The sequence below is a fragment of the Lactobacillus sp. ESL0791 genome (assembly GCF_029433255.1).
Classification (GTDB): Bacteria; Bacillota; Bacilli; order Lactobacillales; family Lactobacillaceae; genus Lactobacillus.
This window is the reverse complement of the sequence record NZ_JAQTHU010000001.1, coordinates 1,268,167-1,325,837: the sequence shown is the minus strand read 5'-3', so window position 1 is coordinate 1,325,837 and position 57,671 is coordinate 1,268,167. Positions and strand designations below refer to the sequence as shown.

Below are 57,671 nucleotides of genomic sequence, written 5' to 3'. Positions count from 1 at the left end.
ACAGGCCGAAACCGACGGCGTTGATATTCGCCTTTACAGTATTATTTACAAGGCAATTGATGATGTAAAGGCCGCAATGCAGGGAATGCTTGAACCAACTTATGAAGATACGGTAACGGGAACGTTGACCGTTCGGGAATTGTGGAAGGTATCCAAAGTCGGAACAATTGCCGGATCATTTGTTGATTCTGGGTACATCACTCGTGATTCTAGCGTGCACCTGATTCGTGATGGTGTTGTCATTTACACGGGTAAAATTGCTTCGCTTAAACGCTTCAAGGATGATGCTAAGAAGGTTAAACAGGGTTACGATTGTGGGTTAACCATTGAAGGCTATAATGATATTAAGGTTGATGATCAGCTTGAAGCCTTTGAAAAACAAGAGGTAAAACCTAAGTAACTTTTATTAGGAGGAAACATGAAACATAGAATTGGTCGTGTTGAAGGCGAAATTCTTCGTGAATTAACTAAAATACTCCGTAAGAATATTCGGGATCCTAGGGTAAAAGATGTCACGCTTACTGCTGTTGAATGCACTAATGACCTGTCTTATGCAACAATTTATTATAGTTTGCTGACAGAAGATGCAGAAAAAGAACAAGAAGCAGCGATAGGGTTGGAAAAAGCCAAAGGAATGATGCGGCACCTGCTGGGACAGGTTTTGACCGTTTATAAAGTTCCTGAGCTTATTTTTAAGCGCGATACTTCTGTTAAATATGGTAGTAAGATTGACCGCTTGATTGCTGAAGTAAAAAAGCAGGATGCAGAGCGGAATAATTAATTAGAAAGCGTCATTTGGCGCTTTTTTGTTGTGAACGGGTAGGAAAAGGGAAACATGTTAAATGGAATCTTAGTAATTGACAAGGATGAGGGCATGACCAGTGCCGATGTGGTTTACCATCTGCGCAAAGCCCTGCATATCAAAAAAATCGGGCATGCAGGAACGCTTGATCCAGATGTAACAGGAGTTTTGCCGATTGCGATTGGTCAGGCAACCAAATTAATTGAACTGATGCATACGAAAAACAAACAGTACCAGGGTGAAGGATTATTTGGTTATTCAACGGACAGTTATGATATTTCAGGTCAGGTCCTGGAGCAAAAAAGCCTGACTAGTCCCTTATTGGCTGAACAAATTCAGGAGCAAATGACCACCTTTACGGGAGAAATTACCCAAGTTCCGCCCATTTATTCTGCTGTTAGGGTTAACGGCAAGCATTTATACGAATACGCACGTGCAGGAATTGAGGTGGAACGGCCCAAGAGGCAGGTAACGGTTCAATCTTACCGGCTTCTTGGTGAACCAAAATTTGATGGTGAGAAAGGCCAGGAAGCTTTTGGTTTTGTAATTGAATGCAGCAAAGGGACCTATGTTCGTTCTCTCGTCAATGACTTAGGCGCAAAGCTTGGTGTTCCCGCCGTGATGACTAAGTTACGCAGAACTGCGAGTTCGGGTTTTACACTTGCTCAGGCTGTTAAATTAGACCAGGTTATTGCCCAACCTGAAAGAATCACTGACTGGCTGCAGCCACTTGATAATTTTTTTCGGGAATACGAGCAAGTAGATTTAAGGCCGGAGTTGTGGTTAAAAGTTAAAAATGGTGCAGCAATTTCGCTCACAAACGGTGCAGAAAAATTGGCATTAAGATACAATAATAAGGTTAAGGCAATTTATCAAAAAAAGGGTACGCTTTATGTACCCGCATTAATGCTCTTGCAAAATGAATAATCGAAATGAGGGTTTCTGAAGTGGAAATTATTGATTTAACGTATCCATTTAAAGAAAAAATACTACCAAAGAAATTGATACTTGCTTTGGGATTTTTTGATGGGGTCCATTTAGGGCACCAACATTTAATTGCCCTTGCAAAGCAAGAGGCCAAAAAGAAGAACTTGCCGGTGGCTGTGATGACGTTTGACCGGCACCCAAAAGAAGTCTATCAAGGAAAAAACGTTCTTTACATTGATAATCTAAACGAAAAAGCCTATAAGATGAAGAAGTTAGGCGTTGATTACCTGCTCGTTATGCATTTCAATGATGCTTTTAGCAAGTTGACAGCCCAAGAATTTGTTGATAATGTGCTTGTCAAGCTGCAGGCGGATACGGTAATTGCCGGCTTTGATTATACTTATGGGCCGAAAAATGTTGCCAATATGAAGAATTTCCCTAAGTTTGCCAAGGGTCGCTTCAAGATTATTGAAGTGCCCGAACAAACTTATGATGATAAAAAAATTGGCTCAACCGAAATTAAAACGGCAATCCAAAACGGACAAATGGAACTGGCATGCGAACTGTTAGGTGGACCCTATGTGATGAGCGGCATAGTTGGTCATGGGCTAAGAAATGGCCATAAGTTAGGATTTCCCACGGTTAACCTAGTTTGGCAGGGGAAAAAAGTTCTTCCTAAAATTGGCGTTTATGCAACTAAAACCAAAATCCTAGGTAAGTGGTATGATTCGATGACAAGTGTGGGTTATAACGTGACAATTCATCAGGGCCGAAAAATTTTTATCGAATCAAACTTATTTGGGTTTAATCAGGAAGCCTATGATCAACCTGTGGTCATTAAGTGGTATAAATATACCCGAGGTGAAATAAAGTTTACTAACCTAGCTGATTTGCATGAACAAATGATGAAAGATAAGCAAGAAATTGAAACCTACTTTGCACAACAAAAATAAGACAGAGAATCTATCTACAGGCTGCAGATAGATTTTTTTATGAAAAAGTACAATAATTTTAGCACTCGGCTTGACATTCTGCTAAATACTAGTATCATATAATTGTTAGCACCTGATAGGTAAGAGTGCTAAAAGTGAGGGCGATTTTTATGTTGACCGAGCGTCAAGAACTTATTTTAAAAACAATTATTAATGATTTTACCCAGACACATGATCCGGTGGGATCGAAAACCGTGATGAAGCAGTTGCCGATTAAGGTATCAAGTGCGACAATCCGCAATGAGATGGCTGTGCTTGAGGAACAGGGCTTAATTGAAAAAACACACTCATCCAGCGGTCGCATCCCGTCAACTAGTGGTTATCGCTATTATCTTGATAATTTAGTTGAGCCGCTGCGTTTACCCGAATCGGTTTACGAGCAGATTGTTAATCAGCTTGACCGGCCGTTTCATCAAGTTAACGAGATTGTGCAGGAAGCAGCTAAGATTCTGTCGGATTTAACCAATTACACGGCGTTTGCAGAGGGACCGGAGAGTAATGACTTAAAGGTTACTGGCTTTAGGATTGTTCCCTTGTCCAACCGGCAGGTGATGGCAATTCTGGTAACAAGTGATGGTAACGTGCAGAATCAGGTTTATCCGCTTCCATACCGGGTTAATGGCGATGAAATTGAACGAGCAGTTCGCATGATTAATGATGAACTGGTCGGTAAAAGTTTGAAAGAAATTACGCCGACATTGCTGAAAGAAAAATTGGGCGGCAATATTCGTGGTGAACATGTGAGTGAATTAATCAACTTGATTGAGGACGTCTTGAAAGATGCGGCAAGCGATCAGATGTATGTCGATGGTCGGATCAACCTACTCAATAACACCGCTGAAAGCAATGTGCAGCAGTTACGTTCATTATATGAATTGGTTGATCGCGATGATGTGATTGCGGATTTGATGGACATGGGCATTAGTTCCAACGGACGTTATCCGATACGGGTCAGCCTCGGATCAGAATTGCCGAATGACCTGTTGAAAGATTACAGCCTGTTAACCGCTGAATACAGCGTTGGCTCACATGGTAAAGGCGTAATTGCCTTGCTGGGTCCGACAAGCATGCCGTATTCGCAGGTAATTGCATTGCTTGAGTATTTTAGAAATGAATTAGCTAAAAAGTTGCTTGATTATTACGGTAGATTTCAATAGGGAGGTTAGAAATGAGTAAAGAGGAATTTCCTAGTGAAAAAGATTTAGATAAGAAAAAATCTTCTTCTAAAAAGAAGAAACCTGAAACGCAGACCAAAGAAAAGGCTAAGCCTGAAAAACCTACTGCTGAGCAAAAGTTAGCTAAGGACTTGGCAGTTGCCAAGAAAAAGAGCGATGAATTCGAGGACAAGTACCTGCGCAGTGAAGCAGAAATGCAAAATATGCAGAACCGCTACAACAAAGAACGGGCGCAGCTGCTTAAATATGAGGCGCAAGGCCTAGCTAAAGACATTTTGCCAGCAATGGATAATTTGGAACGGGCCTTAGCCGTCAAGGCTGACGATGACGCTTCAAAGCAGCTGCAAAAGGGTGTGCAGATGACACTTGATTCACTTGTTAAAGCGATGAAAGATCATGGCATTGTTGAGATTGCCGCTAAAGGCAGCAAATTTGATCCGACATTACACCAGGCAGTGCAAACGGTTGCCGCGGAAAATGATGATCAAAAGGACCAAGTAGTCCAAGTTTTACAAAAAGGATATCAATATAAAGACAGAACATTAAGACCAGCAATGGTTGTTGTTGCTCAATAATTGAAAGGAAGATTATAAATGGCAAAAGTTATCGGAATCGATTTAGGAACTACCAATTCAGCAGTTGCTGTTCTTGAAGGTAAAGAACCTAAAATTATTACTAACCCAGAAGGCAATAGGACAACTCCGTCAGTTGTTGCCTTTAAAGATGGTGAAATTCAGGTGGGTGAAGTTGCTAAAAGACAGGCGATTACCAATCCAAACACTGTTTCTTCAATCAAGCGGCACATGGGTGAAGCTGGTTACAAGGTTAAAATTGGTGATAAGGAATACACTCCGCAGGAAATTTCTGCAATGATTTTACAGTACATTAAGAAGTTCTCCGAAGATTATCTCGGTGAAAAGGTCACAGAAGCTGTTGTTACGGTTCCTGCATACTTTAACGATGCTCAGCGTCAGGCAACTAAGGATGCCGGTAAGATTGCTGGGTTAGACGTTAAGCGAATTATCAACGAGCCAACCGCTTCTTCATTAGCTTATGGACTTGATAAAGGAAACCCAGATGAAAAAGTTTTGGTTTATGACCTCGGCGGTGGTACCTTCGATGTTTCGGTTTTACAGTTAGGTGACGGCGTTTTCCAAGTATTGTCAACTAATGGTGATACCCATTTGGGTGGTGATGATTTTGACAACAAGATCATTGACTGGCTGATTAAGAACTTCAAAGATGAAAATGGTGTTGACCTGACCAAAGATAAGATGGCAATGCAGCGGCTAAAGGATGCTGCGGAAAAGGCTAAGAAGGATTTATCCGGTGTATCTTCAACTCATATCTCCCTTCCATTTATTTCTGCTGGTGAATCCGGTCCGTTACACCTGGAAGCTGATTTAACTCGTGCAAAATTTGATGAATTAACTGCTGATTTGGTTGAAAAGACCAAGGTTCCATTTGACAATGCCTTAAGGGATGCCGAGTTAACTGTTAATGACATTGACAAGGTTATTTTGAATGGTGGTTCAACAAGAATTCCGGCCGTTCAGGATGCAGTTAAGAAGTGGTCAGGCAAGGAACCAGACCATTCGATCAACCCTGATGAAGCTGTCGCCTTAGGTGCTGCAATTCAAGGCGGGGTTATCTCTGGTGATGTTAAGGACGTTGTTTTACTTGATGTTACACCGCTGTCTCTTGGAATTGAAACCATGGGTGGTGTTTTCACCAAGTTGATTGATAAAAACACAACAATACCTACTTCGAAGAGTCAAATCTTTTCAACGGCTGCGGATAATCAACCTGCCGTAGATGTTCACGTCTTACAAGGTGAACGGCCAATGGCAGCTGATGACAAGACTTTAGGCAGATTTGAACTGACAGACATTCCTGCTGCTCCGCGTGGTGTTCCGCAAATTCAAGTTACCTTCGATATTGACAAGAACGGGATTGTAAATGTTTCCGCTAAGGATATGGGCACTGGTAAAGAACAAAAGATTACGATCAAGAGTTCATCCGGTTTATCTGACGAAGAAATTAAGAAGATGCAGAAGGAAGCCGAAGAGCACGCTGAGGAAGATAAGAAGAAGAAAGAGGAAGTTGATTTACGTAACGAAGTTGACCAATTGATCTTCTCAACCGAAAAGACGCTTAAGGATGTTAAGGGCAACGACAAGATTTCTGAAGACGACACAAAGAAGGTTCAAGATGCCTTAGATGCTTTGAAGAAAGCACAAAAGGATAATAACCTTGATGAAATGAAGTCGAAGAAAGATGATTTAACCAAGGTTGCCCAAGACTTAGCCGTTAAGTTATATCAGGCTAATGGTGGTCCGCAAGGCGCAGCCGGACAAGCAGGTCCGCAGGCTGGTCCTCAAGGCCCACAACCAGGAAACGACAATCCAAATAACGGTTCGGCTAATGATGGTGAATTTCATAAAGTAGACCCGGACAAGTAAAGGGTTTATAATTAAACAAGTTAGAAAGAACTGCCCAAAGAGTAGTTCTTTTATTTTGGAAAGTAGGGAGCTTGTTAAATGGCACAAGAAGATTATTATAGCGTTCTCGGTGTTGACCGGAATGCCAGTGATCAAGAAATTAATTCTGCTTACCGTAAATTAGCTAAAAAATATCATCCCGATTTGAACCATGAGCCAGGGGCTGAAGAAAAATATAAAAAGGTAAATGAAGCCTACGAAGTTTTGCATGATAAGCAAAAAAAGGCCCAGTATGACCAATTCGGCTCTGCTGGTGTCAACGGTCAAGGCGGCTTCGGCGGTGGTTCTGGCCAAGGTGGTTTTGGCGGCTTTGATGGTGACTTTGGCGGTTTTGGCGATATCTTTAACGACTTCTTTGGCGGCGGTCAGGCACGGCAAACAAACCCGACGGCGCCAACACGTGGCCAGGACCTAGATTACACCTTGTCAATTAATTTTATGGATGCAATTAAAGGTAAAAAGACACAGGTCAGCTATACACGCAGTGAAACGTGTTCAACCTGTTCCGGAACCGGTGCGGAAAAAGGTACGCATCCGGTTACCTGTGATAAGTGTCATGGCAGCGGCTATATGACAGTTACGCAGCAATCAATGCTTGGTGTTGTGCGCCGGCAGACCGTTTGTGATAAGTGTCATGGCCGCGGCGTGATTATTCAGCATCCATGTCAAACCTGTCACGGCAAGGGAACGGTTGACCGCAAAAATACAATCGAGGTTGATATTCCGGCCGGGATTGATAATGGCCAGCAGCTGCGTTATGAAGGACAAGGTGAAGCCGGAAAAAATGGCGGCCCTTACGGGGACCTGTATATTAGTTACCGGGTCAAGCCATCTAAGGACTTTGAGCGGCGTGGTACAACCATTTATACGACCGTACCGATTTCCTTTGCGCAAGCAACTTTGGGTGATGAAATCAATGTCAAAACGGTTCACGGCGAAAGCAAGCTGAAGATTCCGGCAGGTACCCAGCCGAATAAGAAGTTTACGATTAGGGGCCAAGGGGTTCCTTATCTTCGCGGCAATGGTAATGGTGATCAAGTCACAACGGTTCAAGTGCAGATACCAGAATCAATTAACGAAAAGCAAAAAGAAGCCTTAGTTGAATTTGTTAAGGCCGGTGGCGGTTCGATCACACCACAGGAAAAAGGGTTCTTTGAGCGTTTAAAAGATAAATTAAAATAGGAAAAATCCTGATACTGAATAAAAGGTATCAGGATTTTTCATACAATCATTTTATATTATTTGATGAATTTTTTTAAATTTGACCATAAATAGTGAAGACCAAATGCTGATGCGAAAGCTAAAATCCAGGTTAAAACATAAGTAATAATTATTCCGATCCATGGCATATTCATTGTGATTTTTTTGGTAAAAGTCATCCATAAAAGCTGAGACCAGAGCACGTTTGACAGGTAGGCTTTGTAAGCAAAGCCAGCGAATTTGTGAACAAAGTTTGTAAATTTTGAACCGTGACGAACTTGATACAGGCATAAAGCCGAAAATAAACCAATTACTGCTAGATCATAGATTACCATTGACGGCTTGTAATACGGTGCATTTCCTAAGTTTACCGGTAAACCAAAGGAGAATAATTCTTGATTAGTCCAGTAGAAAGTGCCCAAGAAAATTAACACTAATATTAACCAGCCTTTTTGAATTAAAGCATTGTATTCTTTTCGATACTGCCATGCTAGTACCCCAAAAACGCCATAAATTAGGAAACTAATGAATAGCCGATCACACAAGTATAATTTTTGTGCATCAGGGCCGTTAAAAATTCGTGTATCGTAAAACCATAGCCACAAAGCTGTAATTATAAGGGTTACAGCAATTATCACAAGACCCGCTTTTTTACTTTTTTCGCAAAGATGGCCAATGAACCAAAATAGTGGCATTAAAATAATAAATTGCAACATCATGGTGTTGTACCATAGATGAGGGGCGGCATTGCCGTTAACAAAATACCAGAGAAAAGACAGTAAGTCGTGGTATTTATTGACTTGCTGAACTTGCGGCATAATGAGCAAATAAAATAAAGTCCACCATATAGTGGGGATAAATAAATCATGCCAACGCATTTTCATGTACTTGCCATATGTAAGTTTTCGCTGATTAATGGTGGTACGCGTCGTGGTATATAAAATACCAAAAATAAAAGCTGGTGCCGTATATTTCACCAAATTATACAGCACACCAATTAAGATCTGGGTTTGATCGCTTAATCCTAATTTCAAGGCATAGGATAAGATTGGCTGCAGCATTACAGCAGTACAGGCACCCAGCTTTAGATAATCACCTATGTCTGGTATTGATGGTGATGCTTCGTTATTATTCATAAATAAACCTACTTTCTTGAAAGTTTGAGATTGATTCAAGAAAGGTGATCACCATCAGTATAATTGCTTGTAACTTGAGAAGCAAGTTAAATTTTAAGTCCGTATTTCTTTTCATTAACGAAAAGTTCAACTAATACATTGGCTAATTTACGGGTACGGATGTCTTCGTGTTCGGCACCCTCAGACAAATAAATCGTTCTAAATGGTGGATTAGGAGCAATGCGAGCTAGATGTAGATAGCTTCCAACTTGATGCCAAGTAACCGCAGGAATAAAACCAATGCCGATGCCACTTTTAAGCATATCCCGGATGCTTGCCGGATCATCAGATTGATACTGGTAATTAAGATCAATATTTTTCTTCACGAAATAATTATCTAAAGTGTCCCTCAGGGGTGTATTTTTAGCTAAAGTAACAATTGGCTGATTAATCAGTTCTGAAGCGGTTATGGTTTTGGCAGAAGCTGAGAACGCTTTTGCTGAGCCCACGTATATTTCTTCTGTTAAAAGTGGAATTGATAATTGGTTAAGATTACTTTTACGAGTTGAAATAATAAAGTCAAAGTTGCGAAAACTATTACCAGCAGTTATCCGCTGCGTAAAACGAACCGGCGTTTCTTTATAAATTTTTTTGATAGTATTAATTATTTCAGGAATAAATGCTGAAGCCACTTCAATTAAGAAACGAACGGGTTTTTCATTTCTTTGTACTTTAGTTACTGCTTCAACACCTGTTTGAATTTGTTCTAATCCCAGTTCAACGTAGGATAGAAAGAGCCGGCCAGAGTCTGTAAGTGAAATACCCCGGCCCTCACGTGTAAATAAAGTAACATTAAGCTCTTTTTCCAAGCCTTTAATAAGTTTACTCATAGCGGGTTCACTTATAAAGGCTTTTTTAGCGCCCTGAGTAATACTACCGCTTTGTGCAGCATAGACGAAACTTTGTAATTGTGCTAAGTTCATGATTCATGCTCTTCCATAACTTATAGTTATCATTATAAACATAAGTCATTATACAACGAGTTCTTTTCCAGATAAAATTAAAATTGAGATTGATTCAGATAATTTTGTAAGGGAAAGAAGCGAATGAGTTGAAAGCTTTATGGGTATTTCCAGGACAAGGTGGTCAATACGCTGGAATGTTAAAAGATGTTGAACCAGAATTAAAAAAGCATGTTGAAAGCCTATTGGGCTTCAACTTAACAGATTCCAATGAGAGTTATCGCGATTCTGTTCAACTACAAGTCGGTATTGAATTATTGCAGGTAGATCAGATTAATAAAATGTTTGCTGCAGGATTACAACCTGATTTGGTAGCTGGGCATAGTTTGGGGGTTTTTGCTGCCGCATACGCCGTAAAAAGTGTTAGCCAGGACGACCTTTTTCGGATAGTGGCTGATCGGGCACACTTAATGCAAACAGCTTATCCTCAGGACTATGGAATGGGTGTGGTTGTCGGTTTGACGAAGAAACAGTTAACCGAGGTTGTAAGTAAAGTTTATACAGATGAAAATCCGGTTTATGTATCAAACCAAAATTCTGCTGACCAAATTTGTTTATCTGGAAAATTGTCAGCAATTGATAAGGCAAATGAAATTGCTAAGAGCAGGGGTGCAATTATTGCTAAACGATTGCAGGTTCCAGTACCTTCGCATTCACCGTTAATGAATAAGGTGGCAAAGCAGTTAAAAAAAGAACTTCAAAATGTAAATATAGCCCGGCCACAAGGTATTTATTTAACAAACTACTCTGGAAGAGCAGTACGTACTGCGGAGCCAATACGTAATGACCTGACTAATAATTTAATTTATCCCGTTTATTTTGAGGAGATGATGAATGTAGCGCATGACTATCAACCTAATGTTATTGTTAATTTTTCACCGGGAGAACCCTTTAGAAAAATTTTAAAACAGAAATTTGGTGATTTGCGTCAAGCTAATCTTAACCAAATGAATGTTTCAGATGTTGTTTATTTATTGCATAAATGGGAGAGAGGTAATTAATATGAGTGAAGTACGTAACTGGGCCACACATCGTGAAGCAAAATCACGAAAACTGGCTCAAGCAAGTTATTTATTAAATGGTAAGTTTGCTCAGACAAAGGATGCAAAAGCCGTTTTGGAAAGTTTAATTAGTCCGGGTGACAAAGTAGTATTAGAAGGCGATAATCAAAAACAGGCAAGTTTTTTGTCTAAGACATTAGCTTCTGTGAATCCGGAAAAAGTAAATAATCTGCACATGATAATGAGCAGTATCTCAAGGCCAGAGCACCTCGATATTTTTGAAGATGGGATAGCCAGTAAAATTGATTTTTCGTACGCCGGCCCACAAAGTACAAGAGTATCACAAATGATTGCTGATGGAACATTAACAGTTGGCGATATTCATACTTATCTTGAGTTATATGCACGTTTATATATTGATTTGATTCCGAATGTTGTTTTGGTAGCTGCTGATAAAGTAGATCAAGCGGGAAATTTATATACCGGTTATAACACCGAAGAAACTCCTGTAATTGTTGAAGCAGCGGCTTTTCATGATGGGATCGTAATTGTTCAAGCGAATGAAGTTGTTGACAAAGTGCCAAGAGTAGACATTCCTGGAGACTGGGTTGACGTCATTATCCCAGCAGATGAACCGTACCAGCTTGAACCGTTGTTTACACGTGATCCACAGAATATCACAGAATTACAAATTTTGATGGCAATGATGGCAATTCGCGGAATATACGAAAAACATAGTGTGCAATCCGTTAATCATGGTGTTGGGTTTAATACTGCAGCGATTGAATTACTACTGCCGACTTACGGTGAGCAACTTGGATTAAAAGGTAAAATTGTTCCCAACTGGGAGGTTAATCCCACACCCACGCTAATTCCAGCGATTGAATCCGGCTGGATCGAGTCAATTCACTCCTTTGGCGGTGAAGTTGGGATGGAAAAATATATTGCCGCGCGTCCTGATGTTTTCTTTGTCGGCCAAGACGGAACCATGCGTTCAAACCGTGCTTATGGCCAAATGGCTGGTCAATATGCACTTGATATGTTTGTTGGTTCAACTTTGCAAATTGATCAGTATGGCAACTCCTCAACCGTTACTCATGGGCGTTTGTCAGGTTTTGGTGGGGCACCTAATATGGGTTCTAATCCAACAGGAAGAAGACATTCAACGCCAGCCTGGCAAAGTTTAAGACCAGATAATGATCCGTTAGGCAAGGGGCAAAAGTTAGTTGTTCAAATGGTTGAAACTTTTGGTGCAAATAAGAAACCAGTTTTTGTTGACGAGCTTGATGCTGTTGAGGTGCAAAAAGAGGCTAAGCTGCAAAACGCGCCAATCATGATTTATTCAGAAGATACGACACATATTGTTACAGAAGAGGGGATTGCGTATTTGTACAAGACAGATAGTATGGCAGAACGTCAGGCCGCAATTGAGGCAATCGCGGGCGTTACGCCAGTAGGATTACGTTCCGAACCGGAAACAGTTCAAGATTTGCGTAACCGCGGCATTGTTGCCTTTCCTGAAGATATTGGCGTAAACCGTAATGAAGCGACGCGTTCATTGCTGGCAGCCAAGAATATGGAAGACCTGGTAAAGTGGTCAAAGGGTCTATATACTCCACCGGCCAAGTTTCGTAGCTGGAGTTAGGTTGAAAAGTGAAAGGAGTAAAAGTTTATGGAAAAATTACACTTTAAATTTACTGCAAGCAAGCCAATTGCACACCCAGTCCATATTGGTGTAGTAGCATCTGGAGATTTAGAAATTATTATGCGGCCTACCAAACAAAAGGAATCAGAATTAAATATTGTTACTGGTAGTGATGGGTTTAAGCAGGTTTGGCAAAATGTTCTCAAACGCTTTTTTGACCGTTATCCAGTATTGGCAAACTTTGAAATTAATGATTTTGGTGCAACGCCAGGAGTTGTTAACTTGCGTCTTACTCAGGCATTGGAGGCGTTGAAAAATGAAAAATAGTTTTGTTGAATTGCACGCGCGTCAAAGGGCGATCGCTTTACTTGATAAAAATACTGGTCGTGAGTTGATAGGACCGTTTGATAACATGATTTCACCACATTTGGAACCACAAAATATCGTTCCGGAATCCGACGATGGCATCGTTATCATGAAGGGACAAATAAACAGTAAGAATGTTGTTGTTATTGCGATTGAAGGTTCCTTTCAAGGCGGTGGTATCGGCGAGGTTTCTGGTGCCAAAATTGTTGCTGCCCTTGAACATGCTTTAAAGGATAATCAGCAAGGACGTCGAATTTATCCAATTATTATTCTAGATACCGGTGGCGTTAGGTTGCAGGAAGCTAATTACGGTTTGCTGTCAATATCAGAAATACATAATATGGTTATTGCTCTTAAAAAATATGTACCAGTGATTGGCTTAGTACCAGGCCGCGTTGGTTCATTTGGTGGTATGTCGATTACTAATGCTCTGCTATCTTATGTAATTGGGACTGATAAAGCGCGTATCGGTTTAAATGGTCCAGAAGTAATTGAGCAGGAAGCTGGAGTTAAAGAGTGGGATTCGTCGGATAAGAATTTAATTTGGGATACTTTGGGAACCAAGCAACGACAAGCTACAGGAATTATTGATCAGGTAGTCGAAGATGATGTGGATGAATTTCGTCAAGCAATTACTGCTGTAATTGACGAAAAAAAGGACACTCATCGTGACATGCAAGGCGATTTTTATCTTTCGCTTTTGGATAAGCTTGATCCAAAGGAAACGTTGGATATTGCAAAATATGATCAACTGTATAAAGAGGTTAGAGTTACTCCGCACCATTTAGCTCCGGCAGTTAAAGGAACGCAAGCCGGTACTAAGTCTCGAGGCCGAAATTGGTTTGAATTGCTGACAGGAATTGAAAATGCGGTTAGCGATGTGCCAACAGTTTTACATGCTAATAAAGATGGACGTGAATATATTGCAATCGTTCCTGATGAGCATAACCTTTTCCCACGTGTGCGCCACGGCGAAGTTGGCCTTCAAGAAGGCTATACTGTGGCGAGTGTAGTTAATGATTTAATTGAACAAGATAAGGGTAAAAAAGACAAGACGCCAATCGTGATGGTTGTCGACGTCCCGAGTCAAGCATACGGTTATAAAGAGGAATTAATTGGCATCCACATGTCTTTAGCAGCTAGTGTTAGTGCCTATGCGCGCGCAAGACAATTAGGACATAAGGTAGTTGCCTTTATTCCAGGGGATGCAGTTTCTGGCGGCTTTTTGGCTCACGGTTTGCAGTCTAACAGATTGGTTGCACTTGATGATCTTGATATTACTGTTCAAGCAATGAGCAAGGCTTCAAGTGCAAGGATTACGCAAAGAACGATTGAGGAAGTTGAAGAGGCAACCAAGCATGTACCGGCAATGGCCTATGATATTGAAAATTATCAAAAACTTGGTGCATTATATAATTTGATTAAGGGTGTAAAGGGCTATGATCATGATGAAAAATCTGTTGCAATCGTAAACCAAGCAATCGATGATGCCCTAGCTAGTTTGGATAATGCTCCTGCTGACCTATCGTTCCGGTACACAAATGAAATTGCAGTTAATGGTGCCGCAGGTGGACGCAAAGCAACTAATCAGGTACGTTCATTAATGGATGAGCAATGGAACAATTAGCTCCTCATACATTACTAAAATTAAAGAGCAAAACTAGTTTGGTTGATTCTGCTGCTTTGTCAATATGGGCGAGTGCAATGTTGGCTAAAGCCCCATACGTGATTGTTAGAAGGGGCAAGCAGGATAAGCAAGTTCCTGTCGGAATTAGAGGTTTTTTGAAAAATCAGCGCTTTGCTTCGTTCATCAAGTTTAATGAGTGGTCTGAAACAATAACACCTGCTCAGGCACTGACTTTTTTACCAAATGTTAGTCCTGCGCGGATGCAATTAGCGGCATTTAAAAAATTAAAAGAAATTTTTCCTTTACTTCAGAAGTATGAATGGGGTGTAAGCGGAAGTCTACAATTTGAAATGGTTACGGGACTGCAAGTTGTAACTTCTCAGTCAGACATTGATATTATTATGTCTTGCACGAAGAATATTACAAAAGATAACGCAAACAAATTATTGAAACGCTTAGCGGAAATTAGGCCAGGCACTCATGTAGATGTTCAGGTAGTTCATGGTCAAAACGGATTTTCACTAGAGGAATTCGTGCAACATCGTTCTGATAAAATTTTGGTAAAAACACAGAATGGACCGGTCTTGGCTGAGGACCCTTGGAATTTTTTAAAATAGATAAAACCATCTTTTTACAAATGTACAAAAAGGTGGTTTTTGTCTTGAATAAACGTTCAGAAAAACCGAAGTTCGTGGCTTAATTAGTCTGTTAAAATGGCTGCTTCTATTTCTTAGGTTATATTTTATCTCCTCAGTTACCTTTGTTATAATAAACTAGATAGAATAAAGGGTGCAAATGACTTATGGACATAAAAAAATTACAAGATTATCAAAAACATATTCGTAACTTTTCAATAGTTGCACATATTGATCATGGCAAATCGACGATTGCTGACCGAATTTTGGAACTGACTGATACCGTTTCACAGCGGCAATTAAAAAATCAAATGCTTGATGATATGCCGCTTGAACGCCAGCGGGGAATTACGATCAAGATGAACTCGGTGGAAGTAAAATACCATGCTAAAAATGGGGAAGATTATATTTTTCACTTGATTGATACTCCCGGGCATGTCGACTTTTCTTACGAGGTTTCCCGCTCGCTTGCGGCATGTGAGGGAGCTTTGCTGGTCGTTGATGCTTCTCAAGGCGTGCAAGCTCAGACGCTCGCAAATACCTATTTAGCAATTGACGATGACTTGGAAATCTTACCGGTAATTAACAAAATCGACTTGCCGTCGGCTGATCCGGACAGGGCAAAGGAAGAAATAGAAGAAATGCTTGGTTTAGATGCATCGGAGGCGGCAGAAGTTTCCGGTAAAACCGGACAGGGAATTGCGGAAATGCTGGAAAAAATCGTCACCGATGTTCCGGCGCCGACTGGTGATATTCAAGCTCCCTTGAAAGCCCTGATTTTTGATTCTAAGTACGATGATTACCGCGGGGTCGTTTTATCTGTCAGGGTGGAAGACGGAACGGTTAAACCGGGTGACCAAATTCAGATTATGAACACCGGTAAAAAGTATGAGGTAACCGAGGTTGGGGTTACGAGTCCGCAGCCGGTTAAGAAGGATATTTTAATTGCTGGTGATGTTGGGTATGTTACTGCCAATATTAAGTCTGTGCGTGAAACGCGTGTTGGTGACACGATCACCGATGCTGATAATCCGACTGCAGAACCGCTGCCAGGTTACCGGCAAATCCCGCCGATGGTTTACTCGGGGATGTATCCTGTTGATAATGCTAAATATGACGATTTAAAAGAGGCACTGCAAAAACTGCAACTAAATGATGCAGCTTTAGAATTTGAGCCAGAAACCTCAACGGCTCTAGGATTTGGGTTTCGCTGCGGGTTCCTAGGTCTTCTGCATATGGACGTCGTGCAGGAACGACTTGAGCAAGAATTTGACCTTGACTTAATTATGACGGCGCCTTCGGTTGATTATCACGCAATCATGAATGATGGTTCAACCAAGGTAATTGATAATCCGTCGGATTTGCCTACTGCCGGTGAATATAAGGAAGTTCAGGAGCCTTATGTTAAAGCTGAGGTAATGGTGCCGAATGATTATGTAGGGCCGGTAATGGAGCTGTGTCAATCTAAGCGCGGTGAATTTGTCACGATGGATTACCTGGATAAATACCGGGTAAATGTTATTTACAATATGCCGCTTGCCGAAATCATTTATGACTTTTTTGATGATTTGAAATCTTCAACCAAGGGTTATGCATCGCTTGACTACGAAATTACTGGCTATCGGGCTACCGACTTAGTCAAAATTGATATTTTGCTCAACAAGGAAGCAATTGATGCCCTTAGCTTTATTGCTCACCGCGATGAAGCGCAAAAACGGGCAAGGCAAATGACCTCAGCCCTTAAAAAGTTAATTCCGCGGCAAAACTTTGAGGTTGATATTCAGGGGGCAATCGGTGCCAAGATTATTTCACGGGCAACCGTTAAACCTTACCGTAAAGACGTTACTTGGAAAATTCATACGGGTGACCCAGATCGCCGGGCAAAACTGCTGGAGAAGCAAAAACGCGGAAAGAAACGGATGAAGGCCGTTGGCCGTGTTGAGGTACCGCAGGAAGCATTTATGGCAGTTTTGAAGATGAATGATGACGATATTAAGTAAAGGCTTTGATTAAATGATCAAGTGGAAAAAACGTGAAGCAGAAGAATTAGCCCCAGAGTTAATTGAAAAATATCAGCTTAGCCCAATTACGGCTAAGTTATTTTCTTTACGGGGAATTAATACTGATGAAAAATTAGCTTTTTGGTTTGATGCGACAGAAGATGATCTAGCGGATCCCTTATTGATGCACGACATGGCTAAGGCTCTTGACCGCATCAATCGAGCAATTGATGCCGGTGAAAAAATCACGATTTACGGTGACTATGATGCTGATGGGATCACGGCCACGACCATTATGACGGAAACGTTGGGAATTTTGGGGGCCGATGTCCACTATTTCATTCCTAACCGCTTTACAGATGGTTATGGTCCTAACCTTAACTGTTATAAAAGAATTGTGGCTGACGGCACCAAACTGATTATTACAGTTGATAACGGAATTACCGGAATAGAAGAAGTGGCTTACGCAAAGAGCAAGGGCGTTGACACAATTATCACCGATCACCATACAATTCAGGAGCGGGAGCCTGCAGCGTGTGCGATCGTGCACTGCAATTACCCCGGACAGAAATATCCCTTTGATGATTATTGCGGGGCAGGTGTTGCTTATACCATTTGCCGGGGATTGATGCAGGATACGATGCCGGAACTTCTTGAATTGGCAATGATTGGCACAATTGGTGATATGGTAAAAGTTTCTGGGGAAGGGCATATTGTTGTTAAACGTGGCTTAGCGATGCTCAACCAAACGCAGCGGCCGGGTTTGCGTGCGCTGATTGAAGCGGCTGGCCTAACGCTGGGAAAAATTAATGAAACGGATATCGGGTTTAACATTGCACCGCGCTTAAATGCGGTTGGTCGGTTGGCAGATGCAAATATGGCGGTTCGGTTATTATTAAGTGATGATGAAGCTGAGGTAACGGAACTGGCGCAAAAAGTCGAAAAGCTAAATGATGAACGTAAGGCTTTAACAACCCAGGTTTACAATGATTGTCTTACGTTAATTTCTAATAATGGCTGGCAAAATCGCCAGACACTAGTAATTTATCAGCCCGATTTTCATGAAGGGGTTTTGGGTTTAGTTGCAAATAAAATTGTTGAAAAGCTGCACAAGCCGACAATTGTGTTAACCAAAAATGATACGGGCGAGATCAAAGGTTCAGGACGATCAATCCCTGGATTTAATTTATTTGATGCGCTGGTTCCATTAAAGGGTAAATTACTCACCAAGTTTGGTGGACATGACTTTGCGTGTGGCCTGTCTTTGACCGAAGCCAATATTAATGCATTAAGAACAGAATTCGAGCACAGTTTTAAACCTGCAAAAGATTTGCAGGTAAAATATTACGATATGGAATTACCGCTGCAGGATGCTCAACCAGATACTTTTGCAGAAATGATGAAAGTTGGGCCCTTTGGAACAGATAATGAGCAGCCGCTTTTTAGTATCACGCAACCGCAAATTAGTAATTTTATGTTGATGGGCAAGGATAAGAGCCATGTACGCTTTAATGTGGCAAAGGCCGGAGGCAAGTTGCAGGTGGTTGGCTTCAATAAGGCTTATCTGACAAACAATTTATTGCCGTTTGTCAATCAATTGTTTGTGCAGTTATCATTGAATCATTTCCGTAATAAGGTCACGCTCCAGGGAATAATTGAAGATATTACCTTTGCGGCTCCTAAAATGGTTGCTCCGGCACCGATTGTTGACCTACGCCAAGAAAAATATGTAATGGGCTTTGCGGACCGCTACTTGTTATTTGATGAAAAAAATATTTCGGCAGCGGAGGCGAATTATGGTCTTTCTACCGATCAGTTGGAATTGGTAAGTGACTATTCCGGTCAGAATGAGGTTGCGGTTTTGCTTGATGTGCCTCATAATCCGATTGAATTAGATAAGGCCTTGGAAAATAGTTATCAGCAGCTCTATTTACGTTTTTTACTTGATCAGTTGCCAGTTAGCAAAATTCCCGACAAGTCAGCTTTTGGCAAAGTTTTGAAGTATGTATACAAGCACCCGACGTTAAAACCAGCGGATTACCGCATGGTTGCACCATACTTGAGTCTTGACTACGATAGTGTTTTATTCATTCTGCGTGTTTTCTTTGAATTAGGCTTTGTGCAGCTGAAACATGAAAAATTGGTTGGGGTGCAGCATCCCGTTAAAAAGCCGTTAACAGCATCTAACTATCTTAAGTCTGTTCGTTCACAACTTGCTTTTGCTACTAAATTGCGCAATATGCCGCGTGAAGAATTGCTTGATTATATAAGTAGCAAAATAAACTAGTCAAAATCAGTGCTTTTACTGTTTTTAATTAAAAAGTCTGCTACAATAGACAAGTCAATTGTGTTTGCTGTCAGAGCACATAAATTAATGGGGGTTTTTCTTCTTATGACAAATGTTTTTAAGGAACACATTGCAAGTGTTCAAGACTTTCCCAACAAAGGGATTGTTTTTCGGGATATTACACCACTTTTGCAGGATGGTGAACTTTATCGTAAGGCCACGCATGAATTAGCCGAATATGCGAAGAGCAAAAAGGCCGATGTGATCGTTGGGCCTGAAGCGCGGGGCTTCATTGTCGGTTGTCCGGTAGCTATTGAACTGGGAATCGGCTTTGTTCCGGCACGCAAGCCGCATAAATTGCCGCGCGAGGTTGAACGGGCGTCTTATGATTTGGAATATGGTTCCAATAGCCTAGAAATGCACAAGGATGCAATCAAACCTGGTCAGCGTGTTGTTGTGTGCGATGATCTGCTGGCAACGGCGGGAACCTTACGTGCTTCCAAGCAGTTAATTGAAAATCTTGGTGGTAAGTTGGTTGGCGCAGCTTTTTATATTGAACTGCCCGATCTTAAGGGCCACGAAAAATTGCCTGATATTGATATTTATTCACTTGTTCAATACCATGGTGCTTAAACGAAAGTGTCTTGAAAAAATAGACGATAAAAACGAAAAACCGCTAGAATTCTCAAATTCTAACGGTTTTTTAGATGTTTTTTATTTTTAATCTATCTAAAACCATATAAAATACAGGTAACTTCGTGTAATTGTTCCAGTTTTGGTTAAATTTACCGTATAAATTGCTCACAAAAATCTGTATAATAAATAGTAGTTGATTTTACGATAAAGTATAAATATGGAGGCAATCATGAATCAACAAATTAATGTGCTAACAACCACCGACTTGCACGGCTTCATCTCAGCAGATGGCCCGCAACCAGCGCTCAGTTTGTTAGGCTTGAAAAAAAAGTACCCTAATTCATTATTAATGGACAGCGGGGATTTCTTTGTTGGCAATCCGTTGACCACTTTTTTCTGTGATCAATATGAAGTTTCACCGTTAGTTAAATATGCTAACGAAATGGATTTTGACGTGATGGTACCGGGAAACCATGATTTCGATCACGGAATTAGTTATCTAAAGCGGCAAGTTGCCCAGTTAACGGCTGATTACGTTTGTTGTAATGTTTTTTCAGAAACTGGCGAGTTGATCTTTAAGCCATACGCAATTAAGAAAATTGCTGGGATAAAGATAGGGGTTATTGGCCTGCTAACCAGTCAAATGTCGATGATTAGTGATTATCCGGTCACTCAAGGCGTAATTGTTAAGGATGCGTTGCCGGAATTGCAGAAGCAAGTGGCTGCATTGCGCGATCAGGTTGACCTGGTTTTAGTAGGCTATCACGGCGGCTTGGAGCGTGACTTGGCAACCCACAATGAGATTAATTATGCGACTGGTGAAGATGAAACTTTCAAACTGGTATCTAATACACCGGGAATTGATGGCTTCAGCTGCGGTCACCAGCACCGGGTTAACCAGGGCCACATCAACCAGACTTTGGTTGTCCAATGCGGCTATAAGGGTAGTCATTTTGGTCATTTAACTTTTACCCTGAATGACCAAAATGAAATAGTTGAACGTTCTGAAGAAGTAATCGCGACGACCGCTTTGCCGCAGCAAAGCCGGGCATTCTATGATCCGGCAGCTTACGAGGAATGGCTGAGGCAGCCGCTGGACTTGGATCAATTGCTCAAGTTTTTACAGGATAAGTTTAATCGTAACCATATGGGTATTTTTATTAATCTGAAGGGAACAAGCAGGCAAGAAGTGATTGATTCCTTCACTATTCCTTATGGTGTAAGAATTTATCATTTAAATAAGGCAGAATACCCAAAGTTCGCAAATCATGATTGGACAATTAAGCATGAAGATTATCCAAGCGGTGCGCAGGACTTTGTGCTTATGACTAATTCGTATGATGTACCAGATTACCGGTTAACTGATCAATTTGTAGATAATATTTTTGACGAATATTCGTATTATTTACAAAATCAATCAGCAAGAGTTTAAGGAGTAAGAATTAATGGGATTTGTGGGAATTATTGTAGTCTTAGCGGTGCTTTACTGGGCAAGTTTTGACCGGAAGAGTATTGACTACAAGTCGATTATTTATTTGTTTATTACGGAAGTTGTTTTGTTGTTCCTGATGCTAAAGACTTCTTTAGGAAATTGGATTCTGCAGGGATTGTCCGGCAGTTTGAACATTATTACCGTTTCCAGCAGTAAGGGGGTTAATTTCGTCTTCGGCGATTTGACCAATCCTGGTGCTACCTCGCAGTTCTTTTTGAACGTGTTGTTGCCATTGATCTTTATCTGTGCGATTATTGAATTATTACAATATCTGCGGATTTTACCATTTATCATCAAATATGTAGGAAAAGTATTAAAAAAGCTCTTCCATATTGATGAAATTAACGCTTTTACAATCTTGAGTTACCCGTTTGTCAGCAACGGTGTGTTTGTGCCGTTCAAGGACCAGATGCAGACGATGAGTCCTAATCAGCTGTTCACCTTAGCCATGTACACCATGTCTAACACTACGGTGACGATGATTGCTTCCTACATGCACATTATTAAGTCGGAATATATCATCGTTGCCTTGGTGCTGAACCTGTTTTCATCAATTATTGTTGCTAAAATCGTGGCACCATACGATATTTCAGAAGTGCACTACGAAATTTCGACCAAGAGTACTAACAAGAAGTCACTGATTACCCGGTTAATGGACAGTATGAATCTCGGTTTCAAGTTAGCCATTAACATTTCGATTTCAATTATCGGGTTTGTATCCTTGATTACGTTTATCAACATTATTTTCAAGTCAATTTGCGGAAAAACGTTAACCTCAATCGTCGGATACATCTGTGCTCCGATTGCTTTCTTGATGGGAATCGATGTGCATTCAATTGTCAGTGCCGGAACGGTGTTAGCAACCAAAGCCTTCACTAACATCTTCGTTGCGATTAACGAAATTAATATGCACGCCGTTAGTTTGAAGACACAGGCAATTGTCAGTGTCTTCCTGATTTCTTTTGCTAACTTGCCTAACTTAGGTACTACTTTGGGCATCATGCACACAATGGTAGACGAAGAACACGGCGAGGCGATTGCTAAGCATGCTTTACGTTTGTTCTTAGTTGCAACTTCTGTCAGCATCATTAATGGTTCCTTGGCAGGTTTGTTCTACTCATTTTAAAAAATAATTTCTATAAAATACAGTCATGGTTAAAATTAGTCAGGACCGTATTTTTTTGTTTAAAAATCTAATTTTTTTCAAGACATTTTGTTATCTTGAAACCATATCTTTTTACAGTCTATAGCTTTTTCTTTATAATCGAATGATGTTGTTTTTAAAAAGGAGAGGGATAACTGTGAAACTTAGACAAGCAACAGCAGAAGATTTTGCACAAATTATGGCAATTTTACAGGATGGTGCCAATCAACTGGCCGAAAGCGGGGTAAACCAGTGGCAGGGTGATTATCCCTCAGCACAGCAAATCAAGGAAGATATTGAAAATGGTTGGGCTTACCTGGCAATGGCAGATGACGGCCAAACAATTGGGGTGCTTTCGCTTGTAGCGGGTCCAGATCATTATTATGATGATTTGGACGGGAAATGGTTAATTTCTACCGACAATTATTTTGTAATCCACCGGGTCGCAATCCATTCAAAACATGCGGGTAAGGGTTATGCAACTAAGCTTCTGGTGAGTGTTATTAATTACATTGCTGCTAGTCATCCCGATGTCGTTTCAATTAGGATCGATACCCATGAGGATAACAAGGCGATGCAGCACCTGATTAATAAAATGGGCTTTAAACGTGTAGGCACACTGCAGGGTATTTACCGTGATGACGAGGTTTCGTATGTTTATGAGCTATTGGTCCACTAAAGATAATTTTTAGAACATTAAAAAAAGAGGGCATAAATTGATGATGTCCTCTTTGATTTTTATTTAGTTGTTGCAGAAGCTTCAAAGTCAGCAAATATCCAGGTTAGAATAAAGGTAACTACGAAGCCGATTGCAACGGAAATAAGTGCATTAACTACGTTCATTGGATTTTTCCCAATAAAAACAGCGAAACTGGCAAGTCCAGGAGTTCCAGGTGTGTAGCGAACAACGCCCTGCAGGCCAGCATAAAGCCCTCCGACTGCTCCGCCTGTCATAACACAGTACAGTACATTTTTAACTTTAAGAGTGACTCCAAACAAAGCTGGTTCGGTAATTCCAAGCAAAGCAGTAATTCCAGCGGATGACGAAATTTGTTTCATTTTTGAATCTTTGCTTTTGAGAGCAACAGCTAATGAAGCCGCACCTTGACAAATGTTTGAAACAAAGCTGCCGGGTCCCATTATTGCTTCATAATGATACGTTGCATATGATTGAACGACAAGTGGAGCAAAACTCCAATGCATCCCTGTCATTACAAGCAGCGGGAATAATCCACCCATTAATGTCGGTACAAGCCAAGGAATATGACTGTTTAAGAAATTAAAGATTGCGGCTAAGAAGTTGCCGATGTAAGAACCAATTGGCCCAAAGATAAAAAATGTCAGAGGGATAACGATTAATACTGTCAGCAGCGGTTTTAACAAAAATTTCACTGCCTTAGGCGAGACCTTGTCTGCAAATTTTTCAACATAGCTCATAAACCAAACTGCTAAAATTGACGGAATAACGCTAGATGAGTATGAAACGAGCGGCACAGACAAGCCGAACAATGAAATTGCCGTCTTTTGGGCAACCATCCCCGTAAAGGTGGGATGGATCAGTGCGGCTCCAACCATGCCTGCGATAAACATGTTAGTTTTCAGTTTCATGGCTGTTGAAATTGCCACGAAAACCGGTAAGAAATAAAAGCCGGCATCCGAAACAAAACTCAAAAAGACGTAGGTTGGTGACTTGATTGTCAAAATATTAGCAAAATTCAGCAATACCAGTAATGCTTTAAGCATTCCGGCAGCAACCAACATCGGAATGATTGGGGTAAAAATCCCGGAAATCACGTCGAAAAGCCTGTCAACCCACGTTGCGTCACTCTTTTTCTTATTTTCTTTTGTTGTCTGCGGCTTTGCTGCAAGCAGCTTGTCTAGCTCTTTTTTAAAGTGCTCGACGTTTGTACCAACGATAATTTGGTACTGCGCTCCACTTTTGATTGCATCAATCACGCCAGAAATTTGCTTTATTTTTGCTAAATCGATTTTGCTATCATCAACCAGTGTAAACCGTAATCTGGTAGCACAGTTGGTCAGCCCGCTGACATTTTTACTTCCTCCCACATCATGCAGTATTTCTTTTGCTGCTGTTTTGTAATCCATATTTATGTCCTTCTTTCTAAAATATGTCTACATATATTTTTATCACACCATTAATTAAAAAAGCAATAATTATTTAATAAAATATTATAACTTATTTTATTTAGCTTTTCCTTACTAAATTTCACTAAAAAAGCACTGAATCCGAAAATTCAGTACTTTGTAATGATTTTATAGTTTAGAAAATGTTTTTTACCTGTTTTTCATGATTGGCTGATAGAAGAGGTCAATCACGATTGCAATTGCCAATGAAACGATCAATGTAATTAACAGGTCCATCCAGTTAATCTTGGTCATAGCGATTCCGAATAAAGCTAAAATGATCGTTAGAGCAATATCAGCCGCTTGAACTAGCCAGACTAATTTAGACGGATAGTCCTGCCAAAAGTATTTTTGGGTTCTAGTAATTAGCAAAATTAACATTGAACTTAAAACTAAGTAAACGTAAACCATCGTGGAAATTACACCGTGTGACCAACCATGAACATTCAAGTACCAAACAAATGCAATGCCAAAAATAGTCCAACCCGCAGCAAGTGCGAAGGCTATTTTAGCCAGCTTAGCCATATTCCAATTTTCCGGCTTGTAACTAATGTGTGTGCGGTCAGTTCCGATCATCATTGTAACCATATTGTTCATGATCGTGTAAATGACCATTGCGTTTAATGCCATTGGAATATAGTTAAAGCAAAGATAACCAAATGTCAGCAGCATTGTTAATTCTGCAGTTCTTGCCAGTTTAGTCAAGGACCAAGTGGTCATTCGCTGATAAACGCGGTGGCCAGCATCCAAAATTTTTACAATTGAAGTTAGGCCATCGTTCAGCAGAACCATTTTACCGGAACGCTTAGCGACGTCTGCTGCATTCGAAACGGCAATTCCGACTTCAGCCTGCTTTAAAGCGGGTGAGTCGTTGACGCCATCGCCGGTCATACCGACTATGTAACCCTTCTTTTGGAAGAATTTGACCATTTTTAGTTTATCTTCCGGTAAAACATCGGCGATTCCCGCCAAATTCTTGATATCGGTGTTTTCATTAAAATCATGAATTGAAATCACGTTGCCCGTTAGGTCAACCTGTTTGGCAACAGCCGCAGCTGTTTTTTGGTTGTCGCCGGTCAGCATGACTGGGCGTACACCGCGTTTTTTCAGTTCGGCAAGAGCAGCTTTGGAATCATTTCTGACCTTGTCTTGCAAGATGAAAACACCGGCAAGCTGATCGTCAATTAGCAGAGCAACCGACCGTCCAGCCGTGAAGTCGATCTCTTTTACCAATTCGTTGGCGTTTTTATCAATCAGTGACAACTGCTTGAATGAACCAAGTTTGACATTGTGTCCTGCGGTTTCTGCCATCGAATAACCGGTAGCAGAAGTAAAGGGAACAAACTTGCTTGGCTGTTCAACTGCTAAGCCCTTTTCTGCTACATATTCATCAATCGCCGTGTCAATAATTTTGGCATTGCGTTGGTCTGTGGCGCTGCTTGCAAGTTGAAGCACTTCTTGGTCATCTAACTTGGTAAAATTCGTCCAGCTGGCAACGGCCGTTTTATTTTCGGTAATCGTTCCGGTTTTGTCTAATAAAATCAAGTTTAGGTTCGCAGCGTCTTGAATACCGGTTAAATCCGAGGTTAAGACGCCTTCTTTGCTTAGCCGGGTAGCTTCAAACGAGTTGGAAAGGGCAAATGTTGATGGCATCGCCACTGGAATAGAAGCGATGAACATCATTGCCAAAAACGGCAGCGTGTTGATGAATTGACTGAGAAAAACGTGAAAGTTTCCGGTTTTAAAGAACATCGCAATGACGATGATTAAGGTCAAAATCCCATCAAGTAAACAAAGATAGTAGATAATTTTTGTCAATAATTGCTGCAAGTGACCAGGAGCAGCGGAGTTATTAATCAAGTTGATTGTTTTTCCGGAGCGGGAATCGGAGCCGATGGCTTGAACTAGTGCCAGTCCAGAACCTTCAACAACGGTCGTACCGGCATAGGCTTGATCATTAACGTGTTTATCAACGTTTTTTGCTTCACCGGTAATTGAACTTTCGTCGGTTGAAATTTCTCCGTCAATTAATTTAACATCGGCTGCCAGTACATCACCGGCTTGGATACTGATCAGGTCGCCGACAACCAGGTACTTGGAATCTAAATTGGTCCATTTTCCATCACGTTCGACCGAAACAGTTGGTGTCAACTTGTGTGAAATATTGTCTAACACCCGGCGTGATTGCTTTTTCTTAGAGGCCCCGTTCCAGGCGGCAAATAACAGCATCGCCAAAACAAACAGCGACTGGATCCACTTGCCTAAAATACATTCCAGAAGGAGAGCGGCTTCCAGAATCCACGCGGATAAATTCCATAATTTCGATAAAAATTCCTTAAAGAAATTGTATTTGGGCTCAGGAACTTCGTTCAGCCCATTTTTCTTAAGCAGCTGATCTGCTTCAGCTTGACTTAAGCCATGAAATTTTTCAGACATAAATATTCCTTCTTTTATTATAAATAATACTTCACATAAAGTAGCACAGTTGCCTGCTTCAGGAAACAATTTTAGCAATCTTTTATAAAAGTATAAAAAATAGACCGACATTAATAATGGTCGGTCTATTTTTAAATTAAACTAATGTTCAATTAGTCTTTATCAACACTGTCTGGGAAGGTTGCAAGACGTTCACCTTTGCCAACTTCTTCTTCGATTTCAAGCAAGCGGTTATACTTTTCAACACGCTCTGAACGTGCAGGAGCACCAGTCTTCAATTGACCACCGTTAACAGCAACGGCAAAGTCAGCGATGAAGGTGTCACCAGTTTCACCGGAACGGTGAGAAATCATGGTGTTGTATCCATTCTTGCGTGAAAGACGGATTGTTTCCAAAGTTTCAGTAACCGTACCGATCTGGTTCAGTTTGATTAATGAAGCATTGCCAGCACCTTCCTTGATCGCTTTAGTCAAAAGTTTCGGATTAGTACAAATGAAGTCATCTAAAACGATTTGAATTCTGTCTTTATGGCTTTGGGTGAACTTAATCATGCCATCAACATCATTTTCATCGTATGGGTCTTCGATTGAGATTAATTCTGGGAATTCCTTTAATAACTTGTCGTAATAGTCTGACAATTCATCATCGTTTAGAACTTTACCTTCGAAGTGGTATTTATGGTCTTTCTTGTCATAGAAGTATGAAGCAGCACAGTCACAAGCAATGGCGATGTCTTCACCCGGTTTGTAACCAGCCTTAACGATTGCTTCCTGCAAAGCCTTCAATGCCTCTTCTGAGCTCTTCATGTTAGGTGCAAAACCACCTTCGTCACCGAGGCCAGTTTCGTAACCCATATCTTCCAAAACCTTCTTCAAGGTATGGTAAGTGTTAACGATCTTTTCAAAGCCATCACGGAATGAAGTCTTTTTAACTGGAGTGATCATAAATTCCTGAACATCGATCCCGTTGTCAGCGTGCTCACCACCGTTAATAACGTTATGGAAAGTTTGTGGCATTTCAAGGTCAGTTCCGCCAAGATAACGGTAGAGCGGCTGGTTGCTGTCTTTAGCAGCAGCTGCAGCAGTAGCCATGGATACACCTAAAATAGCGTTAGCACCAAGCTTAGCCTTGTTTGGCGTACCATCCAAGTCGATCATTACTTGATCAATGTTTGCTTGGTTGTGTGGGTCTAAACCCTTCAAAGCCTTAGCAATCTTTGTGTTGACATTGTTGACAGCCTTGGACACACCCTTACCGCCAACACGGCTGCCGCCGTCACGAAGCTCAACGGCTTCATTTTCACCAGTTGAAGCACCGGATGGAACCTCAGCCTTACCTACAATCCCATTTGACAAGGTAACAAAAGCCTCAACAGTTGGGTTGCCACGTGAATCATAAATTTCAAGTGCGTGAACATTTTCAATGACTGATTTTAACATCAAAAAACCTCCTAAAAAAATGATGCCGAATCGGATTAACGCTCCGACATCGTATAGAGCATTCGCCCTATTTCTACACCTCAAATTTTAGCTTAACTTTGTGATTGTGTAAACATTTGTAAGCGATTTATATCTTTAAAAATTATTAAGGTGCTTCCATCGAAAAAATGCTATATTTATAATATATCATAAATTGAATTTTAACTTGATTATAAAGGATGTAAAAGTAAATGGAAGAAATTAAATTGATTGTGGATTCGAGTTCCAATGATCAAACAAGTAAAGAAAATAACGTCACGGTTGTACCGTTGACATTGACAATTAACGGGCAAGATTTTGTTGATGATGAAAAGCTTGATATTCAGGATTTTATTGCTAAAATGGCCCAAAATAGTGAAGCAGGCCGCACGTCCTGTCCAAGCATTGATGCCTGGCTTAAGGCGCTGGAGGGCACTAAGCGGGCAATCATTGTGACGGTTACGAGCGGACTGAGCGGCAGCTTTTCTTCAGCTTTTCAGGCAAAAAAGATTTATGAAAAGGACCATCCCGAAAGCAAGGTGATTGTGGTTGATTCGCGTTCCGCTGGTCCTGAATTGTCGGTCATTTTGTCAAAAATTAAACAACTGATCAAAACAAAAATCCGCTTTGTGGATTTGGAGCAAAAAATTGCGGAGTATCGGATGCATACGCATTTGTTGGCGATTTTTCAGTCACTGCATAATTTGTCGTTAAACGGTCGTGTGTCACCTGCTGTTGCTAAGGTTGCCCAGATGCTTAAGATTGACGTGGTAGGAACGGCAAGTACAGAGGGCAAACTTGAGCCAGTTGCTAAGGTGCGGGGGATGAAACGCGCGCTAAAAGATGTTATTAACCGGATGAAGGAAATGAAATATCATGGCGGCGAGGTAATTATTGACCACTGCAATAATGCCAAGGATGCACAGACACTGAAAGAAAAAATCTGTGCACTTTTCCCGAATGCCCAGATCACGATCAGACAGATGCGCGGCCTGTGCACCTTTTACGCTGAAAATGGCGGTTTGATGGTTGGATTTGAAGGTTAAATAAAGGAAACTAAAAAATAGGACCGCAGAAGGTTATACTTCTTCGTCGATCCTATTTTTTTGATATAGTGCTTTCTAAAGTTTAAAAAAACGCAAGAAAAATTTGCTGTGAAATACTAAAGCAAAAAATTGCTAAACTGGTCGCACCGAGAATATCTGAGGGGTAGTGGGCCCTTAATCTTAACCGTGAGATAATTACCATCAGCCAGATGATGGTAAGAAAGATAATAAAGCCATTTCCTAAGCGATTGCCAAAGAGTTCTGCAAGAATCAACGACATGGTGGTTGAGCCTAAGACATGGCCGCTGGGAAAGCTATAGCCATTTTCAAGGTCAGAATGCTCGGAAGGACGTTCACGATGCATCAATTTTTTTAATAAAATCCCGCTTAAATCCGTAAAGCCAAGTGTTGCTAGCACCCACAGTGCAGCGACATTTTTTTCTTCATTAATTAAGAATGATGAGAGCAGAACAGCCCAAATGACCATTAATTTAGGATCGTTTAAAAAGGCGATGATTTGCCAGCTGAAGCCGTCATGATCGCGGACTAATTTTTGGTGAAGCCATGTGTCAAACAGATTGAAGCGGCGTGACTTTCTAATGTTAATGATAAGCAGCAGCAAGATAATTGCAGAAATAGCCGCTATCCAATTACTGATTTTCAATTTTCATTCACTACCCGAAGTATTGTTTCACCATTAATTTTACCAGCAAAGCGTGTCTCACATGATTGTTTACTAAGTGGTTTGGCTAAAACTTAAGGAATTTTGCTATAATTGAATGGGTGTGAGGTGATCATATGGATAAAAGGAAAAGTGCTCTTTACCGTTAGAAATTTTATTTTTTGAAAAGGAAAAATTAATGATCGAATATAAAGAGCAAAAACAAATAAGTAAGCAAGAACTGATATCATTATATCGTTCTGTCCATTGGAGCGAATACACTTCTAATGTTGAAAGGCTGCAGATTGCCTTGCTAAATTCACTAAATGTTATCACGGCCTGGTCTGATAATAGATTGGTTGGGTTAATTCGGACTGTTGGTGATGCACAGACCATCTTGTATATTCAGGATATTTTGGTTAGACCGGAATATCAAAATCAAGGCATTGGCAGTGAATTGATGCAGCGGATTTTGACAAAATACAAAGATGTAAGACAGAAGATGCTTCTGACAGATAATACTGTTAAGACACGAGTATTTTATGAAAAACAAGGATTTACCGCAACTGATCATTTAGGCGTTGTGGGATTTTATAGAGAATATTAGATAATTTAAAAAGACAGTTTTCGTAAGTGAAAACTGTCTTTTTGTAAGCTGACGTGCATTTAGCCTGCAATAAAATTTGCTATTTTTCCAAAAAAAGCTTGATCCTTACCCCGTGTCAGACGATATAGTTATTAATCGGGAGGTAGTGAAATTGTCAAAGAAAAGTTATTCAAGCAAAAAAGTACAAGATTTGACTGGGTTAACAGTGTGCACGCTTCGGTATTATGACAAATTAGGCTTGCTGCATCCGGTGCGGCAGCCAGAATCGAATTACCGTCTTTATTCCGAAGATGATTTGGATGCTATTCAGCAAATTATGATTTTTAAAGAGATGGGATTCAAGCTGAAGACAATCAAAAAAATTTTGACTGAACCGACGTTTGATCTTGATCATGCGCTTGCATTACAACTGAAACTTCTAACTAAGCAGAAAAGTAATCTTGAAGATTTAATTACTAATGTTAAACAAACCATTAAAATGCGTAAAGGTGAAGAAAAAATGGATGATACAAAGAAATTTGCCAGCTTAAAGAAGGCAGTTGCAAACAATGAAAAATTATACGGTAGAGAAAGCCGCCAAAAATATGGTGCTGAGGTAATTGAAAAAAGCAACGAACAACTTAGCAAAATGACAGAAGCAAAATTTAATGAGTTAAAAGAAATAGAAACTCAGTTAGTCAACCACTTGCAAAGCGTATTGAAAAATCCAGAAAAAGAACCAGAGTTAGGTTATGAAATTTTTTCTGAGCACCAACAATGGCTGAGAATAATTATGCCCAATTATTCACTCAAAATTCATCTTGGCATTATCACAGCTTATGAGAATGATTCTCGTTATCAGGATTATTACGATGAAAAGGCTGGTAATGGTGCAACTAGGCTGCTGGTAAAAATTGTCAAAGAGAATTTGGAAAAAGAAAAAATTTGATTTGAAATTTTTTTATTATAACGTATAATTAAATACGTTACGGAGAGTTGGCAGAGTGGTAATGCACCGGACTCGAAATCCGGCGAACCAAGTTTTCCTTGGCGCGCAGGTTCAAATCCTGTACTCTCCTTAAGTGAAATTCAAATAATTTTGGAAAAGATTGTTACGCATTATTAGCAGTAGCAATTTTTTATTTATCTGTAAATTGTAAAATGATGCTGAATATTTCGGACTCAAATTAGAAAATAAAAGATTGTAAACTAGTCGCTTTACTTTATGTGTAACTATGCGTATGATTTTATGTAACTGAAGCAAGCAGGATTAAAATAATTCCTACTTTGTTGTACCAAATTGTGGAAGACTATTATGAAAAATAAAGACTTTTTAACTTACCCGATTATCCTTCACCCAGAAAATGAGGGCGGCTATAGTGTAGAAATACCTGATGTTGAAGGTGGTACTTGGACTCAAGGCGATGATATGGCCGATGCTATTTATATGGCTAGCGATGCGATTGGTGCGTTATTAGTTGGTAAAGATGAGTACCCCAAGCCGTCGAAATTAGAAGATATTAAAACTGATAGCAAGGCTATCAAAACTGTTACATCAGTTAATATGTCAAAGTATCGCAAATTGAATGCAAAGACTATTCGTAAACAGTATCGGTACCTGAATATCTTGTTGAATTAGGAAAGAAGAAGAAAATCAATTTTTCTAAGACATTGACTGAGGCTTTGGAAGATAAGCTGTTAGCGAAATAGTAAAGATAATATGCATATCTGTAAGCATCTTTAAGGGATGCTTTTTTGTTGGAAAGAATGTGCCGAATAAATGACCTATGATGCTCACTAAACTTATTCCTAATAAGTGTTAAATTTAATATTGTCATTCTCGTTAATAAAACTTTTACTTTCCCAAATATTTTTTTGCAATCCGTACTAAAATTTTGGTTGCGCCCTTGCCAGCTTTTTCATCGTAATAATACTGGTACTGCGGATCGGTATCGTACTTTTTAATCAATTCTTGATGAATTTTGGTTGAATAGTTGGGCATGATTAATTTCAGCCAATTTTGGTGCTCAGCAAAAATCGTGTCACTTAGCTCGTCTTCTTTTTCTGGATTCTGCAGAACAAGATGCAGATTGTTTACTAAACCGGCTTCTGTTTTCTTTAATTCATCAAATCTAGTTTCTGTCATAGTTTAACCTCTTTAATATTCATTCGTGAATTTTATTATCAAAAGATAATTTATACCATTATTGTTAATGCAATAATTATAATTTAGCACAATAATTGCTAGATCGTACTGGTTATTAGATTAAATGCTAAATTTTTCATGTGGCTCACTTGTTAAAAAATTATCTATAAAAAATAAAAATAAATTTAACTGTTCTTCATAATTTATGCTATACTGGCATCAATGACAAATGTAAACGTTGAGTATAAAAATATGAGGAGGTGCTTATTTATGCCAAAAGCAGAAGAAAAAGGCTGTCACTGTGGCGATGCTTGTCATTGCGAAGGTGCAGATGGTGAATGTCATTGTCACGATGAAAAGTAATTTTTTAATTTCTAAGAAAGAGAGTGTGCTGATAATTGTTACACTCTTTTATTTTTGTCTAGACCACAAAATATAGTAGTTATAACTATAAAAAATACACATATTGTGCTAAGCTAATAATAGAAAAAGACAAACGTGAAATGAGTGTGGCAGTGAAGCCGCCGTAGTTTTCACGTTGGTTTGATTAGCAGGATAGCGGCTCAGCTATGACGCTGGCAGCTGGCTAATTGAATAAGAGGGAGTGATTGCACATGTTGACTTTTGTGTGGGCGGAAGACCGCAAGCACCAAATTGGTCTGAATGGTCATTTGCCGTGGAATTTACCCGCGGACATGCAGCACTTTAAAGATTTGACAATGGGCCACCCGATGATTATGGGGCGGAAGACTTTTGCAAGTTTTCCTAAGCCCTTACCCGGACGCAAGCACATTGTCTTGACACGCGATCGCGCACTGATGCAAAAATATGCGCAAAATGACCAAGTAATTATTTTGATGTCGCTTAACGAATTAGACGACTGGCTTCTTTACCATCAAGATGAAGAATTATGCGTGATCGGTGGTGCAGAAGTTTTTCAGGCACTCTTGGGGCGCGCTGACCGCTTGGAGCAGACAATAATTGACGCCGAATTTTCCGGTGATACAGTTATGCCGGAAATTGATTATTCGCAGTTTGACTTGATCAAAAATGATCCCCACCAACCAGACGGAAAAAACAAATATCCCTATACTTTTTTAACTTATACAAGAAAGGCAGGCGCAAATCATGCGTAAGATAATCTATTCAGGAATTGTTTTTCTAATTGCCGCGACCGTGTTGGTTGTCAGTGTTTTTCTGGCTGAAAGCTACAAACACGTTTTTTGGTGGCAGGTGATTGGCATGGCAATCGTAACTTTTGAATTGGGGCGGCATCACATGTCACTTATTAATGAGTTTAAGCAGCAACGCAAAAATTAATTGGAAATTCTTATTGACAAAGATAATGCTTAATGATAAATTAACCTGTAATTAAAGCAAAACATCTTGAAAAGCAGAGTAGTCATTTATTTTGCCGTTAAAGAGAGCTGGCAAGTGGTGAAAGTCGGCAGGCAAAAGATGATGAACATGGGCTTGAAATGATGATTGTTAGTGATATTCAGCTAGCAACGGGGTTGCATCCGTTATTTGGTGCAGGCTATTAATTTTGATAGCCGCTAAGGTTTATTGCGTGAGTAATGAACGAATTAAAGGTGGTAACACGGCACTCGTCCTTTTTATTAGGATGAGTGCTTTTTTTATGGAAAAGTTAGGAGATTTCACAATGAATAAAAAAACAAGAAATATTATTATTGGCGTGGTAATTGCCGCTGTTGTCGTAATTGCGGCCTGGTTCGGTTTTGGCCCCGGGCTTGGTCATAACCAAAAGGAACGGACGGTCACCGTCGGGGTCGTTGGCGAAAGTAAGCCGGAGGCAACAATTTGGAAGCATGTAGCAGAAACAGCTAAGAAAAAGTACGGTGTCAATGTAAAAATTAGAAATTTTACTGATTACAACCAGCCGAATAAGGCTTTGAAGTCAGGCGATATTGATGTCAATGCCTTTCAGCACTCGGCATTTTTGCAGGATTGGAACAAGGCCAATCACGGCGGTGTCGTTGCGATCGGCAAGACATATATTGCACCGATCAGGCTGTATTCAACTAAATACCATAAGCTGAGTGAACTGCCTAAGGGAGGAACGATTGCGATCCCGAATGATCCCACCAATGAATCACGGGCTTTGCTGGTTTTAAAGAATGCGGGTCTGATTACATTAAAACCTGGTAAAAAATTGGCCATTGTTGCAGATATTGTGAAGAATCCGCGGCATTTAAAGCTCAAGGAAGTTAATACCGAACAATGCGGCCGGGTAATTAATTCGGTTGATGCAGCTGTAGTTAACAATGACTTTTCTGGTCCTGCAGGCCTAGGCGACAAGCAGACAATCTACGTTGAGCCGATTAATAAGGATTCCGAACAGTGGATTAACATTATCTGTGTCAAGAAGGGCCAAGAAAACAACAAAGACTACCAGGCAATTGTTAAGTCCTATCAAACTGCCGAAACCAAGAAATTATATAAGAAATTCTATGGTACAAAGCAGGAAGCAGCTTGGGATGTTAAACTTAAATAATGTCATTTTTGGATAAAATAATCTAGAAAAAAATCACAGCGTGTTCAGCCATGACTTTGTGGCTGGACAAACAATGATTACGAAGAAGGGTGAGTAATGAGCATTATCGATCTAAGTCATGTCAATGTCGACTTTCCGCAAAAGAAGGGTCAGACCGTTCAAGCAGTACATGATGTTTCACTGCAAATTAACAAAGGAGAAATTTATGGCATTGTGGGCTTTTCTGGTGCTGGCAAATCAACCTTGGTGAGAACGATTAATTTGCTGCAGATGCCAACCGCGGGGACGATCACGGTCAATGACGTTGCCTTTGTTAAAGACGGCAAGCAGGTGATCCCCAAGAAAAAACTGCAGCTGGAGCGGCGGAAAATTGGTATGATTTTTCAAAACTTCAACTTGCTTAATGAAACAAGTGTGCTGGGTAATGTCACTTTTGCGCTGAAACATTCTGGACTGAAGGACAAGGAGATTACACAGGAAGCACTTAAGCTGCTTGACCTTGTTGGCTTGAAGGATAAGGCTAATTTTTATCCCGTCGAATTATCAGGCGGTCAGCAGCAGCGGGTGGCGATTGCCCGGGCGCTTGCCAATAAACCGGATATTTTGCTGTCGGATGAAGCTACCAGTGCGCTTGATCCGCAGAATACCCAGCAAATTTTGACCTTGTTGAAAAAACTCAACCGTGAATTAGGCTTGACAATTGTTCTGATTACTCACGAAATGGATGCCATCAAGAAGATTTGTGACAAGGTGGCGGTCATGGAACACGGCGAGATTGTCGAACGCGGAACGCTGCGGCAGGTAATTTTGCACCCGCAGAAGGAGCTGACCAAGCAGTTTGTCGGCGGTTCGATTGCTGCAGTTGAAACCGTGAACTCACTTGATTTAGATAAACTCAGTGAAAATGAAGCAATCTACCAGCTGGTTTACAGCGTGACGAATGTTACCAAATCGGTCATTATTGATCTTTACCGCCAACTGGGGATTGAAGCCAGCATGTTGTACGGCAATGTTGAGCTTCTTAACGATGAGGCGATTGGCACCCTTGTTGTTCAGGTTCAGGGCAGCAGTGAAAAGCAGGCAAAGATGCTGGAGTTTTTAAACAAGCAGGGTGTTTCTGTGTCGCGGTTAGATGAAAAGGGGAATCCGTATGAGTAGTTGGTTTAGTAAAGCTTTTCCTAACGTTGTTGATTTGGGCTGGAGCGGTGATACCGGCTGGGGAACCAGCATCGGACAGACGCTGTACATGACCTTTTGGTCGGCAATTTTTGGTGGTATTCTGGGAATTATTTTCGGCGTCATCCTTGTTCTGACAAAAGAAGGCGGGATTAAGGAAAATAAGTTCTGGTTTAATTTTTGTGATAAACTGGTTTCTATTTTTCGGGCGATTCCCTTCGTCATCCTGCTGGCCTTCATTGCACCTTTAACGCAAGCTATTATGCACACACAGATTGGCACGAAGGCGGCGCTGGTGCCTCTTACGCTGGGTGTTTTCCCATTTTACGCGCGGCAGGTGCAGGTGGCGCTTGAAAGTGTCAATCCGGGAAAAATTGAGGCGGCACAAAGTGTTGGCGCAACAACTTGGGATATCATTTTCAATGTTTATCTGAGCGAAGCTCGTTCGGAAATTGTCAGGGTATCAACAGTTACGATCATCAGTCTAATTGGTTTGACCGCAATGGCTGGTGTAATCAGTGCCGGCGGCCTTGGCAATACTGCGATTTCTTATGGTTATAACCGTTTTGCCAATGATGTGACACTGGTAGCGACCGTGCTGGTGATCATCTTAATTTTCATTGTGCAGATTGTGGGCGACTTTTTTGCCAAAAAGCTTAATCATCAAGGCCGCTAAAATATTTGGGCAAACAAAAACAGCAAGTAAAATAATTACTTGTTGTTTTTTATTTTGTGTAAGTTTTTTTATTACTTAACAGCGTCCTTCAAAGCTTTACCAGGTTTAAATGCTGGTACTTGCGTAGCAGGAATTGTCAAGGACTTACCAGTTTGTGGGTTACGTCCCTTTCTTTCTGCACGCTTGCGTACTTCAAATGAACCAAAGCCAATGATTTGTACTTTGTTGCCCTTAGCTAAATCATCTTTGATGGTGTCAACAAAAGCGTCAATAGCAGCCTCTGCATCCTTTTGCTTGAGGCCAGTCTTTGCAGCAACATCTTTTGTAAGTTCAGATTTATTAATTGAAGCCATAATTTCTTCTCTCTCCTATAAAAATTTTTAAAAACAGATTTAGATAAATACCTTTGTGTTATTTTTACACCGGGAATTTGCTTATCCTCACTGACTTTTCTTATTTTAACATAGTTGAATTTTCCTTCAACAGAAAACCACCGGTTTTAGCAAATATTCGTGTAATTTATTTTTGCAGCAGCTTGTTAGTAAGCTGCTGGTAGTTCAAATAGAGAACTTTGAAGCGGTTGCTGCTTTTGGTCTGCCATGGCTTAGGTTTGCCGCAAAAGTGAATAATGGCGGTGTTTTTCATGACCCATTCTAAGTTATGTTTACCGCTGCTCTTAGCCAGGTAGACCGAATAGGAGCGTGAATCGTAGTTCCATTTTATTTCTGGAATCTGCAAGATATATTTACTGTAAAGGTAGTTTAGAATATCCTGGTCTGGCAGAATTAGGGTGTCATGGTTTTCGTTAATAGCGTCAACGATGTCCTGCACCTTTATTTTTTGTCGCATTTTATCCAAGTTAAGCACCATGATGCCGGAATTGAAATAACTCGTGTCTGTCCCCAGTCTAAGATTATTAATGGAGCTGACGATATCGGTTAGCCCCTTATGTGCGGCAGCGGCGAACATGGCATTTTGTAAATCAAGCTGCCACAACGGCAGTAGGGAGTTGATGACAAGAATATCGGGATCAAGGTAGATAACTTTATGGAGGAAACGCGGTAAAATATTACCGGAAAGCAGTCTAAAGTACATTTCTTCGGGATAATCATGCAAATTCAGCAGTGACTCGGGAAATGCGAAGTCGTTATTCATTGCTAGAGCGTTCAGTTGAAAATTTAGTTTTTTAGCAAAACGCTTCAGTCTAAAAAGTGCTTCGCTACTGATATTTTCGTAGATTACCCAAATTCTGAATTTACCATACATGTTATTAAGCTTGATCGAATATAACATCACTTCCAGCGGCTTAATGTAGTTTTGGTCGATCGTTACCAGGATTTCGATTAATTCGTTTTCGTTATTTTGCATTATTATCCTCTTGAAATATTTATTTAGATCTATTATAAAACAAGGAACGTGCAAATTACCATTTTGAAAAAATTTCAGTTATTACAAGATTGTTAAGTAAATTTACAAGCAATTGTTTGTTATTAGTAGTAAAATATAACTACTTAATATTTTTATTAATTTGATAGTGAGGTATTAATTTTATGAATAAAAAAGTTTTACTTGGATTGCTAGGCACAGTTGCACTTTCTGCAGGTTTTGCAACGACCAACGTTCTGGCCGATTCCACGCCTGCTGCGGATAAAACACAAACAGCTGATACGACAAGTACTTCTAATTCGACGACACCTGCTTCGGATGCTAATAAGCCCGCAGATACGTCGGGTGCGACAACAAAGCCGGATGCTAATAAACCAGCGGATACATCTGGTACAACAACACCGACGACGTCAGATGCTAATAAGCCTGCAGATACATCTAACGGTGCAACGGGAACAGATACCGGAACTAATGGCGGGAATGGGACTAACAAGCCGACAAACCCGAATGATTCAACCAATAAGCCTACTACCAATAAACCAGCAAAGAAGCCAAGTAAGGAGTCCAAGATTTCGAGCCATGCTTTATCTATTATGGGCAAAGTTGTTCAAGCTAAGAAAAACTCCCAAATATATGACTCTAAGGGTAAGAAACTCAAGAATAAAATCTTGAAAAAGAAGCAAGTTGTTCAGGTTAGCAGTGTTAAAAACTTTAAGGGCAAGAGTTATGTTCAAATTGACAAAAATAAGTATGTCAAAGCTGCCAATTTAAAAAAGATTAAACTAGTAAGTTATAAATTAAAGCGGAATGCGAAGGTGTATAACAAAAAGGGTAAACTAACCGGTTATTATTACAAAAAGAGCAAAGCTAAACGAATAACGGTTAGAGCAACTAAAAAAATTAAGGGTCAGAAATACGTTAAGGTGCTTGACAGCAATATGTATATCAAATGGTCGGATCTTAACAACAAGAGCGGCAAGATTGTAAGTCAATAATTTTTTAGAGGTGGTAATGTATGAGAAGAAAAAGTGTAACTTATGCGTTAAAAGGCAGCACGCCCATTTATAATGTTAATGGGAAAAAAGTCGGCACTTATCCCTTCAGGAATGGTGCGCTTATTCGTGCGATCGGTACGACAAGAGTAGACGACATGAATTTGGTTAAAATTGGTAAAAATCAATATGTTGAGTGGGAAGCACTTGATCCTAAAAGTGCTAAAGTTTTAAAATGATTTTTGATATGCGAGCGGTGGAAATTAATTCTGCCGCTTTTTATTTTTTAATAGGCACGTAAGGCAAAATTGGGTTAAGATATAAGGGGAAAGTTGTTAGTACTAAATTATTTTAATAAAGAAGGCACAAATGATGGATCCAATTTTAAAAAGAGTTGCAGTTCGGAAGTATACTAGTGAAAAAGTTGCTTCGGCTGACATTGAAAAATTAATTGCTGCTTTTCAGGCCGCTCCGTGCGGCATGCATGAGGCAGATGTAATGCAAATGACAGCGGTGGCAAATGAAGCACTGCTGCAAAAAATTGCCAAGGCAACTTCTAATGCCTGCTATGGCGCACCACTTTTGTTTGTAATTAACACCAAAAAGGACAACGAATTTGCTGAGCGGGATGCTTCCGTGGCAGCAGAAAATCTGATGGTTGAAGCTGCCGGCTTGAATTTAGGATCGGTGTACTTAATGGGAGCCGCCAGTAAATTAAATGCTGCCGTTGATCTGCAGGAAGAACTAGAGGTTGATCCGGGTTATGAGATCAAGGTGCTGGTCGCTGTGGGCCACGCAGCCGAAGCACCAAAAGAAGACCGTAGCAATCGTTATAAAGTAATTGTAAAGAAATAAAATATTTTTAGGGTACTGCTGGGTTAGGTGGTACCCTTTATTTATAATTTTATGGAAGGAAACAGTAACGATGAAAAAAATTATTAATGATCCAGCAAATGTCGTTTCAGAAATGATTGACGGCATGGTCAGATCTTATCCGCAATATGTTGAAAAAATTGCGGGAACTGAAGTGGTAATACGTTCTGATAAGGAATCAATGAAAGGCAAGGTCGGAATTGTCAGCGGCGGCGGTTCTGGTCATGAGCCAGCACACGCAGGTTTTGTCGGCAAGGGGATGCTAAGTGCGGCTGTTTGTGGTCAGGTTTTTACCTCACCGACACCGGACCAGATTTATGCGGCGATTAAGGCCGTCAATCAGGGCCAAGGAGTATTTATGGTTGTTAAAAATTATTCCGGTGACGTGATGAACTTTGATATGGCAAAGGATATGGCAGAAATGGATAACATCAAAGTCGAATCAATTGTGGTTGACGATGACATTGCCGTTGAAAATAGTACATTTACGCAGGGCCGGCGCGGGGTTGCCGGCACAATTTTGATGCATAAGATTTTAGGAGCGGCAGCGCAGAACGGGGCCAGTTTAGATGAAATTGCTGTCTTGGCGAAGGCAGTTTTGCCGAACATTAAAACAATCGGCCTTGCTTTATCCGCAGCAACCAATCCGGAAACAGGCAACCCGGGCTTTGTTTTGCCGGAAGATGAAATTGAATACGGAGTGGGTATCCATTCAGAACCGGGTTACCGCCGGGAAAAGATAAAGCCGGCAAAGGAACTGGTCCAAGAGCTGGTCGCAAAACTTAACAGCGAATTGCACTTGACCGGCAGTAAAAAATATGCGGTTTTGGTTAACGGAATGGGCGCAACTCCATTGATGGAACAATATGTTTTTAGCAATGACTTATTAAATAAATTGGCAGAATTTTCAATTACACCGGCATTCATGAAGGTGGGCAATTACATGACTTCGATTGATATGGCCGGGATATCGCTAACGATGTTAGAAATTAAAGATGAAGCATGGTTGGATTATTTAAACCAGCCGGTTGAAACGATTGCATGGTAGTTTGTGAGGGAGAATAAATGACATTAACAGTTGACACTTTGACAACTTGGATGAATAAGTTTGCGGATAAGGTTAGTGCTAATAAGCAGTATCTTAGCGACTTGGACACGCCAAGCCGGGAGATAAAACCATGGTTGATGTTTGGACCGCATTGCTGCCCGAAATTAAAGAGCAAACTTTAACCGAAGAGAGAATTAAGCAGGCTGTTGCAGCGACAAAGGAACTTGTGGCCAGAAAAGGGCGGGCATCTTATTTAGGTGAGCGGTCAAAAGGGCACATTGATCCAGGGTCCCAATCAAGTGGCTATTTATTTGAAGCATTGCTGGAAACTGAGGGCTTATTATGAGTTTAGGAATTACGCTGGTTTCACACGTCTCAGAAGTTGCCGATGGCCTAAACAGGCTTCTTAGTCAGGTAGCAAAAGACGTTTCAATCACAACTGCCAGTGGCACTAACGATAATGATATTGGTACCAGTATGGAAAAGATTATGACTGCGTTTGCGGAAAACGAAGCGGATGAAATATTGGCTTTTTATGACTTAGGCAGCGCAAAAATGAATTTGGAAATGGCTAGTGAAATGTCTGATAAAAAAGTTCATCTTTATGATGCCGCCTTTATTGAAGGTGCGTATACCGCTGCTTCGCTCATTCAAGCAGGCGTTGGCTTAGCAGAAATTGAGGCCCAGTTAAAACCGCTGCTAATTAAGCAGTAATGGATTTTTTAGTAAAAATATGGAAGAGACTCTAGATTATTGTAAATAATCTGGAGCCTCTTTTTTATGGTTGAAAATGGTGTAAAATATTGATTCCCTTTCGCTGATACTTGTTTAGGAACAAAACTCTTCCGCATGACAATTTGCATGTAGACCCACAGTTTCTGTTCCGGTGGCAGATGAATAATATGAACGTCATTGATCCCCCTTAAACTACTTTTCTTGCTAAGGCAATGCCAACATTTCTTCTTACCAAATCGATCATCAATTTCATTGTCGGAACCGTGTAAATGATTTTGGGCGTGAAATTACCAAATTTAGCTTCTTGATCGAGAAATTCACGGGTTAAGTAGCCCTTATTGCGAACAATAAAGCCGCGGTTGCGTAAGTTGCTGGCAGTGACTTGAGTCAAATTTTTCTATTGGTCATCTAAGCCGGTAATTATCACGAGCTCTGTCCGATTTAAATTGTGAATAAAGTAATTGGAATCATTGATCTGTACCATCCAAGAATAGATTACAACGTCTACCTTGCCCTTAGTCAACCTGGCAAACGCATCGGTAGAGTCTTCCTTCTTGATAAAGTTGTTTGATGATGTCGAGAATATAAATGCTTCCGGCTTCCCAGAAAAGGCAAGCCGGATTTTTTTGTCGCTGGCGTGTTTAACATCGTAGTTGATGTTGGCGATGTCCTGCAATAAAATTACAGACTTTTTGTAAAGCAGCGTACCCGCAAAAGTAAGTTTTAACTTGCTCTTGCGATTTTTTTAATAATCAGCGGATCATTGAAGTTTTTGGTCAAGCGTTTGATTGCCACGGTAATTGTCGGCTGCGTTATTTCAAAATAAGCGGCAATTAATGTATAACTGCCGGTTTCAACTAATTTACCAAAGTAAAAAAGTAGATTTATATGTGAAAGCAAGTTAAGATTTCAAGTATGAATTAAAAAGAAAGTGCAGGGTAAAGAAATGATCTATAATTCATCGCTTAAATGGGACGCAGTTTATGATGTTATCGTGGTTGGCTTTGGTGGCGCCGGTGCTGGAGCGGCTCGTTTTGCTGCCGATAAGGGAGCAAAGGTATTGCTGATTGATTCGGCTCCCGAGGGCAGCGAGGGCGGCAACACACGTTATGCTGGTGGTGCCTTTGCATGGGGAAATAATTTTGCTGACTTAAAAGATTATTACGTGCAGACTTATTATCCGTTTAAATATGACGCAGCCGATTTGGATACTTTTGTTAATAATGTGCTTGAGATGAAAGAATATTCGCAAAAATATTTTGGCATTGAAGCCCAGCCGACTGGTCGGCGTCCCAAGGGTGAGTATCCGGAATACAAGCATGCGGATGCAATGCAATCGCAAAGCATGACTAAGGGCATGTATAATGGTGGCTTTTGGAAGCTGCTGCGTAAAAAAGTTTATGACCGTTTGGACAAGATTGATGTTTGGTTTGCCAGTCCAGCGGAGCATCTGATTCAGGATGCACAAACAGGAACTGTTTTAGGTGTGCAGATTAAGAGAGAAAAGCATGAGCTTAACATTGCTGCACGCAACGGTGTCGTTTTAAGCTGCGGCGGCTTCGAAAACAATCAAGACATGGTGCAGACATTTTTAGGTCAAGGATCGCTTGCGCCGATTGGCACCCTGTACAACCGAGGTAAAGGGATCGACTTAGTTGTTGAAGCAGGAGCCCGTCTGTGGCACATGTCAAATTACGATTCTCATGGTTTGTCCCTTGATGAGGGTGAGCCAAGAGAAAAGTTTGCCTACATGATTAACTGGAAGTCATTATTTAACGGCAGTATTTTCGTTGCAGGTGATGATGGTACCCGTTACTTTAGGGAAGATGAAGAAGACCGCCACGGTTATAAATATAACCATGGTAATTGGGTGATGATTCCTAATCAAAATCATCCGCACATTGTTTTTGACCAAAAGCAATACGATCAGTTAGCTGCGGACACTTCAGACAAGGCGCAGCAGATTAAAGAGCTGCTTACGTATGCGGTTAAGGCAGACTCGCTGGCAACTTTGGCTAAAGAAATAAATGCTCCACAGTTGGAACAAGCAGTTGCCGATTTTAATTTCTTGACGGACGAAAAGAAACGTGACATGTTTCTGAATCGAAAAATTACAACAATGCGGTCACTTGGTGCAGGCCCATACTATGCAATTCCTGTCCGGCATAATATTTTGCATACGCATGGCGGTGGGCACCGTAACCAAAACTGTGAAGTTTTGGATATGCAAGGCAAGGTTATACCGCACTTATATGAAGCCGGTGAACTCGGAGATATTTTTGCTACCAAATATATCGGGGCTAACAGCATTGCTGATCTGCTGATTTCCGGCAAGATAGCTGGTGAAAATGCTGCTGCAGTAAAGGAACAAGTTGTGCAGGCCGACGTTACAACTTCTGCATCGCAAACACCCGAGCTGCATTCTGATGCCCACGCGGAAGTAACTGATTTTCCGGCTGGCAAAAATCAGGGAATCGGAATGAGTGAAAATGGCATAAACGATGCACCAATTGTTGTGCGGGTAACCGTTGATGACCAAAACAAGATAAAAAAAATTGAGACCCTTCAGGAAAAAGAAACGCCAAGCATGGGCGGCAAGGCAATTCCTGTATTAACTAATGAAATGCTTGCTAAACAATCAACCGATGTGGACGCGGTTAGCGGGGCAAGTACGACCAGTAGAGCCTTCAAAGAGGCAGTTACACAAGCATTGGCGCACATAAAGCATTAGAAAAGAGTACATATTTTGAAAATAGATGATGAAACTAAGTGGAACGCCAGTTATGACGTCATTGTTTTAGGATTTGGCGGTGCTGGTGGAACTGCTGCGAGATTTGCTGCCGATAATGGGGCCAAGGTTTTGCTGGTTGATGCCGCACCGTATGGGCATGAAGGCGGCAATACCCGCTATTCTGCCCAACACGTGGCGATGGCGCATGACCGTGCGAAAATCGATGACTATTATCAAGCATTAGCAGCACCATATACGGTTGAAGCTAAGACAATGAAAGCTTATTTGGATGGTTTTGTTAGTATGCCGCAGTACTTTATCGATTATTTAGGGATTAATCCTTTCATTTGGTCACGAGATTACCGGGTCGGTGATCATTTGGCTAAGAAGTCACATTTATGTGAATATCCTGAATATGCTGGTGCTGACACATTCGATTTTATACTCGTGCACAATCAGGATTTTGATGCAGGTTTATGGAAAGTGATCCGAAAAAATGTTTTGGAGCGGCAGGAACAGATTGACGTTTGGCTTAACTCTAAGGCAGAAAACTTGCTGCAGGATCCTGAAACGGGTGCGATTCAGGGCGTTGTTGTTGAGCGCAATCACCAGAAATATTGTTTACATGCAAATAATGGTGTCGTCTTGGCTACCGGCGGTTTTGAAAATAATGCAGAAATGCAGCAGGATTACTTGCACGTATCTAAATTAACACCGTTAGGAACCCTGTATAACAATGGCGACGGAATTCGGATGGCACAAGAAGTTGGTGCCCAAATGTGGCACATGGGTAACTACGAATCGTTGGGAATTGTCCCTGGCTACGTCATTGCCGAAAGTGCCGGTACGCGCGGACGCCAAATTAGCGGCTGGAAGAACATGAAGTCGGGATCAATTTTGGCGATTGCCGATGATGGAACACGCTTCATGAAAGAAGATGCCAAGTTTCGCCATGGTCATATTTATCAGCACGGTGATTACCTGCTTCCTCATGCTTATGACAATGCCTGGCTTGTTTTTGACCAGAAACAGTACGACAAATTTGTTCAAGAAAAAGAAGCTGGCAAACTAAAATACCAAGACTTGTTTAAGAAAATTATTAGTGCAGATTCCGTCGAAAAATTAGCAGCTAAAATGGCGGTTCCTGCTGCTAATTTAGACCAGACCATTCACCGTTTTAATCAGTATGCAAGAGATGGTTATGACCCAGAATTTAAGCGCGCACCGGAAAGCCTAACTGAATTTAGTGCAGGCAAGCTTTATGGAATTAACTTGGCACCAGCGGTTTTGAACACACAGGGTGGGCCGGTCCATGATGAGCAAGCAAGAATTTTGGATGCGAATAATCAGCCGCTTGCCCACCTCTTTAGTGCGGGTGAATTAGGCGGAATGTGTGTCAACCGTTATCAAGGAGGTGGTAATCTGGCAGAATGTTTAATTTTTGGCAAAATTGCTGGCGAGAATGCTGCTAAAACTAATTCTGAACAGAAAGCAATTAAATTAGTCAATGCTATATCTGCGGTCAATGATTTGGTTGCGGGTTCGCGTGAAGATACAGTCGAACTAGGTCCTAACCAATATCTAGGCTCATCCGAAGCGGGCATTGGCGGCAAAATTCTGGTTCGAGTCACTTATTCAGATAAACAAATTAAAAACGTTGAAGTGCTTGAAAATCATGAAACTGAGGGGATTGGGGCAACGGCAATTAAAGAATTGCCCAAGCAGATTGTGGCTGCCAATTCAACCAAGGTTGATGCGGCTTCCGGTGCTTCATCTACAACGAGAGCTTTGGAAGAAGCTGTAGATCGGGCAATTAAAAAAGCAGAGCAATAAATTTGGAAGGAGAAAAAATGTTAGATAAATTTCAGTGGAAGAAATGGATTCTTCCCTTGGCGATTGGTATTATTTTATGGCTGTTAACCCCGTTAAAGCCCGGAGCAATCAGTGTTGCGGCCTGGCATTTGTTTGCAATTTTTATTGCGACAATTATTGCCTGTGTAACTAAGCCACTGCCAATGATGGCAACGACCTTAATCGCGATTACGATTGCCACGTTGACTGGCATCTTTAATATGAATGAAGTTGCAGCCGGTTTTGGTAATTCAACCGCCTGGATGGTTGCCATGTGTATGTTCATGGCAGCCGGATTCATTAAATCGGGATTAGGGAAGCGGATTGCTTATTTCTTTGTTAAGACTTTTGGTAAGAAAACGTTAGGCTTAGCCTATGCGTTATCAATGGTTGAAACAGTTTTAGCAATTGGCATTCCAAGTAATAATGCCCGGGTTAACGGAATCATGTACCCGATTATCGATAATCTATCTAAGGAGATGGGTTCAGATCCTAAAAAAGGAACCCAAAGAAAAATGGGCTCCTTTCTGGTCTTTAATGAATATGAAGTTAATATCGTTACTTCAACGATGTTTTTGACTGGGCTGGCAGGAAACATGGTTGCCTTAGGAATCGCCAAAACACAAAATATTTCAATTTCATGGATGCAATGGTTCTTGGCAGCTCTTGTTCCGGGTGTAATTTCGCTCTTAGTAGTGCCATTCATTTTATATAAAATTTACCCGCCCGAGGTTAAGGAAACGCCAAACGCTCATGCTTGGGCTGATATCAGGTTACAAGAATTGGGCAAGATGACAGCTGCAGAAAAAATCATGTCGGTTGTTTTCGTTCTAGCCGTAATTTTATGGCTGGTTGGTGCAAAATTTGGAATTGATGCAACTGAAGTCAGTTTTATTGCAGTTGCCTTGTTGCTAATAACCGGGGTAATCAACGTTAAAGATATTTTGGGTCAAAGTTTTGCTTGGAATATTTTAACCTGGTTATCGATTATCATGCTGATGTCCCAAAAATTAATGGTTTTAGGTTTCTTCCCGTGGTTCTCAAAGACACTTGGTAGTGCACTTCACGGCATGAATTGGATTCTAGTCCTGGTAGTTTTATATTTGGTATACTTCTATCTCCACTATCTTTTTCCAAGTGTTTCCACGCAAATTTCTGCTCTTTATGCAGGCTTTTTATCCGTTGCTATCGGTGCCGGTGTTCCACCGGTAATGGCTGCGTTAATGCTGGCGTTTGATGGGTCTTTATACTTGTCAACATCAAGCTATTCGGCCGGACCAGCGGCACTACTTTCCTCAACCGGTTACGTTTCTAATAAGGATTGGTGGAAATTAAGTGCGATCATTGGTGTAGTCCTGAATGTAATTTGGCTTGGCGGCGGATTACTTTGGACTAAAGTTATCGGTATGTGGTAAAACACGCTATAAACATTAATACATCAGCAGTTTGTTATGCTGATGTATTTTTTTACGTAAATTTAAATTATATTGAATATAAATATTAAGAGTCATTACAGCAGTTTTGTAACTTGGTTTTTCTTTCTAAATTTTATTAGAGGTTATCATACTCATTGACTTTAGGTAGAAAAATATTTTTATCCTTTTGTCATGCTAGGATCATTGGAGCTTTAAAGCCCCAATAATTGTTTTTTCTTAGTGTCGAATTCATCCTTGGGTAAGAATTCCATCATCCATTAGTTGCTTGTATTTTCGTATTTCTGTAGGGATGTCAATGATTGTATCAGTACTTTTGTCTTCGATAGCTCTTTCTTCTGCATCTTTTTTGGCTTTCCAACTATCTAGAATTGCGATGACATGATTTAAATTTGAATATGCCATTTTAACAATAAAACCGTCTGCCTTACTTTTAGCAGTTAAAAGCTCAACTTCAAAACTACTACCATCAGTCAGATTAATAACTAAACCGAGGTGGTCGATGTATTCCTTCATCTTGCCACCAGTAGTGCCAGCAATAAGGGCACCAACTGCAGCACGAGTAATAGTGTGGTCATGGCCTTTTTCATTGACCTAAAATAGTATAAACCAATCGGAATGCCAAATACTTCAGCAAATGATAAAATTTTAAACAGATCTACAAGATAACATTTGGCATTGATTCAGGTGAATTATATGACTTCTTAAGTCAACAACTAATTTATGTTTAACAAGATTATCATGCTTGTAGCGAAATATGCGCCAGCTAATTCATGGAAAAATGGCTTATATTTAGAATTTTTACTTGCTAGTAACATGAAAGCAGATAGTACTAGTAAAATTATTGCTGCTGTAACTTCTACATAAAAATTTTCAATTAAAAAATTTCGCTTTAAAAATACTATGGAGATGAGATTTACAGTAACTAATATGCCAGCTATTAAGGCACTCAGATACTCAACCACTTTGATAGGCTTACTGCTATTTATATGTTTTCTGTATATCCAAAGTGTTATGCTTAATAGACTTCTTCGATAATTAGTAAATTTATCCTAGCTAATCTATCTTATTTTGCGATAAAATACTTTCATGGAGTGTGAAGCCTAATGTTATCCTATCAAGAAGACTTTAAAAATTTATCCGCTAAGGATTTTAAACAGTTAGTTGGTGTCAAACCTGCTACTTTTTCCGTTATGTGTGACCTGGTTAAAGCAGATTATGACCGCAGTCATGCGCATCATGGCCGTAAAAGCAAGGTTTCAATTGAAGATAAAGTCTTAATCATGCTTAAATACTATCGTGAATATATCACAATGAAGTCTTTAGCTGTCAACTTTCACTTAGCAGAATCAACTGTTCATGACATTATTACTCATACTGAAGAAGTTTTAATTAAAAGCGGTAAGTTCAACTTACCTGGTCGTAAACAACTGGTTGGCAGCGATATGGAGAGTGATTATCTAATCGTTGACGGGACCGACTCCCCAATTCAAAGGCCTAAAAAAAGCAAAAAGAATACTACACCGGTAAACATAAAAAGCATGCACTCAAAACGCAAATAGTAATTGCTGCCAAGACAATGCAAATTATTGCTATTGCTTTTGCCAAAGGAGCAGTTCATGATTTCAAGTTATATCAAACTTCATTAGGTAAGAGAGTAACAGGCAACCACTGTATAATTGCCGACAGTGGATATCAAGGAATTAAAAAATTACACTTTAACAGCACAACCCCGATTAAGAAATCAAAGAAACGGCCATTATCCAAGACAGATAAAGAGTTCAACCATGAATTATCAAAAGTCAGGATTAAAGTAGAACAGATTAATGCTAAGTTCAAGACATTTAAAATAATGGCAGAGAAATATCGCAATCGGCGGAGAAGGTTTAAATTAAGAGCAAGCTTAATTTGTGGGCTTTGTAATTATGAATTGCTAAAACTCTAAAACAATTTCCGAAGAAGTCTAATGTAAAAAATATAAAAAATGCTATATTTGGCAAAATTTTGCTCTCCTTTTTAAATTTAAATATCAAGTTATATTGAAAAATTATACAACGATACGGTTATAAAAAATATCGATTAATAAGGAAAACTAATCAGCTTAAAAATGCAAGTGAAGCAATTTGTTCTTATTTATGAATAATCACAGCTTAATATATGATAAAGTTTCTTTGATATAAAGTTAATGACCACCTTTTCTTCTATAATATTAGGTATAAAAGAGAAGAGGCAAGAAAATGAAAAATAATACAAAACACAATTTTGCTGTTGGCCTAACTTTCTTAGCACTAGGAACTAGTGGGATGTTAGTTGTTAGCCAGCCAGTAGCAGCCGATACACCTGTCGTTCCAAGTAGCAATACCAGTGCTACCGGTGCTTGGAGCGGAATAGACGGTGATTGCAGTTGGAATTACGACGTTGTAACTAAGACACTGACTTTTAATGGCGGGCAACTATCAAGCGTCCCTTTGGCTAAAGAAATATCTTGGGCTAATAATATTGAACACATTAATTTTTCTAAGAATACTAAATTACCAGCTGATGCACAGAATAAATTAGGCAATCTGGGTAATTTACAGGATATTCAAGGCCTAGATAAGCTGGACAGCAGTGCTACCACTAACATGGCAAATTTATTTGCCAATGATTACAACTTAACTAGTTTAGATTTGAGTCATCTCGATACTAGTAAAGTAACTAATATGAATTTTATGTTTTCCTACGATAGTGCTTTAACCAATCTGGATATTAGCAAGTTTGATACCAGTAATGTCACTGATATGAGTGGGATGTTCAACCAAACTATTAAATTAAGCGCCCTTGATTTGACTAATTTTAATACTAAAAATGTGACGACAATGAACGGGATGTTTTCTTGGAATCGTCTGGCGAATCTTGATTTAAGTCACTTTGATACCAGCAATGTAACAGACATGACTAACATGTTTCAAGGCAGTGGGGTTGCAGGTGCAAAATTAGACTTGAGCCACTTCAATACGAGCAAGGTTACAGATATGGCAGGGATGTTCAGTGGTGCAAAGTATGACCAAATTGATTTAAGTCACTTTGATACTAGTCATGTTACGGATATGAGTTATATGTTCTATGATGCGAGTTTAACTAACCTGAATTTAGCACAGCTTGATACCCAAAACGTTACAAATATGTGCAGCATGTTTTCCAGATTTACTCACTTACAGGATTTAGATTTAAGCAAATTGAATACTAGTAATGTTACCAATATGAGTGAGATGTTTTCACTTAATTCAGATGTGACTAGTCTGGATTTAAGTCATTTTAATACCAGCAAGGTTACAAATATGTCATACATGTTTGAGGCTGATACCGGATTGACTCATTTAGATTTGAGTAGTTTTGACACTTCTAAAGTTACGGATATGCATTACATGTTTGAAGAAGACAAGTCTCTGCCAAAATTGGATTTGCACAATTTTGATACGCGCAACTTAGTCAATATGTCGTCAATGTTTAGAAAAGATTCGCAGCTCGTTAGTATAGACTTGCATAACTTTGATACCAGCAAGGTAAAAGTTATGGATAACTTGTTTGAATACGATCCGAAACTGAAAAATATCAATCTTAAGGGTTGGAATACCAAAAGCGTTACGGTTATGGGCAGCATGTTCAGGCATTGCCCTAGTCTAGTTTATGTTGATTTAAGTGGTTTTTACACACCGAAATTAACCGATTCGACTTTAATGTTTCAGTTTGATAAAAAATTAGCTGGCGTCGATCTCAGTCATTTTAATATTCATAACAGTGCGATATTGCAGAGTGCCGGCAGTCCTGACGGTTTGGCCGTTAAGTTGGGTCACTACAAGTTACGGAAGAGTTCCGGCATTGGCGCTGATTATAAGCATATTCAAGCTGTAGGCAAGGGCACAATTAGGCGGCCGCGGGGTAAGCATTATACTGCCAAGCAGTTATTCAAGCTTTATCATAAATCTGCTAAGAAGAGTCCAAAGGAAGTTTACGTCATGTATAATGGCAAGAAGCCGCAGTTTCCTAAAGGCTTCGATCTGAAATAAGTGGTTGTTCGTCAAGTCCAGTTGATGAGAAATAATATTTAATTTGAAATACTTTAGGCAACTGCGCTTAAAGTATTTTCTTTTAGCACGGCATTTTTTGTTTCCAACATGATTCTGGTAACCAAATTATCAAAGTTACGATAGCCGTAAGCTGTTCGTTCAATCTGTTTAATCTTACGGTTGGTGCCTTCAACACAGCCATTGGCATATTTCGATATTGCTGCATTGATTACAGCCTTTTGGTTGCGTTTAAAAGTCTTAAGTGTGGTTTTCATTTGCTCTCCTAAATCATCTTTACAGTTTAACAATCTCATCATCTCTTGCTCGTCATGTGTTCGCAGGGCTTTATTAAAGGTCTGCATCAGCTCATAGGTTGACCGTAACTTGGGGCTGACATCTAGGCCTTCATCAACGATAAAAGCTTGATTAGACATCCTTTTGAGGTGGTGATAGTACTTCAGCTTATCGCACTTTAAATCAGCCACTGGTTTTAAATAAAATTTCCAGTAGAATTTAAGCAATTTATAGCGTTGATCACCAGGAGCAAATTGTTTCATTGTCTGCATCAGCAGTTGGTTAAACGACCGATTAAGCATCTGAATGATGTGAAAACGATCGATAACGACTAGAGCGTTAGGAAACAGCTCATGGGCAATATCCTGGTAATAAGAATTAAGATCCATGGTAATAGTTTTTACCTGATTTCTAACAGTTAAAGGAAAATGATTGAAATAAGCAATAATATCTTTCCTTAAGCGAGTTTCTAATACCCGAATAATGCGATGACTGGCACCATCAATGAAAATAAAGTGCAGCTGTCGTCCAACGCCGCGAAATTCATCAACACCTAAATGCGGCGGTAGGTAATCATAATCATCTGCTCGCGGCTGTTTACCGAATTTAGTCAGAACACGCAATACTGTATGATCAGAAACATTATTAGCCTGAGCAATTTCTTTCATGGAACGATCGGTAGTCAATTCTTGGAGAATCTTTTGTTTGCCAGGTTTAGCAATAAAACAGCCCTTATCAACTAATGAACTGCTGGCCAAGAAGGTCTGATGACAATGACGACAATACAGCCGTTGTTTGTTCAGTTTAATCTGCAAAGGGTGAGAAGCGTTGTAAGCAGGATAATGAACCATTGAGAGATAATGCCCATTATGAACTAATGGGCCATGACAAGTGGGACATTGTGTCAGAGGCAATTTAAGTTCAGCGACTAATATTTTAGTAACCTGATCGTCAGCTAAATAAAAATCAAAGAAGATAAGATTTTTGTCTTTAATATCAAGCAGAAATTTAATAGAATTAGTAAGAGAGGATATGATAAAACTCCTTAAAATCAAGAGATTGTGGTAGATTAACGGATATTAGGGAAGACAGTTTTAACTGTCCTCTTTTTTTTGCCTTTTAAGCAAAAGAATATCCTGTTAATAAGATACCATAAGGTTACTCATCAACAGGATAAATTGTACAGCCAAATAAGTTTAATTAGAAAAAAACAGAACTAGCTTCCAAAACGAAGTTGGTTCTGTTTTTTGACTGTTAGCAATTTGCTTAGGAAAACTGCTAGTATTGTACTTATAAATATTTTTGTAAATAATGCAAGTTAACTCCATGGTTGGAAGTCTAATGCTGTCAATTGGGCTTGACTAGTCTTAAGCAGCCAAGTAGCTTCTTTAACTTGAGCAACGGTCGCCTTGTCAGAGTTGATTAAGACAGCAGCGTTAGCTAAGGCAGCATCATAAGTTTTCCGCAGTTCTGATAGAGAATACCGATATTCATTACTACTTTCAACTTTTTGACCATCAGCTAATAAAGTCTGTAAGTCGCTCTTATCAGCCGCGGTAGCAACTTTTTGGTCAGCTTCCGTATCCTGCTCGCTATTAATCGGCGTTAATTTAATGCCGCGAACGAATTTGACATCGCTGGCCTTGATAAACATGTTGCTGTAATCCTTTGTTTTACTTGGACTTTCGGAATTACTGTCAGCTGCAGTAGTCGTTATTGCCTTGTTATCTGTGCTTGGATTTACGGCCGTAGCAGCTGGTGTAACTGGTGTGGCCGTCTTGTCAGTGATATGGGTTTCACTGTCAGAACCTAACAGGTGATAGAACAATTCAGCCTTGTGTTCGCTTGCTACCCATAGATAAAGCATGCCGTCAACCTCAACCAAGTTGTGGTAGTCGCCTTTAACAGTGCTTTGGCTGTCTGTGCCGTCGAAGTTATACAGGGGCAGCTCAGTATTACTATTGCCTGTTGTAGTGACATAACTATATGCCAAGTTATCATAATCGTCAGTTGGCAAATCCTTTCTTAAGGTAATATAAAATTCTGAAACATATTCATCAGGATAATCATGCAATCTGTAGATATAACCGTCGAAGTCTTCTGCCCAAGGTGCAACCGCTAGGTCCACCTTAACTTTTTGGCCCTTTTTAAGAGTGTGCTTGGTTTTGCGGTTAGCAATATTTTGGGTAACCGTGTCAGCCTTAAGCGTTGCTGTGGTTACGCCATTAAAGCGGAGGACTTGTCCGTCAACACTGGCAACATTAGCCGCATTGATGTAGTGCCCACGTCCAATTGAGTAGTAGTAACCGCCCTTGATCTTAGTCATTGGCAGATAGCAAACCGTTGGGTTCTCAGAGCGCGCGTTATTTTGATAGAAAAAGTATTCTGGTAAACTACCACTGCTAGTCTTAGCCTTTCCTGCATGGCTAATGATACTGTTTACTGCTATGGTTTGGCGGGTCCGCTTGCCGTTTTTGGTGTAAACACGTGAGCGGCAACTCAGAGTTAACTTTCCTTGCTTAATATTTTTGCCGTTAACCTTGACAACGTCGGCAGCGTTAACGTAATTATTCTTTTCTATATTATAGTATAGTTGACCACGAACTTTGACAGTCTTGCCAGTGTATGGTATATCACCAATATCATTGTTATCAATATAATTGTAACCTTGAGCATCTTGGTTGACGTAGACGTCGGTGTTATTGTTAGTAGACTTGATTTTTTTCCCAGATTGGTTATAGACGCGGGTACTGTTGAGTAAAACTAGTTGCCGTTGCTTGCTGGCTTGAGCAGTTTGCGTGTTGCTGAGTCCAGATAAAACTGGACTGGCAGCAAGCAATGTTGCAACTAAGCCGACTAATAATTTTTTATTTGTTTTCATTTTTAGCCTCACTAATAAGATTATTTTCTCAATTATACCGCCGATTGCACTTACCGGATGTAATAATTAACAAAACTTCAAAATAACAATTATTTACTTGTGATAGTTATAATGTGGCGGCAACACCGACCTAATCGAAAAAGGGATAATTACCTGAAAAGTAGTTTTTAATCAACTTTTTATGCTGTTGATTAAAAATGGACGGCAATTCATTTTGAGCGAAATATTTTAAAGCTAGCGTTTCTGGACTTATTTTTATTTCGTCTTTTTTTAGATATTTGACAATAAATGCAATTACGATGGCTTGCGCAATGTCATTATTGGGGTAATGCTGTATTTGATTCGTCGAAACTCCTAATAGTGATGTAACTTTAACTTTTAAACCAGTTTCTTCAAGATACTCTCGTTTACATGCTTCTTCTGCAGTTTCTCCAAATTCTAGTGCGCCTCCGGGCAGCCCCCATGAATTGAAGTCAGCTCTTTTTTGCAATAAGATTTCATTATTTTTATTGGTTAAAATGCCACCCGCAAAGGTGAGAATAATTGGATCATGCCCAACTTTTTTTCTTATTTCCGTGATGTAGTCTTTTTTCATTTTGTTCTTTCCGTAAAAATTTATAACTATGCCTTAGTATATTTCAAAATCGCTTTAATTAGACTTCTTCGGAAATTGTTTTAGAGTTTTGGCAATTCATAATTACAAAGCCCACAAATTAAACTTGCTCTTAATTTAAACCTTCTCCGCCGATTGCGATATTTCTCTGCCATTATTTTAAATGTCTTGAACTTAGCATTAATCTGTTCTACTTTAATCCTGACTTTTGATAATTCATGGTTGAACTCTTTATCTGTCTTGGATAATGGCCGTTTCTTTGATTTCTTAATCGGGGTTGTGCTGTTAAAGTGTAATTTTTTAATTCCTTGATATCCACTGTCGGCAATTATACAGTGGTTGCCTGTTACTCTCTTACCTAATGAAGTTTGATATAACTTGAAATCATGAACTGCTCCTTTGGCAAAAGCAATAGCAATAATTTGCATTGTCTTGGCAGCAATTACTATTTGCGTTTTGAGTGCATGCTTTTTATGTTTACCGGTGTAGTATTCTTTTTGCTTTTTTTAGGCCTTTGAATTGGGGAGTCGGTCCCGTCAACGATTAGATAATCACTCTCCATATCGCTGCCAACCAGTTGTTTACGACCGGGTAAGTTGAACTTACCGCTTTTAATTAAAACTTCTTCAGTATGAGTAATAATGTCATGAACAGTTGATTCTGCTAAGTGAAAGTTGACAGCTAAAGACTTCATTGTGATATATTCACGATAGTATTTAAGCATGATTAAGACTTTATCTTCAATTGAAACCTTGCTTTTACGGCCATGATGCGCATGACTGCGGTCATAATCTGCTTTAACCAGGTCACACATAACGGAAAAAGTAGCAGGTTTGACACCAACTAACTGTTTAAAATCCTTAGCGGATAAATTTTTAAAGTCTTCTTGATAGGATAACATTAGGCTTCACACTCCATGAAAGTATTTTATCGCAAAATAAGATAGATTAGCTAGGATAAATTTACTAATTATCGAAGAAGTCTATTAAAACGTTGAATCAGTTTGGATAATTTTTTATAGAAAAAACCTGCTAATGTAATACCATAAGGTATTCATCAACAGGATTGATTGGAGAGCAATAATTCTTGCTAACTAATTATTTTGGAAATTACGCAAAAATTGTCGTGTTTTTTCATTTTGCGGATGATTAAAAATCTGGTCTGGCTTGCCTTCCTCGGCGATAATCCCATCATCAATGAAGATCATCTTGTCAGACACATCGTTAGCAAACCCCATCTCATGGGTAACGATAATCATCGTTAATCCAGTAGTGGCCAGTTGCTTCATAACTGCTAATACTTCACCAACCATTTCGGGGTCAAGTGCACTAGTCGGTTCATCGAATAATAAAATTTCCGGATCCATTGAGATAG

The 57,671-nt window shown here is 40.0% G+C and carries 59 protein-coding genes, 1 tRNA gene, 1 pseudogene and 1 other annotated feature (2 of these 62 only partly in view); of the genes and pseudogenes, 42 read left to right on the top strand and 19 right to left on the bottom strand.

From position 1 onward, the window contains the following. The 8 genes from infB to dnaJ form a co-directional block, all read left to right on the top strand. A protein-coding gene (gene infB / locus PT285_RS06580) for a translation initiation factor IF-2 (protein ID WP_277148905.1) crosses the window boundary here: on the top strand, positions 1–400 show its final stretch. Its footprint begins 2,282 nt before the window's first position; 400 of the gene's 2,682 nt are visible here — the last part of the coding sequence; the start codon falls outside the window, past its left edge; the stop codon is at positions 398–400. 18 nt (positions 401–418) lie between these two features. After that, entirely contained in the window at positions 419–781 is a 363-nt protein-coding gene (locus PT285_RS06575) for a ribosome-binding factor A (protein ID WP_277148903.1), read from the top strand. 54 nt (positions 782–835) lie between these two features. Next, entirely contained in the window at positions 836–1,729 is an 894-nt protein-coding gene (gene truB, locus PT285_RS06570; RefSeq protein WP_277148901.1) for a tRNA pseudouridine(55) synthase TruB, read from the top strand. Between the two features lie 20 nt (positions 1,730–1,749). After that, a complete protein-coding gene (gene ribF / locus PT285_RS06565; protein ID WP_277148899.1) occupies positions 1,750–2,682 on the top strand; it encodes a riboflavin biosynthesis protein RibF in 933 nt (310 codons plus the stop codon). A gap of 149 nt (positions 2,683–2,831) precedes the next feature. After that, complete coding sequence (gene hrcA / locus PT285_RS06560) at positions 2,832–3,878, top strand: heat-inducible transcriptional repressor HrcA (protein ID WP_277148897.1); 1,047 nt, start codon at positions 2,832–2,834, stop codon at positions 3,876–3,878. An 11-nt stretch (positions 3,879–3,889) separates the two neighbouring features. Next, entirely contained in the window at positions 3,890–4,471 is a 582-nt protein-coding gene (grpE, locus tag PT285_RS06555) for a nucleotide exchange factor GrpE (RefSeq protein WP_277148895.1), read from the top strand. A gap of 18 nt (positions 4,472–4,489) precedes the next feature. Then, on the top strand, positions 4,490–6,358 hold the full coding sequence (gene dnaK / locus PT285_RS06550; RefSeq protein ID WP_277148893.1) for a molecular chaperone DnaK: 1,869 nt from the start codon (positions 4,490–4,492) through the stop codon (positions 6,356–6,358). Positions 6,359–6,436: 78 nt separating this feature from the next. Continuing rightward, on the top strand, positions 6,437–7,579 hold the full coding sequence (dnaJ, locus tag PT285_RS06545; protein WP_277148891.1) for a molecular chaperone DnaJ: 1,143 nt from the start codon (positions 6,437–6,439) through the stop codon (positions 7,577–7,579). Positions 7,580–7,635: 56 nt separating this feature from the next. Here the strand turns inward: dnaJ and PT285_RS06540 are convergent, their stop codons facing one another. Both PT285_RS06540 and PT285_RS06535 read right to left on the bottom strand, forming a co-directional pair. Next, the gene (locus tag PT285_RS06540) at positions 7,636–8,733 is read right to left on the bottom strand and encodes an acyltransferase (RefSeq protein ID WP_277150643.1); all 1,098 of its coding nucleotides are present in this window, start codon (positions 8,731–8,733) and stop codon (positions 7,636–7,638) included. Between the two features lie 86 nt (positions 8,734–8,819). Beyond that, the gene (locus PT285_RS06535; protein WP_277148889.1) at positions 8,820–9,695 is read right to left on the bottom strand and encodes a LysR family transcriptional regulator; all 876 of its coding nucleotides are present in this window, start codon (positions 9,693–9,695) and stop codon (positions 8,820–8,822) included. A 128-nt stretch (positions 9,696–9,823) separates the two neighbouring features. Between PT285_RS06535 and PT285_RS06530 the strand changes: the two genes are divergently transcribed. From PT285_RS06530 to PT285_RS06480, 11 genes are all read left to right on the top strand, one after another. Further along, positions 9,824–10,735: an ACP S-malonyltransferase gene (locus tag PT285_RS06530; protein WP_277148887.1), complete on the top strand. Its 912-nt coding sequence runs from the start codon at positions 9,824–9,826 to the stop codon at positions 10,733–10,735. Position 10,736: 1 nt separating this feature from the next. Next, the gene (mdcA, locus tag PT285_RS06525) at positions 10,737–12,380 is read left to right on the top strand and encodes a malonate decarboxylase subunit alpha (protein ID WP_277148885.1); all 1,644 of its coding nucleotides are present in this window, start codon (positions 10,737–10,739) and stop codon (positions 12,378–12,380) included. A 27-nt stretch (positions 12,381–12,407) separates the two neighbouring features. Next, complete coding sequence (locus PT285_RS06520) at positions 12,408–12,707, top strand: malonate decarboxylase subunit delta (protein ID WP_277148883.1); 300 nt, start codon at positions 12,408–12,410, stop codon at positions 12,705–12,707. Then, complete coding sequence (mdcD, locus tag PT285_RS06515; protein WP_277148881.1) at positions 12,697–14,373, top strand: biotin-independent malonate decarboxylase subunit beta; 1,677 nt, start codon at positions 12,697–12,699, stop codon at positions 14,371–14,373. The genes PT285_RS06520 and mdcD overlap by 11 nt, the downstream gene beginning before the upstream one ends. Continuing rightward, positions 14,361–14,990, top strand: coding sequence for a malonate decarboxylase holo-ACP synthase (locus PT285_RS06510; RefSeq protein ID WP_277148879.1), 630 nt, complete (start codon positions 14,361–14,363; stop codon positions 14,988–14,990). Before mdcD ends, PT285_RS06510 begins: the two co-directional genes overlap by 13 nt. Before the next feature lie 185 nt (positions 14,991–15,175). Next, a complete protein-coding gene (gene lepA / locus PT285_RS06505; protein WP_277148877.1) occupies positions 15,176–17,008 on the top strand; it encodes a translation elongation factor 4 in 1,833 nt (610 codons plus the stop codon). 16 nt (positions 17,009–17,024) lie between these two features. Beyond that, positions 17,025–19,295 (top strand): single-stranded-DNA-specific exonuclease RecJ, encoded by a 2,271-nt coding sequence (gene recJ, locus PT285_RS06500; RefSeq protein ID WP_277150641.1) that lies wholly within the window; start codon positions 17,025–17,027, stop codon positions 19,293–19,295. Positions 19,296–19,400: 105 nt separating this feature from the next. Continuing rightward, a complete protein-coding gene (locus PT285_RS06495) occupies positions 19,401–19,928 on the top strand; it encodes an adenine phosphoribosyltransferase (protein ID WP_277148875.1) in 528 nt (175 codons plus the stop codon). A 232-nt stretch (positions 19,929–20,160) separates the two neighbouring features. Beyond that, complete coding sequence (locus PT285_RS06490) at positions 20,161–21,363, top strand: bifunctional UDP-sugar hydrolase/5'-nucleotidase (protein WP_277148874.1); 1,203 nt, start codon at positions 20,161–20,163, stop codon at positions 21,361–21,363. A gap of 13 nt (positions 21,364–21,376) precedes the next feature. Further along, on the top strand, positions 21,377–22,549 hold the full coding sequence (locus tag PT285_RS06485; RefSeq protein WP_277148872.1) for a nucleoside transporter C-terminal domain-containing protein: 1,173 nt from the start codon (positions 21,377–21,379) through the stop codon (positions 22,547–22,549). A 175-nt stretch (positions 22,550–22,724) separates the two neighbouring features. Further along, positions 22,725–23,246: a GNAT family N-acetyltransferase gene (locus tag PT285_RS06480; protein WP_277148870.1), complete on the top strand. Its 522-nt coding sequence runs from the start codon at positions 22,725–22,727 to the stop codon at positions 23,244–23,246. Positions 23,247–23,305: 59 nt separating this feature from the next. On the opposite strand, the gene PT285_RS06475 is transcribed toward PT285_RS06480, so the two are convergent. From PT285_RS06475 to eno, 3 genes are all read right to left on the bottom strand, one after another. Then, positions 23,306–24,673, bottom strand: a complete 1,368-nt coding sequence (locus PT285_RS06475; RefSeq protein ID WP_277148868.1) for a PTS transporter subunit EIIC — start codon at positions 24,671–24,673, stop codon at positions 23,306–23,308. Positions 24,674–24,862: 189 nt separating this feature from the next. Next, positions 24,863–27,148, bottom strand: coding sequence for an HAD-IC family P-type ATPase (locus PT285_RS06470; RefSeq protein WP_277148866.1), 2,286 nt, complete (start codon positions 27,146–27,148; stop codon positions 24,863–24,865). A 152-nt stretch (positions 27,149–27,300) separates the two neighbouring features. Further along, on the bottom strand, positions 27,301–28,587 hold the full coding sequence (gene eno / locus PT285_RS06465) for a phosphopyruvate hydratase (protein ID WP_277148864.1): 1,287 nt from the start codon (positions 28,585–28,587) through the stop codon (positions 27,301–27,303). Positions 28,588–28,817: 230 nt separating this feature from the next. Between eno and PT285_RS06460 the strand changes: the two genes are divergently transcribed. Beyond that, entirely contained in the window at positions 28,818–29,651 is an 834-nt protein-coding gene (locus PT285_RS06460) for a DegV family protein (RefSeq protein ID WP_277148862.1), read from the top strand. Between the two features lie 82 nt (positions 29,652–29,733). On the opposite strand, the gene PT285_RS06455 is transcribed toward PT285_RS06460, so the two are convergent. Next, entirely contained in the window at positions 29,734–30,309 is a 576-nt protein-coding gene (locus PT285_RS06455; RefSeq protein WP_277150639.1) for a phosphatase PAP2 family protein, read from the bottom strand. A 202-nt stretch (positions 30,310–30,511) separates the two neighbouring features. Here PT285_RS06455 and PT285_RS06450 point away from each other — a divergent pair, with 202 nt between their 5' ends. From PT285_RS06450 to PT285_RS06435, 4 genes are all read left to right on the top strand, one after another. Continuing rightward, positions 30,512–30,919, top strand: a complete 408-nt coding sequence (locus PT285_RS06450; RefSeq protein WP_277148860.1) for a GNAT family N-acetyltransferase — start codon at positions 30,512–30,514, stop codon at positions 30,917–30,919. Positions 30,920–31,070: 151 nt separating this feature from the next. Next, positions 31,071–31,847 carry a MerR family transcriptional regulator gene (locus PT285_RS06445; RefSeq protein ID WP_277148858.1) on the top strand — a complete coding sequence of 259 codons (777 nt, stop codon included), beginning with the start codon at positions 31,071–31,073 and terminating at the stop codon, positions 31,845–31,847. A gap of 41 nt (positions 31,848–31,888) precedes the next feature. After that, a tRNA-Ser gene (locus PT285_RS06440) sits at positions 31,889–31,977 on the top strand. Positions 31,978–32,213: 236 nt separating this feature from the next. Further along, the gene (locus tag PT285_RS06435; RefSeq protein ID WP_277148856.1) at positions 32,214–32,537 is read left to right on the top strand and encodes a type II toxin-antitoxin system HicB family antitoxin; all 324 of its coding nucleotides are present in this window, start codon (positions 32,214–32,216) and stop codon (positions 32,535–32,537) included. Between the two features lie 216 nt (positions 32,538–32,753). Here the strand turns inward: PT285_RS06435 and PT285_RS06430 are convergent, their stop codons facing one another. Further along, positions 32,754–33,044, bottom strand: a complete 291-nt coding sequence (locus tag PT285_RS06430; protein ID WP_277148854.1) for a TipAS antibiotic-recognition domain-containing protein — start codon at positions 33,042–33,044, stop codon at positions 32,754–32,756. A gap of 614 nt (positions 33,045–33,658) precedes the next feature. Here PT285_RS06430 and PT285_RS06425 point away from each other — a divergent pair. From PT285_RS06425 to PT285_RS06405, 5 genes are all read left to right on the top strand, one after another. After that, complete coding sequence (locus PT285_RS06425) at positions 33,659–34,180, top strand: dihydrofolate reductase (protein ID WP_277148852.1); 522 nt, start codon at positions 33,659–33,661, stop codon at positions 34,178–34,180. Further along, positions 34,173–34,364: a hypothetical protein gene (locus tag PT285_RS06420; RefSeq protein WP_277148850.1), complete on the top strand. Its 192-nt coding sequence runs from the start codon at positions 34,173–34,175 to the stop codon at positions 34,362–34,364. Before PT285_RS06425 ends, PT285_RS06420 begins: the two co-directional genes overlap by 8 nt. 57 nt (positions 34,365–34,421) lie before the next feature. Then, positions 34,422–34,662, top strand: a binding site (T-box leader). Positions 34,663–34,707: 45 nt separating this feature from the next. Next, positions 34,708–35,559: a MetQ/NlpA family ABC transporter substrate-binding protein gene (locus PT285_RS06415; RefSeq protein WP_277148849.1), complete on the top strand. Its 852-nt coding sequence runs from the start codon at positions 34,708–34,710 to the stop codon at positions 35,557–35,559. A 96-nt stretch (positions 35,560–35,655) separates the two neighbouring features. Further along, on the top strand, positions 35,656–36,717 hold the full coding sequence (locus tag PT285_RS06410; protein WP_277148847.1) for a methionine ABC transporter ATP-binding protein: 1,062 nt from the start codon (positions 35,656–35,658) through the stop codon (positions 36,715–36,717). Further along, positions 36,710–37,411 (top strand): methionine ABC transporter permease, encoded by a 702-nt coding sequence (locus PT285_RS06405; RefSeq protein WP_277148845.1) that lies wholly within the window; start codon positions 36,710–36,712, stop codon positions 37,409–37,411. The genes PT285_RS06410 and PT285_RS06405 overlap by 8 nt, the downstream gene beginning before the upstream one ends. 71 nt (positions 37,412–37,482) lie before the next feature. On the opposite strand, the gene PT285_RS06400 is transcribed toward PT285_RS06405, so the two are convergent. Together PT285_RS06400 and PT285_RS06395 are read right to left on the bottom strand one after the other, a co-directional pair. Next, the gene (locus PT285_RS06400) at positions 37,483–37,764 is read right to left on the bottom strand and encodes an HU family DNA-binding protein (RefSeq protein ID WP_277148843.1); all 282 of its coding nucleotides are present in this window, start codon (positions 37,762–37,764) and stop codon (positions 37,483–37,485) included. A 166-nt stretch (positions 37,765–37,930) separates the two neighbouring features. Continuing rightward, entirely contained in the window at positions 37,931–38,779 is an 849-nt protein-coding gene (locus tag PT285_RS06395) for a glycosyltransferase family 8 protein (protein WP_277148841.1), read from the bottom strand. A 182-nt stretch (positions 38,780–38,961) separates the two neighbouring features. Here PT285_RS06395 and PT285_RS06390 point away from each other — a divergent pair, with 182 nt between their 5' ends. From PT285_RS06390 to dhaM, 7 genes and pseudogenes are all read left to right on the top strand, one after another. Continuing rightward, on the top strand, positions 38,962–39,792 hold the full coding sequence (locus tag PT285_RS06390) for an SLAP domain-containing protein (RefSeq protein ID WP_277148839.1): 831 nt from the start codon (positions 38,962–38,964) through the stop codon (positions 39,790–39,792). Between the two features lie 20 nt (positions 39,793–39,812). Then, positions 39,813–40,028: a hypothetical protein gene (locus PT285_RS06385; RefSeq protein ID WP_277148837.1), complete on the top strand. Its 216-nt coding sequence runs from the start codon at positions 39,813–39,815 to the stop codon at positions 40,026–40,028. A gap of 133 nt (positions 40,029–40,161) precedes the next feature. After that, positions 40,162–40,644 carry a nitroreductase family protein gene (locus PT285_RS06380; protein WP_374211490.1) on the top strand — a complete coding sequence of 161 codons (483 nt, stop codon included), beginning with the start codon at positions 40,162–40,164 and terminating at the stop codon, positions 40,642–40,644. A 70-nt stretch (positions 40,645–40,714) separates the two neighbouring features. Next, positions 40,715–41,710, top strand: coding sequence for a dihydroxyacetone kinase subunit DhaK (dhaK, locus tag PT285_RS06375; RefSeq protein ID WP_277148833.1), 996 nt, complete (start codon positions 40,715–40,717; stop codon positions 41,708–41,710). A 17-nt stretch (positions 41,711–41,727) separates the two neighbouring features. Then, positions 41,728–41,892, top strand: coding sequence for a hypothetical protein (locus PT285_RS11445; protein ID WP_374211466.1), 165 nt, complete (start codon positions 41,728–41,730; stop codon positions 41,890–41,892). Beyond that, a pseudogene (locus PT285_RS06370) lies at positions 41,814–42,056 on the top strand (DAK2 domain-containing protein); the annotation flags it as partial. The gene PT285_RS11445 and the pseudogene PT285_RS06370, both read left to right, overlap by 79 nt. Beyond that, positions 42,053–42,424 (top strand): dihydroxyacetone kinase phosphoryl donor subunit DhaM, encoded by a 372-nt coding sequence (dhaM, locus tag PT285_RS06365; RefSeq protein ID WP_277148831.1) that lies wholly within the window; start codon positions 42,053–42,055, stop codon positions 42,422–42,424. The pseudogene PT285_RS06370 and the gene dhaM, both read left to right, overlap by 4 nt. A 208-nt stretch (positions 42,425–42,632) precedes the next feature. Here dhaM and PT285_RS06360 read toward each other — a convergent pair whose 3' ends face one another. Genes PT285_RS06360 through PT285_RS06350 form a run of 3 tightly spaced genes read right to left on the bottom strand, consistent with a single transcriptional unit; the run spans position 42,633 to position 43,345 of the window. After that, the gene (locus PT285_RS06360) at positions 42,633–42,836 is read right to left on the bottom strand and encodes a LysR family transcriptional regulator substrate-binding protein (RefSeq protein WP_277148830.1); all 204 of its coding nucleotides are present in this window, start codon (positions 42,834–42,836) and stop codon (positions 42,633–42,635) included. 6 nt (positions 42,837–42,842) lie between these two features. Further along, a complete protein-coding gene (locus PT285_RS06355) occupies positions 42,843–43,121 on the bottom strand; it encodes a hypothetical protein (RefSeq protein ID WP_277148828.1) in 279 nt (92 codons plus the stop codon). A 47-nt stretch (positions 43,122–43,168) separates the two neighbouring features. Then, positions 43,169–43,345, bottom strand: a complete 177-nt coding sequence (locus PT285_RS06350; RefSeq protein WP_277148826.1) for a LysR family transcriptional regulator — start codon at positions 43,343–43,345, stop codon at positions 43,169–43,171. A gap of 46 nt (positions 43,346–43,391) precedes the next feature. Here PT285_RS06350 and PT285_RS06345 point away from each other — a divergent pair, with 46 nt between their 5' ends. From PT285_RS06345 to PT285_RS06335, 3 genes are read left to right on the top strand one after another with little or no spacing between them, the layout of a single operon-like run. Further along, the gene (locus tag PT285_RS06345) at positions 43,392–45,176 is read left to right on the top strand and encodes an FAD-binding protein (protein ID WP_277148824.1); all 1,785 of its coding nucleotides are present in this window, start codon (positions 43,392–43,394) and stop codon (positions 45,174–45,176) included. 15 nt (positions 45,177–45,191) lie between these two features. After that, the gene (locus tag PT285_RS06340; RefSeq protein ID WP_277148822.1) at positions 45,192–47,009 is read left to right on the top strand and encodes an FAD-binding protein; all 1,818 of its coding nucleotides are present in this window, start codon (positions 45,192–45,194) and stop codon (positions 47,007–47,009) included. A 17-nt stretch (positions 47,010–47,026) separates the two neighbouring features. Continuing rightward, positions 47,027–48,442 carry a DASS family sodium-coupled anion symporter gene (locus PT285_RS06335; RefSeq protein ID WP_277148820.1) on the top strand — a complete coding sequence of 472 codons (1,416 nt, stop codon included), beginning with the start codon at positions 47,027–47,029 and terminating at the stop codon, positions 48,440–48,442. A 249-nt stretch (positions 48,443–48,691) separates the two neighbouring features. Here PT285_RS06335 and PT285_RS06330 read toward each other — a convergent pair whose 3' ends face one another. Beyond that, complete coding sequence (locus tag PT285_RS06330; RefSeq protein WP_277148819.1) at positions 48,692–48,976, bottom strand: hypothetical protein; 285 nt, start codon at positions 48,974–48,976, stop codon at positions 48,692–48,694. A 590-nt stretch (positions 48,977–49,566) separates the two neighbouring features. On the opposite strand from PT285_RS06330, the gene PT285_RS06325 reads away from it, so the two are divergent. From PT285_RS06325 to PT285_RS06315, 3 genes are all read left to right on the top strand, one after another. Further along, positions 49,567–50,022 carry a transposase family protein gene (locus tag PT285_RS06325; protein WP_277148811.1) on the top strand — a complete coding sequence of 152 codons (456 nt, stop codon included), beginning with the start codon at positions 49,567–49,569 and terminating at the stop codon, positions 50,020–50,022. Continuing rightward, entirely contained in the window at positions 50,019–50,405 is a 387-nt protein-coding gene (locus PT285_RS06320; protein ID WP_308203025.1) for a transposase family protein, read from the top strand. The genes PT285_RS06325 and PT285_RS06320 overlap by 4 nt, the downstream gene beginning before the upstream one ends. Positions 50,406–50,697: 292 nt before the next feature. After that, a complete protein-coding gene (locus PT285_RS06315) occupies positions 50,698–52,509 on the top strand; it encodes a BspA family leucine-rich repeat surface protein (RefSeq protein WP_277148817.1) in 1,812 nt (603 codons plus the stop codon). A gap of 53 nt (positions 52,510–52,562) precedes the next feature. On the opposite strand, the gene PT285_RS06310 is transcribed toward PT285_RS06315, so the two are convergent. From PT285_RS06310 to PT285_RS06285, 6 genes are all read right to left on the bottom strand, one after another. Beyond that, positions 52,563–53,837, bottom strand: coding sequence for an ISL3 family transposase (locus tag PT285_RS06310; RefSeq protein ID WP_277150635.1), 1,275 nt, complete (start codon positions 53,835–53,837; stop codon positions 52,563–52,565). 284 nt (positions 53,838–54,121) lie between these two features. Then, on the bottom strand, positions 54,122–55,684 hold the full coding sequence (locus tag PT285_RS06305; RefSeq protein WP_277148815.1) for an SLAP domain-containing protein: 1,563 nt from the start codon (positions 55,682–55,684) through the stop codon (positions 54,122–54,124). Positions 55,685–55,814: 130 nt separating this feature from the next. Beyond that, complete coding sequence (locus PT285_RS06300) at positions 55,815–56,279, bottom strand: NUDIX hydrolase (protein ID WP_277148813.1); 465 nt, start codon at positions 56,277–56,279, stop codon at positions 55,815–55,817. Positions 56,280–56,359: 80 nt separating this feature from the next. Continuing rightward, positions 56,360–56,740, bottom strand: a complete 381-nt coding sequence (locus PT285_RS06295; protein ID WP_277150540.1) for a transposase family protein — start codon at positions 56,738–56,740, stop codon at positions 56,360–56,362. Positions 56,741–56,742: 2 nt separating this feature from the next. Then, positions 56,743–57,198 (bottom strand): transposase family protein, encoded by a 456-nt coding sequence (locus tag PT285_RS06290; protein WP_277148811.1) that lies wholly within the window; start codon positions 57,196–57,198, stop codon positions 56,743–56,745. 192 nt (positions 57,199–57,390) lie between these two features. Beyond that, positions 57,391–57,671: the 3' portion of an amino acid ABC transporter ATP-binding protein gene (locus PT285_RS06285; protein WP_277148809.1), read on the bottom strand. Its footprint extends 466 nt past the window's final position; the window shows 281 of its 747 coding nt (coding positions 467–747); the start codon falls outside the window, past its right edge — the gene reads right to left on this strand; its stop codon occupies positions 57,391–57,393.

Excerpts from the sequence above, each read along its gene's own strand:
- PT285_RS06290 (WP_277148811.1), bottom strand. The coding sequence starts at position 57,198 with ATGTTATCCTATCAAGAAGACTTTAAAAATTTATCCGCTAAGGATTTT.
- dnaK (WP_277148893.1), top strand. The coding sequence starts at position 4,490 with ATGGCAAAAGTTATCGGAATCGATTTAGGAACTACCAATTCAGCAGTT.
- PT285_RS06395 (WP_277148841.1), bottom strand. The coding sequence starts at position 38,779 with ATGCAAAATAACGAAAACGAATTAATCGAAATCCTGGTAACGATCGAC.
- PT285_RS06380 (WP_374211490.1), top strand. The coding sequence starts at position 40,162 with ATGGATCCAATTTTAAAAAGAGTTGCAGTTCGGAAGTATACTAGTGAA.
- dnaJ (WP_277148891.1), top strand. The coding sequence starts at position 6,437 with ATGGCACAAGAAGATTATTATAGCGTTCTCGGTGTTGACCGGAATGCC.
- mdcD (WP_277148881.1), top strand. The coding sequence starts at position 12,697 with ATGAAAAATAGTTTTGTTGAATTGCACGCGCGTCAAAGGGCGATCGCT.
- hrcA (WP_277148897.1), top strand. The coding sequence starts at position 2,832 with ATGTTGACCGAGCGTCAAGAACTTATTTTAAAAACAATTATTAATGAT.
- PT285_RS06405 (WP_277148845.1), top strand. The coding sequence starts at position 36,710 with ATGAGTAGTTGGTTTAGTAAAGCTTTTCCTAACGTTGTTGATTTGGGC.
- mdcA (WP_277148885.1), top strand. The coding sequence starts at position 10,737 with ATGAGTGAAGTACGTAACTGGGCCACACATCGTGAAGCAAAATCACGA.
- PT285_RS06485 (WP_277148872.1), top strand. The coding sequence starts at position 21,377 with ATGGGATTTGTGGGAATTATTGTAGTCTTAGCGGTGCTTTACTGGGCA.
- PT285_RS06300 (WP_277148813.1), bottom strand. The coding sequence starts at position 56,279 with ATGAAAAAAGACTACATCACGGAAATAAGAAAAAAAGTTGGGCATGAT.
- PT285_RS06520 (WP_277148883.1), top strand. The coding sequence starts at position 12,408 with ATGGAAAAATTACACTTTAAATTTACTGCAAGCAAGCCAATTGCACAC.
- grpE (WP_277148895.1), top strand. The coding sequence starts at position 3,890 with ATGAGTAAAGAGGAATTTCCTAGTGAAAAAGATTTAGATAAGAAAAAA.
- PT285_RS06325 (WP_277148811.1), top strand. The coding sequence starts at position 49,567 with ATGTTATCCTATCAAGAAGACTTTAAAAATTTATCCGCTAAGGATTTT.
- PT285_RS06345 (WP_277148824.1), top strand. The coding sequence starts at position 43,392 with ATGATCTATAATTCATCGCTTAAATGGGACGCAGTTTATGATGTTATC.
- PT285_RS06470 (WP_277148866.1), bottom strand. The coding sequence starts at position 27,148 with ATGTCTGAAAAATTTCATGGCTTAAGTCAAGCTGAAGCAGATCAGCTG.
- PT285_RS06540 (WP_277150643.1), bottom strand. The coding sequence starts at position 8,733 with ATGAATAATAACGAAGCATCACCATCAATACCAGACATAGGTGATTAT.
- PT285_RS06435 (WP_277148856.1), top strand. The coding sequence starts at position 32,214 with ATGAAAAATAAAGACTTTTTAACTTACCCGATTATCCTTCACCCAGAA.
- PT285_RS06510 (WP_277148879.1), top strand. The coding sequence starts at position 14,361 with ATGGAACAATTAGCTCCTCATACATTACTAAAATTAAAGAGCAAAACT.
- lepA (WP_277148877.1), top strand. The coding sequence starts at position 15,176 with ATGGACATAAAAAAATTACAAGATTATCAAAAACATATTCGTAACTTT.
- PT285_RS06410 (WP_277148847.1), top strand. The coding sequence starts at position 35,656 with ATGAGCATTATCGATCTAAGTCATGTCAATGTCGACTTTCCGCAAAAG.
- PT285_RS06425 (WP_277148852.1), top strand. The coding sequence starts at position 33,659 with ATGTTGACTTTTGTGTGGGCGGAAGACCGCAAGCACCAAATTGGTCTG.
- PT285_RS06305 (WP_277148815.1), bottom strand. The coding sequence starts at position 55,684 with ATGAAAACAAATAAAAAATTATTAGTCGGCTTAGTTGCAACATTGCTT.
- PT285_RS06475 (WP_277148868.1), bottom strand. The coding sequence starts at position 24,673 with ATGGATTACAAAACAGCAGCAAAAGAAATACTGCATGATGTGGGAGGA.
- PT285_RS06575 (WP_277148903.1), top strand. The coding sequence starts at position 419 with ATGAAACATAGAATTGGTCGTGTTGAAGGCGAAATTCTTCGTGAATTA.
- PT285_RS06315 (WP_277148817.1), top strand. The coding sequence starts at position 50,698 with ATGAAAAATAATACAAAACACAATTTTGCTGTTGGCCTAACTTTCTTA.
- truB (WP_277148901.1), top strand. The coding sequence starts at position 836 with ATGTTAAATGGAATCTTAGTAATTGACAAGGATGAGGGCATGACCAGT.
- PT285_RS06495 (WP_277148875.1), top strand. The coding sequence starts at position 19,401 with ATGACAAATGTTTTTAAGGAACACATTGCAAGTGTTCAAGACTTTCCC.
- dhaK (WP_277148833.1), top strand. The coding sequence starts at position 40,715 with ATGAAAAAAATTATTAATGATCCAGCAAATGTCGTTTCAGAAATGATT.
- PT285_RS06415 (WP_277148849.1), top strand. The coding sequence starts at position 34,708 with ATGAATAAAAAAACAAGAAATATTATTATTGGCGTGGTAATTGCCGCT.
- PT285_RS06400 (WP_277148843.1), bottom strand. The coding sequence starts at position 37,764 with ATGGCTTCAATTAATAAATCTGAACTTACAAAAGATGTTGCTGCAAAG.
- PT285_RS06330 (WP_277148819.1), bottom strand. The coding sequence starts at position 48,976 with ATGAAGGAATACATCGACCACCTCGGTTTAGTTATTAATCTGACTGAT.
- eno (WP_277148864.1), bottom strand. The coding sequence starts at position 28,587 with ATGTTAAAATCAGTCATTGAAAATGTTCACGCACTTGAAATTTATGAT.
- PT285_RS11445 (WP_374211466.1), top strand. The coding sequence starts at position 41,728 with ATGACATTAACAGTTGACACTTTGACAACTTGGATGAATAAGTTTGCG.
- dhaM (WP_277148831.1), top strand. The coding sequence starts at position 42,053 with ATGAGTTTAGGAATTACGCTGGTTTCACACGTCTCAGAAGTTGCCGAT.
- PT285_RS06535 (WP_277148889.1), bottom strand. The coding sequence starts at position 9,695 with ATGAACTTAGCACAATTACAAAGTTTCGTCTATGCTGCACAAAGCGGT.
- PT285_RS06490 (WP_277148874.1), top strand. The coding sequence starts at position 20,161 with ATGAATCAACAAATTAATGTGCTAACAACCACCGACTTGCACGGCTTC.
- PT285_RS06385 (WP_277148837.1), top strand. The coding sequence starts at position 39,813 with ATGAGAAGAAAAAGTGTAACTTATGCGTTAAAAGGCAGCACGCCCATT.
- PT285_RS06335 (WP_277148820.1), top strand. The coding sequence starts at position 47,027 with ATGTTAGATAAATTTCAGTGGAAGAAATGGATTCTTCCCTTGGCGATT.
- PT285_RS06420 (WP_277148850.1), top strand. The coding sequence starts at position 34,173 with ATGCGTAAGATAATCTATTCAGGAATTGTTTTTCTAATTGCCGCGACC.
- PT285_RS06450 (WP_277148860.1), top strand. The coding sequence starts at position 30,512 with ATGATCGAATATAAAGAGCAAAAACAAATAAGTAAGCAAGAACTGATA.
- PT285_RS06390 (WP_277148839.1), top strand. The coding sequence starts at position 38,962 with ATGAATAAAAAAGTTTTACTTGGATTGCTAGGCACAGTTGCACTTTCT.
- PT285_RS06460 (WP_277148862.1), top strand. The coding sequence starts at position 28,818 with ATGGAAGAAATTAAATTGATTGTGGATTCGAGTTCCAATGATCAAACA.
- PT285_RS06430 (WP_277148854.1), bottom strand. The coding sequence starts at position 33,044 with ATGACAGAAACTAGATTTGATGAATTAAAGAAAACAGAAGCCGGTTTA.